Source organism: Sphingobium sp. BS19, from assembly GCF_027925545.1.
GTDB lineage: Bacteria > Pseudomonadota > Alphaproteobacteria > Sphingomonadales > Sphingomonadaceae > Sphingobium.
The window spans coordinates 170,600-227,392 of sequence record NZ_BSEF01000006.1 but is presented as its reverse complement, the minus strand read 5'-3'; the positions used below and the strand labels follow the sequence as shown (position 1 = coordinate 227,392).

The 56,793-nt window shown below is 62.2% G+C and carries 56 protein-coding genes (2 of these 56 only partly in view); 41 read left to right on the top strand and 15 right to left on the bottom strand.

Features of this window, described 5'->3' with window-relative positions; genetic code table 11:
- From QMG56_RS08820 to QMG56_RS08745, 16 genes are all read left to right on the top strand, one after another.
- Nucleotides 1-133: the end of a penicillin-binding protein 2 gene (locus tag QMG56_RS08820; RefSeq protein ID WP_281822177.1), read on the top strand. Its footprint begins 1,574 nt before the window's first position; only the last 133 of its 1,707 coding nucleotides appear in the window; its start codon lies off the left edge, out of view; the stop codon is at nt 131-133.
- Entirely contained in the window at nt 133-1,560 is a 1,428-nt protein-coding gene (locus QMG56_RS08815; protein WP_281822258.1) for a UDP-N-acetylmuramoyl-L-alanyl-D-glutamate--2,6-diaminopimelate ligase, read from the top strand. Before QMG56_RS08820 ends, QMG56_RS08815 begins: the two co-directional genes overlap by 1 nt.
- Nucleotides 1,561-1,564: 4 nt before the next feature.
- Entirely contained in the window at nt 1,565-2,944 is a 1,380-nt protein-coding gene (gene murF, locus QMG56_RS08810; protein ID WP_281822176.1) for a UDP-N-acetylmuramoyl-tripeptide--D-alanyl-D-alanine ligase, read from the top strand.
- Nucleotides 2,944-4,014 carry a phospho-N-acetylmuramoyl-pentapeptide-transferase gene (gene mraY, locus QMG56_RS08805; protein WP_281822175.1) on the top strand — a complete coding sequence of 357 codons (1,071 nt, stop codon included), beginning with the start codon at nt 2,944-2,946 and terminating at the stop codon, nt 4,012-4,014. Before murF ends, mraY begins: the two co-directional genes overlap by 1 nt.
- Entirely contained in the window at nt 4,011-5,393 is a 1,383-nt protein-coding gene (murD, locus tag QMG56_RS08800) for a UDP-N-acetylmuramoyl-L-alanine--D-glutamate ligase (RefSeq protein ID WP_281822174.1), read from the top strand. Before mraY ends, murD begins: the two co-directional genes overlap by 4 nt.
- On the top strand, nt 5,386-6,603 hold the full coding sequence (locus QMG56_RS08795; protein WP_230186837.1) for an FtsW/RodA/SpoVE family cell cycle protein: 1,218 nt from the start codon (nt 5,386-5,388) through the stop codon (nt 6,601-6,603). The genes murD and QMG56_RS08795 overlap by 8 nt, the downstream gene beginning before the upstream one ends.
- Entirely contained in the window at nt 6,600-7,769 is a 1,170-nt protein-coding gene (murG, locus tag QMG56_RS08790) for an undecaprenyldiphospho-muramoylpentapeptide beta-N-acetylglucosaminyltransferase (RefSeq protein ID WP_281822173.1), read from the top strand. The genes QMG56_RS08795 and murG overlap by 4 nt, the downstream gene beginning before the upstream one ends.
- Nucleotides 7,766-9,196, top strand: a complete 1,431-nt coding sequence (murC, locus tag QMG56_RS08785; protein WP_281822172.1) for a UDP-N-acetylmuramate--L-alanine ligase — start codon at nt 7,766-7,768, stop codon at nt 9,194-9,196. The genes murG and murC overlap by 4 nt, the downstream gene beginning before the upstream one ends.
- Nucleotides 9,193-9,390, top strand: a complete 198-nt coding sequence (locus QMG56_RS08780) for a hypothetical protein (RefSeq protein WP_281822171.1) — start codon at nt 9,193-9,195, stop codon at nt 9,388-9,390. Before murC ends, QMG56_RS08780 begins: the two co-directional genes overlap by 4 nt.
- The gene (gene murB / locus QMG56_RS08775) at nt 9,387-10,289 is read left to right on the top strand and encodes a UDP-N-acetylmuramate dehydrogenase (protein ID WP_281822170.1); all 903 of its coding nucleotides are present in this window, start codon (nt 9,387-9,389) and stop codon (nt 10,287-10,289) included. Before QMG56_RS08780 ends, murB begins: the two co-directional genes overlap by 4 nt.
- Nucleotides 10,286-10,780 carry a DUF4262 domain-containing protein gene (locus tag QMG56_RS08770; RefSeq protein ID WP_281822169.1) on the top strand — a complete coding sequence of 165 codons (495 nt, stop codon included), beginning with the start codon at nt 10,286-10,288 and terminating at the stop codon, nt 10,778-10,780. Before murB ends, QMG56_RS08770 begins: the two co-directional genes overlap by 4 nt.
- Entirely contained in the window at nt 10,780-11,730 is a 951-nt protein-coding gene (locus QMG56_RS08765) for a D-alanine--D-alanine ligase (RefSeq protein ID WP_281822168.1), read from the top strand. The genes QMG56_RS08770 and QMG56_RS08765 overlap by 1 nt, the downstream gene beginning before the upstream one ends.
- The gene (locus QMG56_RS08760; protein ID WP_281822167.1) at nt 11,720-12,667 is read left to right on the top strand and encodes a cell division protein FtsQ/DivIB; all 948 of its coding nucleotides are present in this window, start codon (nt 11,720-11,722) and stop codon (nt 12,665-12,667) included. The genes QMG56_RS08765 and QMG56_RS08760 overlap by 11 nt, the downstream gene beginning before the upstream one ends.
- Before the next feature lie 4 nt (nt 12,668-12,671).
- A complete protein-coding gene (gene ftsA / locus QMG56_RS08755) occupies nt 12,672-13,934 on the top strand; it encodes a cell division protein FtsA (protein WP_230186845.1) in 1,263 nt (420 codons plus the stop codon).
- A 122-nt stretch (nt 13,935-14,056) separates the two neighbouring features.
- On the top strand, nt 14,057-15,472 hold the full coding sequence (ftsZ, locus tag QMG56_RS08750) for a cell division protein FtsZ (RefSeq protein WP_230186846.1): 1,416 nt from the start codon (nt 14,057-14,059) through the stop codon (nt 15,470-15,472).
- A 105-nt stretch (nt 15,473-15,577) separates the two neighbouring features.
- Nucleotides 15,578-17,305, top strand: a complete 1,728-nt coding sequence (locus QMG56_RS08745) for an SPOR domain-containing protein (protein WP_309298549.1) — start codon at nt 15,578-15,580, stop codon at nt 17,303-17,305.
- A 19-nt stretch (nt 17,306-17,324) separates the two neighbouring features.
- On the opposite strand, the gene QMG56_RS08740 is transcribed toward QMG56_RS08745, so the two are convergent.
- The 3 genes from QMG56_RS08740 to QMG56_RS08730 form a co-directional block, all read right to left on the bottom strand.
- Nucleotides 17,325-18,233, bottom strand: a complete 909-nt coding sequence (locus tag QMG56_RS08740) for a DMT family transporter (RefSeq protein WP_281822165.1) — start codon at nt 18,231-18,233, stop codon at nt 17,325-17,327.
- A gap of 125 nt (nt 18,234-18,358) precedes the next feature.
- The gene (locus QMG56_RS08735; RefSeq protein WP_281822256.1) at nt 18,359-19,111 is read right to left on the bottom strand and encodes a class I SAM-dependent methyltransferase; all 753 of its coding nucleotides are present in this window, start codon (nt 19,109-19,111) and stop codon (nt 18,359-18,361) included.
- 205 nt (nt 19,112-19,316) lie between these two features.
- On the bottom strand, nt 19,317-19,694 hold the full coding sequence (locus tag QMG56_RS08730; RefSeq protein ID WP_281822163.1) for a MerC domain-containing protein: 378 nt from the start codon (nt 19,692-19,694) through the stop codon (nt 19,317-19,319).
- A gap of 122 nt (nt 19,695-19,816) precedes the next feature.
- On the opposite strand from QMG56_RS08730, the gene QMG56_RS08725 reads away from it, so the two are divergent.
- The 8 genes from QMG56_RS08725 to QMG56_RS08690 all read left to right on the top strand — a co-directional run bounded on the left by QMG56_RS08725 (nt 19,817) and on the right by QMG56_RS08690 (nt 24,584).
- On the top strand, nt 19,817-20,146 hold the full coding sequence (locus QMG56_RS08725) for a helix-turn-helix transcriptional regulator (RefSeq protein ID WP_281822161.1): 330 nt from the start codon (nt 19,817-19,819) through the stop codon (nt 20,144-20,146).
- A gap of 12 nt (nt 20,147-20,158) precedes the next feature.
- Nucleotides 20,159-20,644, top strand: coding sequence for an arsenate reductase (glutaredoxin) (gene arsC / locus QMG56_RS08720; protein ID WP_281822159.1), 486 nt, complete (start codon nt 20,159-20,161; stop codon nt 20,642-20,644).
- Complete coding sequence (gene arsB, locus QMG56_RS08715; RefSeq protein WP_281822158.1) at nt 20,641-21,669, top strand: ACR3 family arsenite efflux transporter; 1,029 nt, start codon at nt 20,641-20,643, stop codon at nt 21,667-21,669. Before arsC ends, arsB begins: the two co-directional genes overlap by 4 nt.
- A 32-nt stretch (nt 21,670-21,701) precedes the next feature.
- Nucleotides 21,702-22,754, top strand: a complete 1,053-nt coding sequence (locus tag QMG56_RS08710; protein WP_281822157.1) for a COX15/CtaA family protein — start codon at nt 21,702-21,704, stop codon at nt 22,752-22,754.
- 133 nt (nt 22,755-22,887) lie between these two features.
- On the top strand, nt 22,888-23,367 hold the full coding sequence (gene rplM, locus QMG56_RS08705) for a 50S ribosomal protein L13 (protein WP_230186853.1): 480 nt from the start codon (nt 22,888-22,890) through the stop codon (nt 23,365-23,367).
- Nucleotides 23,367-23,915, top strand: a complete 549-nt coding sequence (rpsI, locus tag QMG56_RS08700) for a 30S ribosomal protein S9 (RefSeq protein ID WP_281822156.1) — start codon at nt 23,367-23,369, stop codon at nt 23,913-23,915. Before rplM ends, rpsI begins: the two co-directional genes overlap by 1 nt.
- Nucleotides 23,916-23,985: 70 nt before the next feature.
- Nucleotides 23,986-24,165, top strand: coding sequence for a hypothetical protein (locus QMG56_RS08695; protein ID WP_230186855.1), 180 nt, complete (start codon nt 23,986-23,988; stop codon nt 24,163-24,165).
- The gene (locus QMG56_RS08690) at nt 24,162-24,584 is read left to right on the top strand and encodes a hypothetical protein (RefSeq protein ID WP_281822155.1); all 423 of its coding nucleotides are present in this window, start codon (nt 24,162-24,164) and stop codon (nt 24,582-24,584) included. Before QMG56_RS08695 ends, QMG56_RS08690 begins: the two co-directional genes overlap by 4 nt.
- 5 nt (nt 24,585-24,589) lie before the next feature.
- On the opposite strand, the gene QMG56_RS08685 is transcribed toward QMG56_RS08690, so the two are convergent.
- The 5 genes from QMG56_RS08685 to QMG56_RS08665 form a co-directional block, all read right to left on the bottom strand.
- Nucleotides 24,590-25,456, bottom strand: coding sequence for a hypothetical protein (locus tag QMG56_RS08685; RefSeq protein ID WP_281822154.1), 867 nt, complete (start codon nt 25,454-25,456; stop codon nt 24,590-24,592).
- Between the two features lie 194 nt (nt 25,457-25,650).
- Nucleotides 25,651-25,995 carry a DUF6481 family protein gene (locus QMG56_RS08680; protein WP_230186858.1) on the bottom strand — a complete coding sequence of 115 codons (345 nt, stop codon included), beginning with the start codon at nt 25,993-25,995 and terminating at the stop codon, nt 25,651-25,653.
- 79 nt (nt 25,996-26,074) lie between these two features.
- A complete protein-coding gene (locus QMG56_RS08675) occupies nt 26,075-27,346 on the bottom strand; it encodes a dipeptidase (RefSeq protein WP_281822153.1) in 1,272 nt (423 codons plus the stop codon).
- Nucleotides 27,347-27,382: 36 nt separating this feature from the next.
- Nucleotides 27,383-28,114, bottom strand: coding sequence for a metallophosphoesterase (locus QMG56_RS08670; RefSeq protein WP_281822152.1), 732 nt, complete (start codon nt 28,112-28,114; stop codon nt 27,383-27,385).
- Between the two features lies 1 nt (nt 28,115).
- Nucleotides 28,116-28,952, bottom strand: a complete 837-nt coding sequence (locus QMG56_RS08665; RefSeq protein ID WP_281822151.1) for a diacylglycerol kinase family protein — start codon at nt 28,950-28,952, stop codon at nt 28,116-28,118.
- Nucleotides 28,953-29,033: 81 nt separating this feature from the next.
- Between QMG56_RS08665 and QMG56_RS08660 the strand changes: the two genes are divergently transcribed.
- The gene (locus QMG56_RS08660; protein WP_281822150.1) at nt 29,034-29,831 is read left to right on the top strand and encodes a nucleotidyltransferase family protein; all 798 of its coding nucleotides are present in this window, start codon (nt 29,034-29,036) and stop codon (nt 29,829-29,831) included.
- Here QMG56_RS08660 and QMG56_RS08655 read toward each other — a convergent pair.
- On the bottom strand, nt 29,828-31,165 hold the full coding sequence (locus tag QMG56_RS08655) for a lipopolysaccharide biosynthesis protein (RefSeq protein ID WP_281822149.1): 1,338 nt from the start codon (nt 31,163-31,165) through the stop codon (nt 29,828-29,830). The genes QMG56_RS08660 and QMG56_RS08655 overlap by 4 nt on opposite strands.
- A gap of 91 nt (nt 31,166-31,256) precedes the next feature.
- Here QMG56_RS08655 and QMG56_RS08650 point away from each other — a divergent pair, with 91 nt between their 5' ends.
- Nucleotides 31,257-31,973: an NTP transferase domain-containing protein gene (locus QMG56_RS08650; RefSeq protein ID WP_281822148.1), complete on the top strand. Its 717-nt coding sequence runs from the start codon at nt 31,257-31,259 to the stop codon at nt 31,971-31,973.
- 4 nt (nt 31,974-31,977) lie between these two features.
- On the top strand, nt 31,978-33,099 hold the full coding sequence (locus tag QMG56_RS08645; protein ID WP_281822147.1) for a hypothetical protein: 1,122 nt from the start codon (nt 31,978-31,980) through the stop codon (nt 33,097-33,099).
- Here the strand turns inward: QMG56_RS08645 and QMG56_RS08640 are convergent.
- Complete coding sequence (locus QMG56_RS08640) at nt 33,096-34,184, bottom strand: CDP-alcohol phosphatidyltransferase family protein (protein ID WP_281822254.1); 1,089 nt, start codon at nt 34,182-34,184, stop codon at nt 33,096-33,098. The genes QMG56_RS08645 and QMG56_RS08640 overlap by 4 nt on opposite strands.
- A 71-nt stretch (nt 34,185-34,255) precedes the next feature.
- The gene (locus tag QMG56_RS08635) at nt 34,256-34,915 is read right to left on the bottom strand and encodes an HAD family phosphatase (protein ID WP_281822146.1); all 660 of its coding nucleotides are present in this window, start codon (nt 34,913-34,915) and stop codon (nt 34,256-34,258) included.
- 129 nt (nt 34,916-35,044) lie between these two features.
- Between QMG56_RS08635 and QMG56_RS08630 the strand changes: the two genes are divergently transcribed.
- The 10 genes from QMG56_RS08630 (at nt 35,045) to QMG56_RS08585 (ending at nt 46,349) form a co-directional block, all read left to right on the top strand.
- On the top strand, nt 35,045-35,830 hold the full coding sequence (locus tag QMG56_RS08630) for a succinate dehydrogenase iron-sulfur subunit (protein ID WP_230186867.1): 786 nt from the start codon (nt 35,045-35,047) through the stop codon (nt 35,828-35,830).
- A 4-nt stretch (nt 35,831-35,834) separates the two neighbouring features.
- The gene (locus QMG56_RS08625; protein ID WP_281822145.1) at nt 35,835-36,269 is read left to right on the top strand and encodes a PaaI family thioesterase; all 435 of its coding nucleotides are present in this window, start codon (nt 35,835-35,837) and stop codon (nt 36,267-36,269) included.
- Nucleotides 36,266-37,378 (top strand): cell division protein ZapE, encoded by a 1,113-nt coding sequence (gene zapE / locus QMG56_RS08620; protein ID WP_281822144.1) that lies wholly within the window; start codon nt 36,266-36,268, stop codon nt 37,376-37,378. Before QMG56_RS08625 ends, zapE begins: the two co-directional genes overlap by 4 nt.
- Nucleotides 37,379-37,601: 223 nt before the next feature.
- Nucleotides 37,602-38,564 (top strand): malate dehydrogenase, encoded by a 963-nt coding sequence (gene mdh, locus QMG56_RS08615; RefSeq protein WP_230186870.1) that lies wholly within the window; start codon nt 37,602-37,604, stop codon nt 38,562-38,564.
- A gap of 92 nt (nt 38,565-38,656) precedes the next feature.
- A complete protein-coding gene (gene sucD, locus QMG56_RS08610; RefSeq protein WP_230186871.1) occupies nt 38,657-39,541 on the top strand; it encodes a succinate--CoA ligase subunit alpha in 885 nt (294 codons plus the stop codon).
- A gap of 88 nt (nt 39,542-39,629) precedes the next feature.
- The gene (locus QMG56_RS08605) at nt 39,630-42,431 is read left to right on the top strand and encodes a 2-oxoglutarate dehydrogenase E1 component (protein ID WP_281822142.1); all 2,802 of its coding nucleotides are present in this window, start codon (nt 39,630-39,632) and stop codon (nt 42,429-42,431) included.
- A gap of 9 nt (nt 42,432-42,440) precedes the next feature.
- Nucleotides 42,441-43,700: a 2-oxoglutarate dehydrogenase complex dihydrolipoyllysine-residue succinyltransferase gene (gene odhB, locus QMG56_RS08600; protein ID WP_281822141.1), complete on the top strand. Its 1,260-nt coding sequence runs from the start codon at nt 42,441-42,443 to the stop codon at nt 43,698-43,700.
- Nucleotides 43,701-43,843: 143 nt separating this feature from the next.
- Nucleotides 43,844-44,113, top strand: a complete 270-nt coding sequence (locus QMG56_RS08595; RefSeq protein WP_281822253.1) for a GIY-YIG nuclease family protein — start codon at nt 43,844-43,846, stop codon at nt 44,111-44,113.
- A 99-nt stretch (nt 44,114-44,212) separates the two neighbouring features.
- Nucleotides 44,213-45,613 (top strand): dihydrolipoyl dehydrogenase, encoded by a 1,401-nt coding sequence (gene lpdA / locus QMG56_RS08590; RefSeq protein WP_281822140.1) that lies wholly within the window; start codon nt 44,213-44,215, stop codon nt 45,611-45,613.
- 19 nt (nt 45,614-45,632) lie between these two features.
- Nucleotides 45,633-46,349 (top strand): GNAT family N-acetyltransferase, encoded by a 717-nt coding sequence (locus QMG56_RS08585; protein WP_281822139.1) that lies wholly within the window; start codon nt 45,633-45,635, stop codon nt 46,347-46,349.
- Here the strand turns inward: QMG56_RS08585 and QMG56_RS08580 are convergent.
- Nucleotides 46,346-47,314: a dipeptide epimerase gene (locus QMG56_RS08580; protein ID WP_281822138.1), complete on the bottom strand. Its 969-nt coding sequence runs from the start codon at nt 47,312-47,314 to the stop codon at nt 46,346-46,348. The two genes, QMG56_RS08585 and QMG56_RS08580, sit on opposite strands and share 4 nt — an antisense overlap.
- A 111-nt stretch (nt 47,315-47,425) precedes the next feature.
- On the opposite strand from QMG56_RS08580, the gene QMG56_RS08575 reads away from it, so the two are divergent.
- Nucleotides 47,426-48,730: a class I SAM-dependent methyltransferase gene (locus QMG56_RS08575; RefSeq protein ID WP_281822136.1), complete on the top strand. Its 1,305-nt coding sequence runs from the start codon at nt 47,426-47,428 to the stop codon at nt 48,728-48,730.
- Nucleotides 48,731-48,799: 69 nt separating this feature from the next.
- On the opposite strand, the gene QMG56_RS08570 is transcribed toward QMG56_RS08575, so the two are convergent.
- Complete coding sequence (locus QMG56_RS08570; protein ID WP_281822134.1) at nt 48,800-50,023, bottom strand: polyhydroxyalkanoate depolymerase; 1,224 nt, start codon at nt 50,021-50,023, stop codon at nt 48,800-48,802.
- A gap of 202 nt (nt 50,024-50,225) precedes the next feature.
- On the opposite strand from QMG56_RS08570, the gene QMG56_RS08565 reads away from it, so the two are divergent.
- Entirely contained in the window at nt 50,226-52,052 is a 1,827-nt protein-coding gene (locus QMG56_RS08565) for an ABC transporter transmembrane domain-containing protein (RefSeq protein ID WP_281822133.1), read from the top strand.
- A gap of 3 nt (nt 52,053-52,055) precedes the next feature.
- Here the strand turns inward: QMG56_RS08565 and QMG56_RS08560 are convergent, their stop codons facing one another.
- Nucleotides 52,056-53,621: a S10 family peptidase gene (locus tag QMG56_RS08560; protein ID WP_281822132.1), complete on the bottom strand. Its 1,566-nt coding sequence runs from the start codon at nt 53,619-53,621 to the stop codon at nt 52,056-52,058.
- Nucleotides 53,622-53,790: 169 nt separating this feature from the next.
- On the opposite strand from QMG56_RS08560, the gene QMG56_RS08555 reads away from it, so the two are divergent.
- The gene (locus tag QMG56_RS08555; RefSeq protein WP_281822130.1) at nt 53,791-54,222 is read left to right on the top strand and encodes an OsmC family protein; all 432 of its coding nucleotides are present in this window, start codon (nt 53,791-53,793) and stop codon (nt 54,220-54,222) included.
- 50 nt (nt 54,223-54,272) lie between these two features.
- Nucleotides 54,273-55,277, top strand: a complete 1,005-nt coding sequence (locus QMG56_RS08550; protein ID WP_281822129.1) for an LLM class flavin-dependent oxidoreductase — start codon at nt 54,273-54,275, stop codon at nt 55,275-55,277.
- Between the two features lie 5 nt (nt 55,278-55,282).
- Here the strand turns inward: QMG56_RS08550 and QMG56_RS08545 are convergent, their stop codons facing one another.
- Nucleotides 55,283-56,793 carry the 3' portion of a M13 family metallopeptidase gene (locus QMG56_RS08545; protein ID WP_375713668.1) on the bottom strand. The gene runs 505 nt beyond the window's last position, so the window shows 1,511 of its 2,016 coding nt (coding positions 506-2,016); its start codon lies beyond the right edge, outside the window; the stop codon is at nt 55,283-55,285.

Sequence of the window (56,793 nt, the reverse complement as noted above, 5' to 3'; positions counted from 1 at the left end):
GACGGCATCGCCTGTGGTAAAGCGCGTGGTGGAACGGGTCGGCCCTATGCTAGGCATCATTCCCGATGAGCGGCGCGACGTGGATATTTCCGAACTGATGCCGCTGCTATGGAACCCGAAGGGTGAGGAATGATGCGGCTGGACGCACTGATTGAAGGACTGAATCCGACCGAAGGTGACGTTGCGGTCATCGGCTTTGCAATCGATCATCGCAAGGTTGCGCCCGGCACCGTCTTTGGCGCATTTCCCGGTGCGCGCTTCAATGGTGAGGATTTCATCGCCGACGCGATAGCCGCTGGCGCCGTCGCCATCGTAGCGCGCCCCGAAGCGGTCGTGAATGGCGCGGTGCATCTGTCCGATGCCGAACCGCGTCGGCTTTTCGCGTCCTTAGCCGCCAAATTTTTCGCGCCCTTCCCGGCAACGACCGTCGCTGTGACCGGCACTAACGGCAAGACCTCGACAGTCGAACTGACGCGCCAGATCTGGCGGCTGATGGGTGAGAAGTCGGCTTCCATCGGTACGTTGGGCGTGACGACGGCAGTCGATCAGGTGTCGACCGGCCTCACCACGCCGGACATCGTGACCTTCCTGTCGAACATGTCGGGTCTTCGCCGCGAAGGCATCACCCATGCTGCGTTCGAAGCGTCCAGCCACGGCCTCGACCAGTTCCGCACCGAAGGTTTGCCGGTGCTGGCGGGCGCGTTCACCAACCTCAGCCGCGATCATCTCGATTATCATGGCGACATGGACAGCTATTTCCATGCCAAGATGCGCCTGTTCGACGAAGTGGTCGCACCCGGCGGCGCGGCGGTCATCTGGGCCGACGATCCCAAGTCCGCTGATGTCATCGCCCGCGCCCAAGCACGCGGCCTGCGCATCCTCTCCGTTGGCGTTCAGGGTGAAGCCCTCAAACTCGTTGAGCGCACCCCGACGCATCTCGGCCAGACCCTGCTGGTCGAGGCCGATGGGAAAACCCACAAAATCAACCTGCCGCTGATCGGGGCTTATCAGGCTGCTAACGCTCTGGTGTCCGCCGGACTGGTGATTGCCACCGGCGGCGACACGACCAAAGTTCTGGAATTTCTCGCCCGCGTTCAGCCCGTGCGCGGTCGTCTGGAACGTGCCGTCATCACCCACACCGGGGCGCCGGTCTATGTCGATTACGCCCACACGCCCGACGGTCTGCGCGCCGCCATCGAAGCGCTCCGCCCGCACACGCGCGGCAAGCTCATAACCCTGTTCGGCGCAGGCGGTGACCGTGATGCAGGCAAGCGTCCACAAATGGGCAAGGTCGCCACCGACCTGTCGGACGTAGTCATAGTCACGGACGACAATCCCCGCTCCGAAGAGCCTTCGTCCATCCGCGCAGCCATCATGGCGGGCGCACCCGGCGCAACCGAAATCGGCGGGCGCCGCGCTGCCATCGCCGCCGCCATCGCTTTGGCGGGCCCCGACGATATCGTCCTGCTCGCGGGCAAGGGCCATGAACAGGGCCAGATCATCGGCGACCGCGTCTTGCCCTTCGACGATGTGACTGTCGCACGGGAGTGCGCGGAGTAATGCAATGAGTGCGCTCTGGACCTCAGATGAAATCGCAGCGGCGGTGGGCGGAACGGCGTCCGCCGCTTTTGCCGTTTCGGGCGTTGCTTTCGATAGCCGCGAAGTCGGACCGGGCGATCTGTTCGTCGCGCTCAAAGGCGAAGCGACCGACGGACATAACTATGTCGATACCGCCATCGCGTCCGGCGCGTCGGGCGTTCTCGTCAGTACCCCCGTTGCCGTGCCGCATGTGCTGGTCCATGACAGCTTTGCCGCATTGCAGGCGATGGGCCGCGCCGCTCGCGCTCGCACGTCGGCGGGAATCATCGGTGTTACCGGATCGGTCGGCAAGACAGGAACGAAGGAAGCGCTCTTCCAGGCGCTCGACCGCGCCAATCCCGGCAAGGTGCATCGTTCGGTCAAAAGCTATAACAACCATGTCGGCGTCCCGCTCAGCCTGTCGCGCATGCCGACCGACAGCGCCTATGGCGTGTTCGAAATGGGCATGAATCATGCGGGCGAGCTGTCCGCGCTCACGCGGCTGGTGCGGCCCAACGTTGCTATCGTCACTGCCATCGCCCCCGCCCACATCGAATTTTTCGCCTCGGAAGCCGCCATCGCCGATGCAAAGGCGGAGATATTCGAAGGTCTCGAACCCGGCGGCACTGCTATTATCCCCTTCGACAGCCCGCATATCGACGGGCTGCGCGCGCACGCCGAACGCTTCGCGGCTCACATACTGACCTTCGGCATCGGCAAAGGCGCGGATATTCGGGCCGTTGAGGCCGTACCAGCCGAACAGGGCGGCACGCTCGTCACGGCAAAATTCCCCAAGGCGGAGTTGTGCTTCACCATCGGCGCACCCGGCGATCATTGGGTGACCAATGCGCTGGCCGTCCTCGGCGCAGTCGAAGCGCTGGGGGGTGACATCGCCGCCGCCGGTCTCGCGCTTGCGGAGTTGCCAGGCCTTGCCGGTCGCGGCGCACGCACCACACTGCATGTCGATGGCCGGGAGGCGCTGCTGATCGACGAAAGCTACAACGCCAATCCGCTTTCCATGGCCGCGACCCTGCGCCAGCTCGGACGCGAAAAGGCGGCGCGCCGGGTCGTAGTTCTTGGCGCGATGAAGGAACTGGGCGACCGCAGCGCGGAACTCCACGCCGGTCTCGCCGATCCCATTACGACCAGCCGTGTCGATTATGCGATCCTTGTCGGCGAAGACATGGCCCCGCTCGCGCAGCGGCTTGAAGGACAGGTCGCTTTCGCGCATGTGCCCGACGCCAATGCTGCCAAAAGCCTCATCCTGTCACGGGTGCAGGCTGGCGACGCGATATTGGTCAAAGGATCGAACAGTGTCGGCTTATCGCGCGTGGTCGCGGCGTTGGCCGATGGGGATAAAGCATAATGTTGTACTGGCTGGCGCAGACGCTGGACTTTCAAGGGGTTTTCAACCTCGTCCGTTATTTGAGCTTCAGGACCGGCGCGGCGATTGCGAGCGCTTTGGTCATCGGCTTAATCATCGGCCCGCGCTTCATCGGCTGGCTGCGCGTGCGTCAGGGCAAGGGGCAGCCGATCCGCGAAGACGGCCCCCAAAGCCACCTCGCCAAGCGCGGAACGCCCACAATGGGCGGCCTGATGATCCTCACCGCAATGATCATTTCGGTCCTGCTGTGGATGAACCTTTCGTCGGTGTACGTCTGGGCCTGCATCTTCGTGACGCTGGGCTTTGGAGCCATCGGCTTCATGGACGACTACGACAAGGTGACGAAGGCCAGCCATAAGGGGCTGTCCGGCAAGTTCCGTCTCCTGTGCGAATTCGCGATAGCCGGTTTCGCCGCGTGGCTGGTCGTCGGCCATAACGGCACCGCGCTCTACGTCCCGTTCTGGAATGGCCCCGCGCTCAACCTTGGGCCGTTCTACTATGTGTTCGCGGCCTTCGTTATCGTGGCATTCGGCAATGCCGTGAACCTGACGGACGGACTAGACGGCCTCGCCACCATGCCGGTCATCATCGCCAGCCTCGCCTTCATGCTGATCGTCTATCTGGTCGGCCGCGCCGATTTTGCCGAATATCTTGGCATTCCGCATGTGCCGGGCGCAGGCGATCTCACGATCCTGTGCGGCGCGATAGTCGGGGCAGGGCTGGCCTTCCTCTGGTTCAATGCGCCGCCCGCCGCTGTGTTCATGGGCGACACCGGCAGCCTCGCCTTGGGCGGCACCATCGGCGTGATCGCCGTCAGCGCGCATCATGAAATCGTGCTCGGCATCATCGGCGGTCTGTTCGTCGTCGAAGCCATGTCGGTGATCATTCAGGTGTTCTTCTACAAACGCACCGGTCGACGCGTGTTCAAAATGGCGCCGATCCACCATCATTTCGAACAGCTCGGCTGGGCCGAAGCCACTGTCGTCATCCGCTTCTGGATCATCGCTTTCGTTCTCGCCCTCGCTGGCCTTGCGACGTTGAAGCTGCGGTGATCGTCAGCAGCGCCTTTGCGGGGAAGACCTACGCCGTACTCGGATTGGCGCGCAGCGGCCTAGCGACCGTCGCAACGCTGGTGGCGAGCGGCGCGCGCGTCGTGGCATGGGACACACGCGAAGAAGCGCAGGCGCTCGTCGCGGACAAGGCAGAGATCGCCGATCCCCTGACCATCGACCTTGCCGGTTTCGACGGCATCGTCGTATCGCCCGGCGTCCCGCTCAACCGCCATCCTATTGCGGAAAAGGCACGGGAGGCAGGCGTCCCGGTCATCGGCGATATCGAACTGTTCGCGCTCGCTCGGCCGACATTGCCCCCACATCGCGTGGTCGCCATCACCGGCACCAACGGCAAGTCGACTACAACCGCGCTCATCCACCACATCATCCAGAGCGCAGGGATCCCCACGTCGATGGGGGGCAATATCGGCCTGCCGGTCCTTGGCGAAGAACCCCTGTCCGAAGGCGGCATCTACGTCCTCGAACTATCGAGCTATCAGATCGATCTGACCTACAGCCTTGATTGCGACGTAGCGGTGTTGCTCAACATCACCCCGGACCATCTGGATCGCTATGACGGATTCGAAGGCTATGTCGCCTCCAAAGAGCGTCTGTTCGCGATGCAGACAGTCGGCCATCCTGCAGTAATAGCAGTCGATGATGATACGACACGCCGCATCGCCGATAACTTGTGCTCCTGCGAAAGCAGGAGCCTAGGGAAGCTCGGTGCCACGCAGCCTGGACTCCTGCCTTCGCAGGAGAACGGCGTACAGCGGGTAAGCGCCAACGACGTGGACACCGCTGCGCAATCCATGTGGCCCTCCTTGCAAGGCCCACACAATGCGCAAAACGCGGTGGTTGCTATCGCCGTAGCGCGCGCCCTTGGCATAGATGAGACCGTCATCCAGTCGTCGCTGAAAACCTTCTCCAGCTTGCCCCACCGGATGCAACGGGTCGCCGAAGTCAACGGCGTCCTCTACGTCAACGACAGCAAGGCCACCAACGCGGCCTCCACCGCCCCGGCGCTCGCGGCCTATCCCCCCATAACCGGCAAACCCCGCATCCACTGGATATTGGGTGGCATCGCCAAGACCGACAATCTCGACGAGTGCGTCCCCTTTTATGGCAACGTCGCCCACGCCTACACCATTGGCGAATCCGGCCACATGTTTGCCGATATCCTCCGCCCTCATATGGACGTCGACGACAGCGAAATGCTGCTGACCGCCGTGCGCCGCACCGCACGCGTCGCGCAACCCGGTGACGTAGTGCTGTTGTCCCCCGCCTGCGCCTCGTTCGATCAGTTCCGCGATTTTGAAGCGCGGGGCGATGCCTTTGTGGCAGCGGTGCACGCGATAGGAGCCTGCACCGATGGCTAGCGGCAGCTTCAAACCCGGTCGTCTTGTCAAAGGCTTCCGCGGCAAGACGGTTCCGCGTGAGCGCACTGCACTGGCCATCTGGTTCTGGGAAATCGACAGGGTACTGTTGTCGCTGATTGCGGTATTGATCGCTATCGGCCTTGTCGCCGTGGCGGCGGCGTCGCCCGTCGCAGCCATCGATCGTTCGACCAGTGAGATCGCCGTCAATCCACTGATCTATTTCTATCGTCAGCTCATGTGGGTGGGCATCGGCTTACCGGTCATGCTGGTGATATCGATGCTCCCGCGAACGCAGGCGCGGCGGCTTGCGCTGGGCATGACGGCCTTCTTCCTGCTCATGCTGTTGCTCGTTCCCATCCTGGGCAATACGATCAACGGCGCCAAGCGCTGGATCGACTTACCCGGCATGCGTTTTCAGCCATCGGAATTTCTGAAACCTGCGTTCGTCGTCACGCTGGCGTGGTTGCTGTCCCTGCGTGGCAAGGACGCCAATCTGCCGGTCATCCCGTTGAGCGGATTGCTGACGGCCATCGTCGCGTTGCTCCTGATGCGTCAGCCGGATCTTGGGCAAACGGTTATCTTCTGCGCCGTCTGGGGTGCGCTTCTGTTGCTGTCGGGCGTATCGATGCGCGCTATTGGTGGGCTGGTGGCCGGGGCCATGGGCCTCTTCGTTCTCACCTATATTTTCTACGAAAACGGTCGCAATCGCATCAACGACTTTCTGGGCTTCAACGTCGCGACCGACACCGGCCCGGATCAGGTCGATCTTGCGCATAAGACGATCACCAATGGCGGCTTTACCGGCGTGGGTCCGGGCGGCGGGCAGGCGAAGTTCAACCTGCCTGAAGCGCACACCGATTACATCTTCTCCGTCATTGGCGAAGAATTCGGCCTGCTCGCGTGCATCGGCATCGCCATCGTCTATCTGGCCATCGTCGTGCGCGTTCTCCTGCGTCTGCTGGACGAGGAGGACAGCTTCATCATTCTGGCCGCCGCTGGCCTCACGACTGAGTTCGGGTTGCAGGCGATTATCAACATGGGCGTGAACGCGCATATATTTCCGTCGAAGGGGATGACGCTGCCCTTTATCAGCTACGGCGGCTCCTCTATGATCGCACTTTGCATCGGGGTCGGCCTGTTGCTGGCGTTCACGCGCCGCAATCCCTTCATGGACCGCAGCCCCTATGTCGTGAAATGGAGCGGTCGATGAGCATTTCCCGTCACTTCGTCCTCGCAGCCGGCGGGACCGGGGGGCATATGATCCCCGCTTATGCGGTGGCGAAGGAACTGACCGCGCGTGGCCACCATGTCGCGCTGGTCACTGACGAACGCGGCGCGAAGATCCCCGGCATATTCGAGGATATGCAGGTCCATGTCCTGCCCGCAGGCCGGATGCAGGGTGGGCCAATCGGCTGGCTGCGCGGCGGCAAGGCAATCCTCGCGGGCCGCGCAATGGCGATGCGCCTCTACGAGACCTTTCAACCTACGGCGGTTGTCGGTTTTGGCGGCTATCCCGCGCTACCCGCCGTACTCGCCGCGCAGAAAATGGGCATTGCGACGGCGCTGCACGAACAGAACGCCGTGCTGGGCCGCGTCAACCGCCTGATGGCGCGCAAGGTAGATGCCATCGCCACCGCTTATCCCATTGTCGAACGGCTGGCCGACAAACATGCAAACAAGGTCCATCTGATCGGCAACCCCGTTCGCGCCGAAGTCATGGCGTTGCGCGACGAGGAATTTCCCGCTTTGACGGACGAAAGCGTGTTCCGCTTGCTCGTCACCGGCGGCAGCCAGGGCGCGACAGTGCTGTCCAGCGTAGTGCCCAATGGCCTCGCTTTGCTCCCGGTCGGCCTGCGCCGTCGTCTGCAAGTCACGCAGCAATGCCGCGCCGAAGATATCGAGAAGGTCCGCCAGACTTATGCCGACATGGAAATCCCGGCCGACCTGTCGACGTATATCGAGGATATGGCCGAAAAGTTGAGCTGGGCGCATCTGGTCATTGCGCGCGCCGGTGCCTCGACCATTGCCGAACTCACCACCGCCGGTCGCCCCGCGATCCTGATCCCACTGCCCACGGCGATGGACGATCATCAGACCGCCAACGTCCGTGAGATGGTCGACGCGGGCGGCGCGCGGTCCATTCCACAATCGCAATTCACCCCCGTCGAACTCGCCAAGCAGATGCAGAAGATGGCGATGGAACCTGGCGCGCTCGCCAATGCGGCCAAGCGCGCCCGTGCCTGCGGGCGTCCCTATGCGGCGCGCGACATGGCCGATTTACTGGAAAGCATTGGAAAAGCCCCGATCATGAACGACCCCCTGCGGACCACACCCCCCGCACCCTCCAGCCTCACTTTGCAGGGTATCCCGGCATGAAGGGTGTCGCCACGGATATCGGCACGATCCATTTCATCGGCATCGGCGGCATCGGCATGTCGGGCATCGCCGAAGTCATGCACAATCTGGGTTACAAGGTGCAGGGCAGCGACGTTGCCGAAGGCTATGTGATCGAAGGATTGCGCAAGAAGGGCATTGCCGTCGCCATCGGGCATAAGGCGGAAAATCTGGGCGACGCTGCCGTGGTGGTGACGTCCACAGCGATCAAGCGGGGCAATCCTGAAGTCGAACTGGCGCTCGAAAACCGCATTCCCGTGGTGCGCCGCGCGGAAATGCTCGCCGAATTGATGCGGCTCAAATCCACCGTCGCTGTGGCCGGAACCCACGGCAAGACCACGACCACCTCGATGGTCGCCGCGCTCCTCGACGCAGGCGGCGTCGATCCGACCGTCATCAATGGCGGCATTATCAACAGCTACGGCTCCAACGCGCGTTTGGGTGCGTCCGACTGGATGGTGGTCGAAGCCGATGAGAGCGATGGCAGTTTCCTCCGCCTCGACGGCACCATCGCGGTCGTAACGAACATCGATCCCGAGCATCTCGACCATTATGGCAGCTTCGACGCGGTAAAGGACGCTTTCGTCGATTTTATCGAGAACGTCCCTTTCTACGGCGCGGCCATCGTCTGCCTCGACCATCCCGAAGTGCAGGCGATCCTGCCGCGCGTGCAAGACCGCCGCGTGGTGACCTACGGCTTCAGTGCGCAGGCCGATATTCGCGGCGATAACGTCGTCTCCTTCCCCGGCGGCAACCGCTTCGACGTGCAGGTGCGCGAGCGGGACGGCACCACGCGCAAGATCGAAGGCATCGAAATGCCGATGCCCGGTCGCCACAATGTCCTCAACGCTATGGCGGCCATCGGCGTCGCCCTGCAAATGGGCATCGACGACGCGACCATCCAAACCGGCTTTGCCAAGTTCGGTGGCGTCAAACGTCGGTTTACCAAGGTCGGCGAAGTCGCGCTCCCCGGCGGCAGCGCAACGATCATCGACGATTACGGCCATCACCCGGTCGAAATCCGCGCAGTTCTCGCTGCAGCGCGCGAAGGCGCGAGGGGTCGGGTTATTGCCGTGGTTCAGCCGCACCGCTTCACGCGCTTGCGCGATCTGATGGATGACTTTCAGCAGGCATTCAACGATGCCGATGTCGTCTACGCCGCGCCTGTCTATCCTGCTGGCGAACAACCCATAGAAGGCACTGACAGCGCCGCACTTGTCGCGGGTCTCAAGCGGCGCGGCCATCGCGCCGCCAGCGTGATCGACGGCCCCGAAGCGCTGACCGCTGCCCTCGCTGCCGATCTTCAGCCCGACGACATGGTCATCTGCCTCGGTGCGGGTGACATCACTAAATGGGCGGCCGGTCTTGCGACGGGCATCGCCGCCAGCCTGCCGGAGACGGCGGGATGATCGAGTTTGTCGACCTGTGCATCGACATGCAAAAGCGCGTCATTGAAGCGCATGAAAAGAGCCTGGAAGCTGCCCGTAACACGTTGAGGGGAGCGGATGCGCCGATTGCCATGCAGCAGGCATTGAACGACACCGGCAAAGCGAACATCGCCGCGTGGGAACGCTGGATCGCGTTGTGGACAGGGCGGAAATGACGACAACGCTCGCTCCGCTTCCCCCTCTCGATGGCACGATAGAACCGGGCGGCAGCCTTGCCGATTTCATCTGGTTCCGCACCGGTGGTCCGGCAGAATATCTGGTGCGCCCGCGCGATGTGGCGGACTTGTCGCGCTTCCTTGCTGCGCTCGATCCCGCGATGCCGGTGCTTCCGGTGGGTGTTGGCTCCAACCTGATCGTCCGCGACGGCGGCGTTCCGGGTGTAGTGGTGCGCCTGCCCAAATCCATGCAGAAAGTCGTTGTCGAACCCGGCGATCGCGTGCGTGCCGGTGGCGCAGCCATGGGCATCTCCGTGGCAAGCGCCGCGCGTGATGCGGGCATTGCTGGCCTCGAATTTCTGCGCGGCATCCCCGGCACGGTGGGCGGCGCCGTCCGCATGAACGCGGGCGCCTATGGGCGCGACACCAGCGACATTCTGATCGAAGTCACGCTCGTCCTGCGCGACGGCAGCGTCGAGACATGGCCCGCTGCAAAGCTGGGCTACACCTATCGGCATAGCGACCTCCCCGTCGGCGCGGTCGTCATCGAAGCCTTGTTCGAAGGCACGCCCGGCGATCCCGCCGTCATCGGCGCAGAGATGGATCGCATCGCCGCCGAACGCGAAGCCAGCCAGCCGTTGCGCAGCCGCACCGGCGGTTCGACCTTCAAGAACCCCGACGGTCACAAGGCCTGGGCGCTGATCGACAAGGCAGGCTGTCGCGGCCTGCGCCGGGGTGATGCGCAAGTGTCGGAAAAACATTGCAACTTCCTGCTCAACCTCGGCGGAGCAACCAGCGCGGATATTGAGGCATTGGGCGAAGACGTGCGGGACAAGGTGAAAGCAGACAGCGGCGTGGAGCTTGAGTGGGAAATTCAGCGGGTGGGGTTGGCGAAGTGACAAACATTGTGCCCCGCGATGATTTCGAGCGCGGCATCATCGAGAATATGCGCGAGCATGGTTGTCAGGTAAACGCGGTATTCGATCCAGACGGCGAACAGCCGAACTTTGCCTACTCTATTGGCTTTAAAGAGACGGTGGATCAGCCAGAAGTGATCACATTCGGCTTACCTATCGAAATGATGAAATTTATGGTCAATCAGACACTTCGTGAATGTAGGGAAGGTCTCGTTCTAACCGATGGTGCCGTCATCGAAGGCCTACTGGAAGGTCACAAGTGCATCGCTCGGATCGTTCATCCCAGCCAGATAGCTGAAGAGTTTGTAAATTCCGCGCTGTGGTACCACAAGGTGAGAACCGGCCAGCGCTTGACTGATGTTGTCCAGATAGTGTGGCCAGGGGCCGTCGATGGCCTGTTCCCTTGGGATGACGGCTGCGATGCCGGCGTAATAGCTTTGCAGCCCGCCTTATATGAAGAGCGACTTAGTTGATGACCCGTGGCCCCTGGCATGTAGCAGTCCTGATGGGCGGCTGGTCCGCCGAGCGTTCCGTCTCGCTCTCCTCCGGTGAGGGGATCGCAAAGGCGCTTGAGTCTCGCGGTCATCGGGTTACCCGGATCGACATGGACCGCGACGTCGCCGTGCGCCTGCATGAAGCAAAGCCCGATGTGGTGTTCAACGCGCTGCATGGCGTACCAGGTGAAGACGGCACAGTGCAGGGCATGATGGACCTGATGGGCCTCACCTACACCCATTCCGGCCTCGCCACGTCGGTGATCGCCATCGACAAGCAACTGACCAAGCAGGCGCTGGTCCCTCACGGCATCCCCATGCCCGGCGGGCAGGTCGTCGAAAGCGCGACCCTGTTCGAACGTGACCCGATCCCGCGGCCCTATGTCGTAAAGCCCGTTAACGAAGGCTCCTCTGTGGGCGTCGCCATCGTCACTGACGAAAGCAATTTCGGCAATCCCATCGGTCGTGATGTCGAAGGACCGTGGCAGCATTTCACCGAATTGCTTGCGGAGCCTTATATTCGGGGGCGCGAACTCACGACCGCCGTGCTGGGCGATGAAGCGCTGCTGGTCACCGAACTGCGACCCCAGAGCGGCTTTTACGATTTCGACGCCAAATATACCGATGGCATGACCGACCATATCTGCCCCGCTGACATCCCCGACGATGTCGCTGAGCAGTGCAAGGCAATTGCCCTGCGCGCGCATCGGCTTTTAGGGTGTCGCGGTGCTTCGCGCTCCGATTTCCGTTGGGACGATACGCAGGGCATCGACGGCCTCTTCCTCCTCGAAGTGAATACGCAGCCGGGCATGACGCCACTCAGCCTCGTGCCGGAACAGGCTGCGAAGCTGGGCATCGCATATGCCGAGCTGGTCGAACGAATCGTCGAGGATGCTTTGATGGCCGGGGGGCAAAGACATGAGCAGTGATGCACGCATCAGGCGCGGCGGAACCAGCCGCCCCCCACCACGCAACGCCACCCGTGGCCGCCGCGCCCTCAAGAAACAGTCGCGCATGGATCGACTTATTGCCGCATTGCCCATCAGCGATGCCACGGTACAGCGGCTTGCGACCTTTGCGATCGTGGGCTTAGTGGGCGGGGCGGCTGTCGGAACGGCTATCTTCCTGGGTCTGCCAGCCATGGCAAAGATGGAATTTGCCAGTGCCACCGCCAAAGCAGGCTTCGAAGTCGCCAAGGTCGAAGTGCATGGCGTCGAGCGGATGGACGAACTTGCGGTCTATAACATCGCTTTGGGGCAGGTGGACCGCTCGATGGTCAATGTCGATCTACCCAAGCTGCGCAGCGACCTGATGACATTGGGCTGGGTGAAGGACGCGCGCGTATCCCGTCGCCTACCCGATACGCTGGTGGTCGATATCGTCGAGCGTCAGCCGGTGGCTGTATGGCAGAATGCAGGTCAGTTGCGCCTGATCGACGTGTCGGGTGCCGTGCTGCAAACGGTCTCGCTGTCCAACATGCCCGATCTGCCGCTGGTCGTCGGACCCAACGCCAATCGTCAAACCGCGCGGCTGAACCAGTTGCTCGATGCCGCCCCCGCGCTCAAGCCGATGCTGGCTGGCGCGACATGGATCGGCGATCGTCGCTGGGATCTGCGGTTTCAATCGGGCGAGACGCTTTCTCTCCCCGAAGGCGAGCCTCAGGCGGCATCGGCGCTTGTGAATTTCGCGCGGATGGATGGGGTAAACCGCCTGCTGGGCCGTGGTATCATCCGCTTCGACATGCGCGATCCCGATAAGTTCGTGCTGCGTATGCCCAAGGATCGCGCCGCAAAGGGCGATGACGCTAAAGGCGAAACGCCGAAAGACGTGAAGGTCGCCGCAACCAGCGGTGAGGGGGAAGTCTGAGATCATGGCACCGCCGAAAGTCGAAAAGCTCATAACCGCCGTCGATATCGGGTCGTGGAAAGTCTCCGCGCTGATCGCGGGCAGAACCGATACGGGCGAACTGGCGATCTTGGGTACGGGCCAACGCGAAAGCCGCGGCGTGCGTCGCGGCTACATCGCCGACATGGAACGCACCGAAATGGCGGTCCGCGAAACGGTCGAACAGGCCGAGCGTGTCGCAGGCCTCAATATCGAAGACGTGTGGGTTTCTTTCTCGGGCGGCAGTCTGGTCAGCGATGTGGTTACGGTCGAGCGCGGCCTTGGCGGCTATCGCGTCGAGCAGTCCGACATCGACGACCTCCTGACCACCGGCCGCCAAAGCATCGACCCCGACGGCCGCATCGTGCTGCACGCGCAGCCGACCTGCTTCACGCTGAACGGCACCGAAGGCGTCAAGCGCCCGCTCGGGATGCACGCCGACAAACTCGGCGTCGACATCCATGTCGTGCTGGCCGATGGCGCGCCGCTGGCCAATATGGAAATGTGCGTGCGGGGCGCGTATCTGGATGTGAACGCGATCGTCGCGTCGCCCATCGCCACTGGGCTTGCCTGCCTGTCGGAAGAAGAGCGTGACTTGGGCGTGGCGCTGGTGGAGTTGGGTGCAGGCGTCACCAACGTCTCGCTCTATGTCGGCGGGATGCTCGTCGGCTTGCACTCCATTCCCATTGGTGCCGCAGACATCACCGACGATATCGCGTCGGCTTTCGGTATCCGCCGCAGTCAGGCGGAGCGGATGAAATGCTTCTACGGCTCAGCCATGCAGTCGCGCCGCGACTTCCGTGAAATGATCGAGATCGCACCGATTTCCGGTGACGTTGCGGCGGGAGACGGCGGCAAGATCACACGCGCCGCGCTGGTCGGTGTCATCTGCGAACGCCTCAATCAGTTGATGGCAGAGGTAAATGCCTCTCTCAAAGGCATGGGTTTCAATTCTCCGGTCGGGCGTCAGGTCGTGCTGACCGGCGGCGGCGCAGAGATGAAGGGTATTGCCGACTATGCGCAAAGCGCCTTGGGCCGTGCGGTGCGTATCGGTCGCCCGCGCGGTCTCGCTGCACTTCCCGAAGCGCACAGCGGTCCCGCTTTTGCCACGCTTGCCGGATTGGCGCTTTACGGCGCGTCCAATCCGGTCGACTTGCGGAGCATGACGGCTGCGCCCCAAACCGTGCATCGCATGGGTGCAACGGGGTGGTGGCAACGCATGATGGGTGCACTGAAAGCCAATTACTAAAGATGAATAATCGCTTGTGACTCACCAATAGTAAAAAAGGTGATGAATTGCCTTTTCAACTGGTGCATGAAGAAAATATTGCGTTTTGCTTTGTCGGGCGAGACTGAGGGAGCCTTAAGAATATGAGCATTGAAATCGGCCCGCCGCAGGTGGATGAGCTGAAGCCACGCATCGCCGTCATTGGCGTGGGCGGGGCAGGCGGCAATGCCATTGCGAACATGATCGCTGCGTCGGTCGAAGGCGTGGATTTCATCGTCGCCAATACCGATGCGCAAGCACTCAATGCTTCGCCAGCCGAGCGCCGCATTCAGCTTGGTCCCCGGATCACCGAAGGTCTCGGTGCAGGATCGCGCCCTGAAATCGGTCGCGCGGCTGCCGAAGAAACCATCGCTGCGGTCGAAGAAGCGCTGAACGGCGCGCATATGTGCTTCATCGCGGCAGGCATGGGCGGCGGCACCGGCACCGGCGCAGCACCCGTGATTGCGAAGGCTGCGCGGGATCGCGGTATCCTGACCGTCGGTGTCGTGACGAAGCCCTTCACTTTCGAAGGCGCGCGCCGTGCACGCTCTGCCGAAGCAGGCATCGAAGAGCTGCAGAAGCATGTCGACACGCTGATCGTCATTCCCAATCAGAACCTCTTCCTCGTCGCCAATCCGAACACGACCTTCAAGGAAGCGTTCCAGATGGCCGACGAAGTGCTGCAACAGGGTGTGCGTGGCATTACCGATCTGATGGTCATGCCTGGCCTCATCAACCTCGACTTTGCTGACGTTCGCTCCGTCATGGGCGAAATGGGCAAGGCGATGATGGGCACCGGCGAAGCCGAAGGCGATGGCCGCGCGCTGCAGGCCGCTGAAAAGGCAATTGCCAACCCGCTGCTCGATGGCGTCAGCATGAAGGGCGCAAAAGGCGTCATCGTGTCGATCGTCGGTGGCGAAGACATGCGCCTGATGGAAGTCGACGAAGCTGCCAACCACATTCGCGAACTGGTCGATCCCGATGCGAACATCATCTGGGGCTCTGCGTTCAACGACAGCTTGAATGGCCGTATCCGCGTTTCCGTCGTGGCGACCGGTATAGATCATGAAGCATCGAACGCCGCTGCGCCCGCGTCGCAGCCTTTCAGCTTTGCCAATCGCCCTGCGGTATCGACCCCGGCTGCCGCCGCTCCGCTAGCGCCCCCCGCGCCGGTAGAAGTTACGGCTGTCGAGGAACCGCAGGAAGAACCGCTCGAGCTTTCAAACGTCGAAGTGCCTGTCGAACCCGCTCCGCTTGCCGCGCCTTTCGCGGCGCCTAAGGCGCCGGTGGTTATTTCCGATTTGACCGAGGAGGAAGAACTGATCCTCAGCGCCGAAACGGCAGCACCGGAACCTGAGCCGGTTCGTGCGGCTCCCCGGGTAGCCACCGGTGGCGGTACGTTGTTTGAGCGTATGTCGGGTCTTTCGCGCGGTACGGACAAGGCTGCCGATGCCGATGGGGAAGGCAAACCGGGAGGCATCGACATCCCCCGTTTCCTCAACCGTCAGAACAACCAGTAAGCCGATAGCCTGCCCGCACGGATGATCCGTGCAGGCAGGCGTTCCGTCGCAAAGCCTGGTGCAATACATTTCCTGTTCACTGACCATCAGGCTAGGACCAGTGTCGTGACCCTGCGTTCTTCCCTTCGCTTGTTGCTTGGTTCAACGGTAGCCCTGTCGGCTATGGTGGCCTCGCCCTTGCTCGCCCAAAGCAGCCCCGGCTTTTCGCAACTCGATGTTCGTCCACCCGATGCCGCTGCCAATCTGAACAGCCATTTGGCACGTTTGGGTGAGAACCCGCGCGATGTCAGCGCTCTGATCGGGGCGGGAGAGGCTGCGCTCGATCTGGACGATCCGCGCGCGGCAACTGGATTTTTCGCCCGTGCCGATGAGATTTCGAGCGGCAATGGTCGCGTAAAGGCCGGTCTCGGCCGTGCCATGCTCCAATTACAGAATCCGACCGAAGCCCTGCGGCTATTCGATCAGGCCGAGCGGCTAAGATATCCGAACAACAGCTTTCTCTCAGACCGCGGTCTTGCAAAGGATCTGAGCGGCGATCAGGCAGGCGCACAGCGCGACTATCAGGCAGCATTGCAAGTCAAGCCCAACGACCCGGAATTGATCCGCCGCTATGCAGTGTCGCTGGGCATCTCCGGTCAGGTCGATGCGTCGGAGAAGATGATCGAGCCGCTCCTGTATAAGAATGACCGTGCGGCATGGCGTAATCGGGCCTTTGTCCTGGCGATGAACGGGCGTGAGCAGCAGGCGCGCGATATCACGCAAAAGGTCATGCCCAAGCCGCTGGCCGACGCGATCCAGCCCTATATGGAGCGCATGGCCGCACTGACCCCCGCACAACGCGCAGCCGCAGTGCATTTTGGTAGTTTCCCGACCAATAGCGGTGTGCGGATGGCGGCCAATACGGCTGCGGCTCCCCGCATCGTCACGCCCTCGCCTGCGCCGACCATGCCCTCCACTGCAGCGACATCGTCCGCTTCGCGGGCTAGGCAGAGGGTAGTGGTAAACGCCCCGGCAAAGTCCAATACCGAGCCGCAGATCCGCCAACCCGTTAAGACCTCGGCCTTGCCGTCGCCGACTCCGGCCGCGCCTGCAGATGCGCCCGCGCCGAAACCGAGCACAGTGCAGCCCACACCAACCCCTATGCCAACACCCACGCCGACCCCGGCGCGACCTATGGTCCAGGGACCTGTGGACCCGGCTCCTGTGGACCCGGCACCCGTCCGGCAACCTGCGTTTGGCTCGTCGTCTGTCCCTGCAACACAAACGTCGGCCAATGCGCCTGTTCAGCCGTCAGTTAACGCCGCCACCGCACCGTCCCCTAGCCCCGTAGCCACGCGCACGTTGGCGGACATTATGCGCGAACTTGATGTTCCGGAGAGCGAAAGCAAGAGTCAGGTCGCTGCTGTCGACCTTGCGGAAATAGCTGCGATGCAGGCGCGCAAGCGTGAAGCCGCGCGGGCTGCGGTGGACAAAGTGAAGCGAGATGCCGCTGCCAAGGCGAAGGCGGAAGCCGACGCGAAGGCTAAGGTGCTGGCGGCAGAAAAAGCCAAACTTGCAAAGAACCCCTCGCGCAACTGGGTTCAGATCGGCACAGGACAGAGCGTGTCCGCACTGGGCTTTACGCTGAAGGGCTTGCGCAAAAAGCATGGTAGCCTGTCCAGCAAGGATGCTTTCACGGCAAGCTGGGGCCGCACCAATCGGCTGGTGGTCGGCCCGTTCCCATCCTTTGAAAAGGCCAAGGATTTCGAAGCCAGTTTGAAAAAAGGCGGCGCGGATGCATTCGCCTGGAAAAGCGATGCGGGCGAAGAATTGAACCGCGTCTCGGGCAAATAAGTCGACACGTAAAAACGCTTTACTGGATGACGACTTCCCGATTTGTCCTCAACCGGACATGTTCGCGCCAGGCGATATAAAGGCCGCTGGAGACGATCAGCGCAGCGCCTATCCAGGTGCTGACAACCGGCCAGTCGTTCCAGACCAGCCAACCGAACACCGTCGCCCACAAGATCGAACTGTAGTCCATTGGCAGCACGACCGACACAGGCGCCCAGCGTAACGCGCCCGTCATGAACAATTGCGCGATGCCGCCGGTTATGCCCATCAGCGCGAGCAGCCCCCAGGTCAGCGGATCGTGCGATTGTCCAACAAACAGCATCGTGATGCCCAGCGGCGGCATGGACAGCACGGTGAACCAGAAAACGGTGACCGCCGCGCCTTCGGTGCGTCCCAAAGTGCGTAAAAGAAGGCTGATGCTGGCCGTCAGGATCGCGGCGACAAGCGCCACTGCCACGCCCAGCAGGGGAAAATGACTGGCGTCGGGACGCACCATCACCAACACGCCCAGAAAGCCGATGAGCACTGCAGCCCAACGGTGAATGCCCGTGGCCTCTTTCAGCAATATAGCGGAGAGGATCGTTGCGAAAATCGGCATGGAAAAGCCGATGGTCGTCGCTTCCGTTAGTGGCAGAAGGATGAACGACCCAAAATTGAATATCATGCCCAGCAAGCCGAGTGCCGTGCGGCTGAGATGCAGACCGATCCGGCCGGTCCGCACCGACTTTGCGCCTTGGGTCATGCAGATCCACGCAAATACGATCGGAAGCGCGAAAGCCTGACGATAGAAGAGCGCTTCCCCCAAATGCACGCCGCGCGCGTTGACCAATTTTACCAGAGCGAACATCATAGCCAGGGTGAGCATGGCCGCCAGCCTGAGCCCAATAGCGAAAAACACCCGTTCCTCGCGAATCGTGGGCGTCGCCACTGTGGGTGGTGTACGCGTGGTAGGGGCAGGGGTCGGCACGAAACCGCTTTAGCGGCTTTGCTGCACCGCGCAATCAGATGTGTCGGCGGCCATCCCGCACTTGGGGGGATGGCCGCCGAGGTGTCTTACTTGGCAGGTTTTACGAATTTCAGAGTCATCCGGTCGCTTTCGCCGATGGCCACATATTTGGCCTTGTCGGTATCGCCGTTGGCCAGCACCGGAGGAAGGGTCCACACGCCCTTGGCCCAATCGGTGCTATCCTTGGGGTTTGCGTTCACTTCCGACGATCCGACATATTTGAAACCGGCTGCTTCGGCGAGGCGGCGTACGGTCGAGACCTTCAGATATCCCGATGACTTCTCCATTGCCGTGTCGCGTGCTTCGGGAAGTCGGTGATCGACGATGCCGAGCGTGCCGCCCGGTTTGAGCATGGCGTAGAACGCCTTGAACGTGGCAGCCTCAGTGCCGCCCATCACCATATTGTGCACATTGCGGAAGGTGAGGAGCGTATCGACGGTTCCGGCGGGAATGCCGGTTTCGGGCCAGGGAACGAGCTTCGCTTTGCCATAGACACCGGTCGCTGCGCTCATTTTCGCTTTCAGACCGTCGAAGCCTTTGCCCGGTGACTGCACGGCGTAGAATGTGCCCTTGTCCTTCAGCAGTGGTGCCAGGATTTCAGTGTACCAGCCACCGCCGGGGGAATATTCGACCACGGTCTGCGTGGGGGTCACGCCAAAGAAGGAGAGCGTTTCGACGGGGTGACGATATGTGTCGCGCGTCACGTTTGCCGGAGTCCGGCTGGGCGCGGCAACGGCGGCCATGATGGCCTGATGCGCGGCATGGTCCATTTTGCCGCCAGCCATCTTGTCGTCAGCCATATTGCCGTGGTCCATTTTTGAATGGTCCATCGTGTGTTGTGCCATGGCCAATGGTACGGCCAGAGCGGCTAAACCTAGAACGACTGTGCCAGTCAGTATCGGGGGGATTCGCATGGGGGGCTCCTCTTGTAAGGTCCCTGACCATGACGATGCGCGCGCCTATAGGCAAGGCATAGGAACGGCAAAGTGCTTTAAGGCGAGGTGCCTATCGCCCGGCGCGGTGATTGAGGTCGTGGCCCAGCGCCAATATCGCGACGCCGATGACCGTATACACGCTTTCCTCGAACCCATGGTCCAGCGTCATTGCGCCAGCCATGACCCCCAATCCCAGCGCGCCGATCGCGGCGGGCATCATGTAGCCGTGCTGGATCGCGCCATAGCCGAGGGCGACAGCGCCGAGCACGATAGCGATGGTAAGCCCGGTTTCGTGGAACAGCGGGTTGGACAGAAAGCCGCCAGCCGTGGCCAGCAGGCCAAGAATGACGGCCGTTGCCACGCAATGCGCCGCACACAGGCCGGACAAGGCCACCGCCATGCGGTCGAACGTGCCTTTGGCCAGTGCAGAACGGAAAGTCAGTAACATGATGCGTGTCACATAGGCGTTTCACGGAGAAGATACAACATTACATTGCGGCGCAACGCATCTTTTGCTGTCTCGTCGAAGCGACTAGTGACAGACGTCAAAATATCGAATAATCTCGATATATGGATACTGATTCTGCCTTGCTCGTTTTTGGTGCCCTGGCCCAATCCACGCGGCTCGATGTATTTCGCTTGTTGATCCGTCATGCACCCGATGGTCTGCCCGCAGGCGAGGTGGCGCGGCTATCCTCCGTGCCGCAAAATACGATGTCCACTCATCTGGCGATTCTGACACGGGCCGGACTGATAAAGGCGCAACGCGAAGGGCGATCGATCCGCTATCATGCCGATCTCGACCGGGTTCAGGCACTCGCCGTATATTTGTTGAAGGACTGTTGCGGCGGAGATGCGGCGCTGTGCGATCCCATCATTGCCGAATTATCCTGCTGCTGAAGGAGCGATCCGATGACTGAGCAAGAAGGGTCGGCTAAGCCAGTCGACGTCATTATCTATCACAACCCGGATTGTGGCACGTCGCGGAACACGCTCGCGCTGATCCGTAACGCGGGCATAGAGCCGCACATTATCGATTATCGTACCAACCCACCGTCGCGGACTATGCTTGTCAGCTTGATGAACCGCGCGCTCCTGTCGCCGCGAGAATTGTTGCGGGAAAAGGGGACGTCCTTCGCTGACCGGGGTCTTGGCGATCCCGCGTTGCCGGACGATGCGCTGATCGATGCCATGATGGCCGATCCCCTGCTGATCAATCGTCCATTGGTCGTGACACCGCTGGGCGTCCGGTTGTGCCGCCCTTCCGAAACGGTGCTGGACATATTGCCGCTGCCCCAACGGGAAGCGTTTACGAAGGAAGATGGCGAACAGGTCGTCGATGCCCATGGACAGAGGGCCAACGGACAGAAGGCCAGCGTGCAGGGGATTGCGCGATGACCCTGTTCGAACGGTATCTGACATTGTGGGTTGCGCTTTGTATCGTTGTGGGGATTGCCGCCGGTGCCGCTTTTCCGGCGCTGTTCGCTCTGATTGCCGCCGCCGAAGCGGCGCGCGTCAACTTGATCGTGGCTGCTTTGGTGTGGCTGATGATCATTCCAATGTTGCTCAAGGTCGATTTTGCCGGATTGGCGAGCATCAGACGACATTGGAAAGGCGTGGGAGTCACCCTGTTCATCAATTGGGCCGTAAAACCTTTTTCGATGGCGCTGCTGGCCAGCATATTCATCGGCTGGCTGTTTGCGCCGTTGCTTCCGGCGGGGCAGGGGCCATCCTATATTGCCGGGCTGATCCTGCTGGCGGCAGCGCCTTGCACCGCGATGGTGTTCGTCTGGTCAAATCTGTGTGATGGCGATCCCGGCTATACGCTGGGGCAGGTGGCGCTGAATGACCTTATCATGGTGGTTGCCTTCGCGCCGATCGTCGGGCTGCTGCTGGGCGTCGCGTCGATCACGGTGCCCTGGGATACATTGCTGCTTTCGGTGCTGATCTATATCGTCGTCCCGGTCGCCATGGCGCAATGGCTTCGGCGGTCGGCCCTTCGGCGCGGGACGCTGGACGGATTGCTGAAACAGCTTGGGCCTGCATCGCTGGGGGCGTTGCTGGCGACGTTGGTGCTGCTGTTCGGTTTTCAGGGACCGCAAATCATCGCGCGCCCCTTGGTCATAGCGTTGCTCGCCGTTCCGATCCTCATTCAAGTCTATTTCAACGCAGGCCTGGCCTATTGGCTCAGCCGTCGTTTCGGTGTGGCATGGTGCGTAGCGGCGCCGTCAGCGTTGATAGGGGCATCCAATTTTTTCGAATTGGCGGTCGCGACGGCGATAGCTTTGTTCGGTCTTCGCTCTGGCGCTGCATTGGCGACGGTCGTCGGTGTACTTGTCGAAGTGCCGGTAATGCTGTCCGTCGTAGCGATCGTTAAGCGGTCGCGAGGTTGGTACGAACGCGGGGCTGCATATCCCGCTTGAAACCCGCGCGGCGCAGGCGCAATAGCGCCGATATGTCCGCGTCGCATAGTCAATCGGCGTTTTCGCGCCGCTCATCGCCCCGTCCGCGCAGTATTGCCTTATGGCTGTTTTGCGTCGCCATTCTCGTGTTCGCGATGGTCGTTGTCGGCGGCATAACCCGACTGACCGAATCGGGGCTTTCGATCACCGAATGGAAGCCGATTAGCGGCGCGCTGCCGCCGCTGTCCCATGCCGACTGGATGGATGCGTTCGACAAGTACAAGCAGATCCCCGAATATCGGGAAATCAACAAGGGTATGAGCCTTTCCGATTTCCAGTTCATCTTCTTCTGGGAATGGGCGCATCGGTTGCTGGGCCGCGTAATCGGGCTGGCCTTTGCTTTGCCGCTGGCGTGGTTCGCGTGGAAGCGGGCCATCCCGGCGGGCTATGGCATCCGCCTGTTCGCGCTGCTGATGCTGGGCGGGTTACAGGGTGCGATCGGCTGGTGGATGGTGTCGTCCGGCCTGTCGGTGCGGACCGATGTGAGCCATTATCGACTGGCGGTGCACCTTATTACCGCGCTGTTCGTGCTGGCGGGGTTGGTGTGGACGGCGCTCGATCTGTTGGCGCAGGCAGCGGATACGCGGGCGCGGACGGCGCAACTGACCGGCTTCGCGATGGTCGCTGCGCTGGTGGTGTTCGTACAACTGCTGTTCGGCGCATTCGTGGCGGGCATGGATGCAGGCTATGTCGCAAACACCTGGCCGCTGATGAATGACCGTTTCTATCCGGCTGGCGTGCAATGGCTGGGATCGTTCTGGGCAACGCTCAGCGACGACCCGTTTCTGGTGCACTTCATTCACCGCTGGTGGGCATTTGTGGCGGCGGCTGTCCTGATCCTGCTGGCACGGCGCGCCAAGCGGGCCGGGTCGCGCGGCGCCTCCATCGCGCTCAATGCTTCGGTGGGGACGCAGGTGCTGCTGGGTATTGCAACGGTCATGAGCGGGATCGCCCTGCCGCTGGCCGTTCTGCATCAGGCGGTCGGCGCAATTGTGGTCGCCAGCACCGCCTGGGCAGCCCATGCGACGGGTGCCCGGCGACGCTGAAAAGGGCATGGTATTCTGATACCCGTCAGGAAACCCCCGCTTTCCCTTGACTTCTGGATGGTTGGCCGTCATTAGCGCGCATCCCCTGACGCCTGTTGCGTCGTCGGGACTTATTCAACAGGAGATTCGGCCCATGAAGGCGCTGATGAAGACGACCAAGTCGGCCAACGCCGCCACGGTCGACAAGAAGTGGGTGCTGATCGACGCGGAAGGCCTGGTTGTGGGCCGTGCGGCTTCGATTATCGCCAATATTCTGCGCGGCAAGCACAAGCCGAGCTATACCCCGCACGTCGATTGCGGCGACAATGTCATCATCATCAACGCGGGCAAAGTGCGCTTTACCGGCAAGAAGATGACCGACAAGGTCTATTACAAGCACACCGGTTACGCCGGTGGCATCAAGGAAACCACGCCTGCCAAGATCCTGGACGGTCGTTTCCCTGAGCGCGTGCTGGAAAAGGCAATCGAGCGCATGATTCCGCGCGGCCCGCTGGGTCGTCAGCAGATGCGCAACCTGCGCGTTTTCGCCGGTAGCGAACATCCGCATGAAGCGCAGAACCCCGAAGTGATCGACCTTGGGTCGCGCAACCGCAAGAACAAGGTGGGTGCATAATGTCCGATAACCGCCAGTCCCTGTCCGATCTCGCCGATCTGACCTCCGCCGCGCCTGTCGCTGCGACGGTTTCCGCCGACGCTTCCGCTCCGGTCGAAAACGCTGCGCTGGTTCAGCCCGCTGCGCCGACGATGCCGCTGCGCGAGCAGGAAATCGACGGTCTGGGTCGCGCTTATGCCACCGGTCGTCGTAAGGATGCCGTGGCCCGCGTGTGGATCAAGCCCGGTTCGGGCAAGGTCACGATCAACGGTCGCGATCAGGAAATCTATTTCGCTCGTCCGACCCTGCGTCTGGTTCTGAACCAGCCCTTCACCGTCACCGATCGCGTCGGTTCTTACGACGTTATCGCTACCGTCAAGGGTGGCGGCCTTTCCGGTCAGGCCGGTGCAGTCAAGCATGGCATCAGCCAGGCGCTGACCAAGTACGAGCCTGCCCTGCGCGGCGCGGTCAAGGCCGAAGGCTTCCTGACCCGCGATAGCCGTACGGTTGAACGTAAGAAGTACGGCAAGGCGAAAGCCCGCAAGAGCTTCCAGTTCTCGAAGCGCTGATTTCGGGAATATACCAAACTCAAGAAGGGCGGTCCTTACGGGATCGCCCTTTTTCATTTGAGGAATCGATATGGGCGAACGGTTCGAACGTCACAAGCAACCCTGGACTTCCGAAGAACTGGCCAAGCTGCGCACGCTGGCAGCGAAGGGCATGGCGATGAAAGCCATCGCCAAGGCGCTGACCCGCAGCGAGGAATCGGTGAAGGATCGCGCGAAGACAGACGGGATCAAGATCGCCAAGCTGCGGTGACGCCACCTGCGGCACTATTGCTTCAGGCGCAGGTCGCGCAGTTGTTGCGCGCATCGGCTTTTCTGGCAGGTGACCCGGCAGCGGTGCGGGGTGAGAAGCCCATGCCGCGACGGGTCATGGGCAATGGGTTGCGCGAACTCGATATCTTCCTGGTCGACATCGTCGCGCTGGCCGCGGGAGCGCGACGCACCCGGCGTGTCTATTGCGCGGCGGAAGCATGGCGGCGGGCAGCGCCAGCCATGGGACTGACGGAAGCCAGCCGGACGGCGCTTGTGCAGTTACGCGCCGCGCAGAATCGGCTGGCGTTCGAGCCTGTCCGCGCCGCTATCGGCCCGCCTTATCCCTTGGCACTGGCCTGCGCCACCTACAGCGCGTTGGCGCTGGAGGTCTTTCGCAAAGCCGACGCAGCATCCGCCTGAAAGCGTCAGGGCGTCAGCGTGCGGATCGACGTAATCTTCGTGTAGGTTACGGCGGTTTCGGCGCGCTGGCCGCGATAGATCCGGAACTGGGGGTAGTTCTGGCGGCCTCCGCCATAGCCGAACGGGCCGCGGTAATCGACGATTTGCTTGTTGCTTTGCCAGATTTTGACGTAGCCCGCCGTAGGATGCTCGTAGAAATCGACAGCGAAATTGTACCGCTGTCCTTCGGTCAGATCGCCTTGATACAGGATATAGGGTTTCTTGCCGACGACGGCAGTGCCCTTGCGGATCGGAACGTTGCGCACGATTCGGAAGACATTGCGTTTCAGACCGGACGACCATTCGAGGAAAAAGCCAAGCGGCCCGGCTTGCTCGATATCGCCGGGTAAGGTGGTCGCATGAATTTCGTGGAAATTGAGCCACTGGCCGACCTTCACGGCGCGCGCATTCTTTCCGGGGACGAAGGAGAACTGCTCATTGACGCGCTGCTTTATCGGAAACAGGTCGGTGTACCCATCCAGTCCGACACGGTTGACCGAGGTCGGATCGTTGCGGGCGCGTTCCCCGCTGCGGCATTCCAGCCTGACCCAACCCGGTTCGCCGAAATAGGGTTCGAACTGCACATTCCACCCTTTGAGCGGTAGCGGCCCGATCGAGATGAACTTCTGTAAGCCGGGCGCGGTGTAGCGCCGGTCAGGCAAGAGGCGCTTGACTGTGTCGCCTTTGTCGGACGAATCTATATCCTGCTGGTAAGTGCGCAACGCCCGGCGCCATTGGCGCGCAAAAGGCGGTGCGCCGACGCTCTGGCTTCCGCCATTTTCCGTGTGAACCGGCGCGATAATAGCTGGAGCCTGCGGCCCTGTATCGTACATGGATATTCGTCCCCCCGGACACATTATAGAGCGTAAGATGGTTAATATCGACAGCCGCCCTCTGTCACGAGCGCAGGGGGAACGGAACCTCTTTCTCGCAATTGCGAGACAGGCCGGTCGAATTGAGGGGTCGTTACATCAAAAAGCTATGGGGCAGCGTCTGGTCACAGGCGCCTGTCCCGAAAATTGGCCTTTTATTTCCGTGCCTTACGAGCGGCGTACTTTGCGTCGCGAATGGCCTTCTTCTCTTCCGGCGTAAGCTGCACCTTTTCCTTCACCTTCGGCTGAGCGGCAAGCTCGGCTTCGCGGCGGGCAGCTTTTGCAGCGGCGGCGGCTTCCTGCGCGGCTTTCTTTTCAGCCAGCTTGGCGGCGCGTTTTTCCGCTTCGGCAGCGGCTTTGGCTTCGGCGGCGGCTTTGCGCTCTGCGACCACTGCGGGATCGAGCGGCGGTTTGGCCTTCAACTTGTCGAGCGCCTTCTGCTTCGCCTGCGCGGCGAGCGCGAGGCGATCTTGAAAAGCGGGGTCTCGATACGTCGCCATGAGTCTGAAAGCCTGTCCGTTTTGAATGGGGGAGGGGAGCGCCTGCCCCCATTTCCCTTATCATGCAAGGCAAAAGAGGCTATTTTGTTCCGTCGAGGCTCGTAATTGTGCCACTGGCAGCAGGCATTTTCGCCATTGAGGCAGCAACTTTCTCTGCCGCTTCCATGACCCGCAGGATGTTGCCGCCCGCCAGTTTCGCGACGTCCGCGTCCGACCAGCCGCGCTTCATGAGTTCAGCCATCAGCTTGGGATAGGTCTCCACGCCGTCCATCCCCTGCGGCAAGGCAGGCAGCCCGTCATAGTCTCCGCCCAGACCGACATGGTCGACGCCAGCGACTTTGGCGATGTGGTCGATATGGTCCGCAACCTGTCCCATGGTGACGATGGGTTCAGGATTCGCCTTCTCCCATTCCGCCAGCGCAGCCTTCGCCTTTTCCGGGTCGCCGATATAAAGGCCGCCAAAGGGCGGCAGATTATAGCGTGCCTGCTCTGCGCCTCGCGCCGCGCCCCACACGCGACGCGCTTCAGAGACGTAGTTCGGCGCAAAGTTCACCATGACGATGCCGCCATTGGCCGCGACCTGTTTCAGCACGGCGTCGGACACGTTGCGGGGATGATTGCAAATCGCGCGGGCGCTCGAATGCGAGAAGATGATCGGGGCCTTGCTGACCCGCAGCGCGTCCAGCATCGTGTCCTCGCTCACATGGCTCAGGTCCACCAACATGCCCAGGCGGTTGAGTTCGGTCACCACCGCTTCGCCGAATTTGGTGAGGCCGCCATGCTGCGGGTCGTCCGTGGCACTGTCGGCCCACGGAATCGTGCGCGAGTGGGTGAGGGTGAGGTAGCCCGCGCCCAGCGCCTTGTACTGGCGCAGCACGGCAAAGCTGCCGTCGATCTGCCCGCCGCCTTCGACGCCTATCATCGATGCGATCTTGCCAGCCTTGAAAGCAGCGCGTGCCTGTGCAGCGGTGGTCGCCAACTGGAAGGTGTCTGGATAGCGCGCCGCGAACTGATGGACGAGGTCGATCTGTTCCAGCGTGGCCTTCACCTGTTCGAGGCCCGGAAGATTGGCGGACACATAGACCGACCAGAACTGCCCGCCGACCTTTCCCTGCCGCAGCCTTTCGATGTCGGTGTCGTAATCCTTCACCGGCAAACGATCGAGCGCAACGGCCCAGCGGTCGTCCTTTGCGTGATCGAGCAACGCTTCGGGCCAGTCGTTATGCCCGTCGATCAGCGGCGTCTGCGCCAGCACCTTAGCCACGCGCGCCGCATAGGGGTCAGCGGGCGGCGTCGCAGCGATGGCGGGGAGGGGAAGCAGGGCGAGCGCAAGGAGGAGGGTGCGGTTCATGCTGTGGCAGCGTAACGTAAGGCTTAGGCCTGTCAATCACGCCATATGAACGTGCCGAACGTCCATGCTGTGGTCCGTGGGAGAAATGTGGATGGCGTTGTAACTGGGGCGGGTATCGCGCAGCCGTTCGGACAGGGTACCCGCGCCGATCAGGCGAATGGACTGGCCATCGATCTGCTCGGTTCGGTCGAAGGGATCGTGGACATGGCCGGACAGCACGGCAGTCGCGCCTTGCGCCGACAGCGCACGCAGGGCGGCCCGTCCGCCGCGCGTCGAGGCGGTGCCGCTGGTGCCTCCTTCGATCAGCGGGTGATGGCATGCGATCAGGCGGTGATGCGTATCTGCTTCGCCCAATAACTCCAGCGTGTCGTCGAGCCGGTCGCCGGTGACGATCCCCTTCGACCAGTTGAACCGCCACTGCGCCCGCGCCGTGGTGCGCAACGGGACGATGGTGACGTGGGGCAGGGCCAGCGGACGCTCGATCAGGCGCTCCAGCGCATCGTAGCGCCGATAGGGGCGGAAGAACCGCGCAAAGACATCGAAATAGGGCAAGTCGTGGTTACCGACTTCGACCGATACGGGGGCTGGCAATGCTTCCAGCCAGCGGTGCGCGGCGGCAAATTCGGCACTGCGCGCGCGCATCGTAAGGTCGCCGGTGATGACGATGGCGTCCGGCTTTGCGTCGGTCGCTTCCGCCACGAACCAGTCGAGCGCATCCCGATCCTCTCGTCCGAAATGAAGATCGCTGGCGTGGAACAGCAGCGTCATGTCAGGATGCGGGCGCGTCGGTCAGCGTCTTGATGAAGCGTAGGCTGCTCTTTTCCAGCGTGAAGGTGCAGGGGTGGGTGCCGTCGCGCTTCTCGCCATCGATGAGTAGGCCGATGGCGCTATCGCATTCGACCGTCACCGATGTGCCGGTTTCCAGAACATCGGCCGGTCCCTTGCGGAAGTCGCCGGAGAGCCATGCGATGCCGTGCTGGACAAGTTCGGCAGGATTCTTGGCACGGATACCGATGGCTTCGAGCGTGTCGCCTTGCGGCTGGATGTAGATCGCCTGATATTCCTCAGTTTCGCCGGCCAGCCGCACCATGTCGCCATTGAACGTTTGGGCGATGGCACCGGGTACAGTCGCTGCGAGGCTCAACAGGTCGAGCGCGCGCATGTCCTCGCGCACATCGACCCATGCGGCGGTCGGTCCCGCGATGATGCCAACCAACGCCCGCTGACCGCATCCGACCACGACGGGCAGGTCGGTGTCGACCGCTTGCGGCGACAGCGCGCGGGCCACGATGGTGGGCGCGTCCACATCGCCGTGCAGTTGCTTCGATAGCAGGTTCATCGTGCCGCCGGGTAGGATCAGCACTTGCCCGCCCCAGCCTTCCAGCTTGCGGGTACTGGCGTTGATGGTGCCGTCTCCGGTGAAGATCGCGACGATCTCCACGCCAGCCGCTTCGACTTCGGCAATTGTGGGCAGATCGTCATCGGGCAAGGTGATGCAGCGGTCGAATACGCCGCCATGCGCGACTACGGTTTCGCCGATGCGGGCGCACATATCTGCATCATAGCTACCGCTGTTGCTGTTCGAAATGAGCCAGAGTTTTTTCATTACGCCCCCGAACGCGCCAGATCGCGATTCTTTCCGCGTTGCGATATGGGCGCGGTGCGATTGTTCGGCTAAAGGCGGCCCATGCTTCGTTCTTCTGGTTCATCCGGCGTGACTGCCATCGTCCTTGCGGGCAGCCGTCCCGGTCCCGATCCACTGCTGGACGGCAGCGGGGTAACGACCAAGGCGCTGCTGCCCGTCGCCAATAAGCCGATGCTTGCCCATGTGCTCGACGCGCTGGTCGGCCATCCGGCCATCGCGCGGATCGTGGTGCTGGCGCAGGATGTGGAGGGACTGATCGGCGATCCGGGTCTTGCGGCCTATCGCAACAATCCCGCCATCCGTTTTGCGCAGAGCGGCAATGGCATCAGTGCGTCGGTGATTGCCGTGCTGGACGATGTTGCGCCGCCGCCGGTGCTGTTGACGACGGCGGATAATGTGCTGCTGACCGGGGCGATGATCGATGCCTTCGTGGCGGGTGCGCAGGGCAGCGACATCGCGGTCGGGATGGTCGAGCGCGCGATATTGCTGGCGGGCTATCCCTCAAGTCGACGCACATGGCTTAAATTCCGCAGCGGCTGGTGGTCCGGCGCGAACCTGTTCTGGATCGGTAGCGACAAGGCGCGGCCCTTGCTCGACCGGTGGCAGGCGGTGGAGCAGGACCGCAAGAAGGGGATGAAGATCGTCGGCGCATTCGGGCCGCTGCTGTTGATCGGGGCACTGTTGCGGGTGCTGACGATCCATCAGGCGGTGGCGCGGCTTGGGCGGCGCTTTGGCCTGACGGCGCGCGTGGTGGTCATGCCGCAAGCGGAAGCGTGCATCGATGTCGACAAACCCGATGACCTGATACAGGCCGAGGCGATACTGAAGGCGCGCGGTTAAGCCGACACCTGCGGTTCTCGCATGGCGCGGCGGCTGGCCCATCCCATCAATAAAAAGCCGATGAGTGCCGCCGCGATGCTGGAGTAAGCCGCGCCGATGGTGCCATAGCGCGGGAGCAATATCGTGAGCATTCCCAGCAGCACCAGCGTATTGATGAAGACGATGCGCAACGACAGCCCGGCGCGGCCCGTTGCCATCAACAGCGGGCTGAAACTGACGCCGACAAGATCGATCGATGCGGCGATGCCGAGCAGCAGCAGGAGGGGATAGGCGCCTGCGAAAGCTTCCCCCGCAACGAGGACCAGCAGCGGTTTTCCCGCGACGAGGATCAGGATAATGATCGCGGCGCCGGTGATGAGCGCGAGGCGGTTCATACGGCGGAAGAGCGCGCGGACCTGCTCCGCGCCTTCGCTGGCGCTGGCGCGCGCGAGTTCCGCGAAGATGGTGCGGGAGAGCATACCGGACACCTTGGTCAGCGCCTGACTAAGCTGATTGGCGAGGCGGTAGAAGCCTGCGCCGGTGGGGCCGACGAACACGCCGATGATGAGCACGGCGACCTGCTTGCCGACCGAGGACAGCGTCGTAGAGAGGTTGGTGGCGGTGAGGAAGCCGATGAGTCCGGGGTTCTCTGCGCGGGCGGCAAGGGGGTTGCCGGAGCGCCACGAGCCTATCCGCCCCCGCGCGGCGCGGAGGGCGAGCGTCCAATAAGTCGATGCGCAAACCAGTTCTGCGCAGGCCCAGACGATGAGGAATGCGGTGATCGACGAGGTAAACGCCATGACCACCAGCGCACCGACCATCCGACCGATGGGGATCATGGTTTCGGCAACCGTTCCGGTATCGAAACGATCGAACAGGCGCAGCAGGCCGGTGGGGGTCGATCGGATGCCGAGCAGCATCGCGGCGCAGAAGATCAGCGCCTGCATTGCCAACTCTCGCGACCAGCCGAAATAGGGGCCGAGCAACAATGCGACTGCCGCGGCCAGCAGGCACCCCGCCAATGCCGATGCGATGTCGATCAACATGCAGAACCGCACCAGCCGGTTGAGCGCATGGGGATCGCCGCCATGCAGATGTTTCTGCCCGAACCGGACGACGATCTGCCAGGATTCGAACGTCACCATGACGCTGATCGCTTGCGCGGTGCTGAGGATCAGGGCGAAGCGCCCGAAATCGGCCACGCCCAGCGTGCGGGTGACGATGGCGAGATAGAACAGGCTGAGGATCGCGCCGACGCCTTTGCCGCCCAGCAACCATGCCGTATTGGCGATCACCCGCGAAAAGGCGGCGTCGTTTGCCTGCGCTGGCTTGGCGGCCCTGTCCTTCTTGTGCACGATGTCGAGCGGTCCCTGTTAGCAGCGCGCCGAATATCTAGGCGTCGGCGCAGCGATTGTCGATGGTGCGGGAATTGGCTAAGCGCGGGGCATGACGATCGACAAAGCCATCATCCTGAGTGCAGGGCAGGGGTCACGCCTGCTGCCGCTGACGGCGAACATGCCCAAATGCCTCATCAAGATCGACGGCAAGGCGATCCTCGATCATCAACTCGATGCGCTGAAAGCGGCGGGCGTCGATCATAATGTCGTCGTGGGCGGCTATCGGTTCGAAAAGCTGGCGGCGCATGTCGAAGCACGGAACGACGGAACGAGTGTCCGGCTGAATCCCTTCTGGCTCGCGGCCAGCAGCATCAGCAGCGTGTGGGCCGCGCGGGATCTGCTCGACGGAGATTTCGCCTTGCTCAATGGCGATACGGTATATGCCACCGACTTGCTGGCAAAGGGTTTCGCCGCGTGCAAGCCGGGGCTCAATCTGTTCGTTCAGCCCATTGCGGAAGCGGAACTGGACGACATGCTCGTCGAGGTTGAGGATGGCATGGTGCGCGATGTGGGCAAGACGCTTTCGCCTGCGCAGGCGCGCTATCGCTCGCTGGGCATCATCGTCGGGCGGGAGGACAAGGGGCTGTATCGGGCGGCACTCGACACCGTCATTTCGCGCGAAGGCGGCATATTGAATTTCCATCACGCCATCGTGGCGGAGATCGCGCGGCAGGATGGCGTGCACGCCATCGTCGTGGATCGCGACGACTGGATAGAGATCGACCGGCCCGAAGACATCGCCGCATGGCACGACAGGCGCGCATGAAACAATGAGTCAATCGGATCGGGCGGATGTTGCGTTTCTCTTTCTGGGCGAGATGCTGCTGGTGCCGCATCTGTGGCCCATTGTGGAGGCATTGGCGCAGGCGCGGCCCGATCTGACGATCGATGTGTGGATCAGTACATCGGCGCATGAGGAATTGCTGGGCGAATGGATGGCGCCGCTGGCCGCTGCGCGTGTCCGTCTGCGCCGCGCGCCCGGTTTTTTGCAACACGCGACTTTGGGCAAAGGCCAGAATCCGCCGTTGCCTGCGAAGCTGCCGATGCTGATGCGGCTCGCGCCTGCGCTCTGGAATGTGCCGGTAACGGTCTGTGCCGAACAGACGAGCCTGTGGTTGCCGCGTGTCCTGCCGATGCGGTCGCGCTTTGTCTTTACCGTGCATGGGGCGGGACCGCTCAACTATAATCGCGACGGACGTTTGCGCCATGCCAGTCGGCTGTTTGTGCCGAGCGATTATCTGACGGAAGACCATGTCGCGCATGGCATAGCGCGAGACGCCATTGCGGTGACGGGTTATGTGAAATCCGCCTTTCGGCCTTCGGTCACCGCCGTCGATATTTTCCCCGATGCGCGGTCTGTGCTGCTCTACGCGCCGCATTGGCAACGGTACCGGTCGTCCTGGTGGGAATGGGGCCACGCCATAGTGGAAATGCTGGCGGCGCAGGATCGCTACAATGTCGTCCTCGCGCCGCATCAGCGATTGTTCGAGCGGGACGAAGAGGCGCTGGCCTATCTGAATCGCTTTGCCGATTTGCCGAATGTCCATGTCGACAGCGGCAGCTTTGCAATGGTGGATGGCAGTTATACGCAGATGGCGAACCTGTATCTGGGCGACAGTTCCAGCCAGATCATCGAATATCTCGCACGTCCCCGGCCTTGCGTAACGCTCGATACGCCGGAAATGGCATGGCAGCCGGACGATTACCGGCGCTGCGGGGCCGTGGTTCGGTCTTTGGGCGACCTCTGGCCCGCAATCATGGCTGCGGAAGAACAACATCCTCTGTATCGCGATGTGCAATCGGCTTTTGCCATCGAAGCGTTGGGCGATGCTGGCAATGGCGCGCCACGTCGCAGCGCGCAGGCGATTATTGACCTGCTGTCGACGTCTTAAGCGGGCTGTTCCAGCCAGCTCGTGATCGGGCCGCCGCGTTTGCGCACGGCATAGGCCTGCATGAGCCGCACCGCATGGACGACTAGGGAAATCACTGTCCACCATGCCAGCGCGATCAGACCGAGATCGGGGCGCCCCACAACGACCGAAGCGACCAGAATCGCCATGTTCGGATTGCGGCGGGCAGTGACCAGGCGGAACTGCGAATCGAAGGGGCGCCAGACATGGATGTCCATGCCGAAATCCTTGATAAACGCGCCTTCGATCAGCCGTTGCAGGACATAGCCGACAACCACCGCGACCATGATCAGCATGAAGCTGCGCGGTTCCAGCGCCATGCCATGTGCGGCAAGACCGACGCCCCACGCATACCACCAGAAAGGCGGATGGATCAGGTCCACGCCATGATCGAAGATATTGCCCCATTTCGAGGCGGTGATGGTGCAGCGCGCCAGCTTTCCGTCCACGGTATCGAGGACCATGAACAAAAAGCCGATGGCCAGCCCGCTCCAGTAATGGCCCGCCGCGAACAGGAAGGTGGCGATGACACAGCCGGTCGCGCCGATGGCCGTGACCATATTCGGCGTCATCTTCAACTGTGCGGCGATTCGGGTGAGGAACAGCGCAAATTCCGGCCAGAGATATTTGGTCAGCGCATCGGTGACGCCTTTGTAGGCGCCGAAATAGCTTTGCCGTTCGATGGCCTTGCGCGACGACGGATCGAGCTTGCGGACAAACGGCACTTCCAGCTTGCGGAGCTGGCGATTGTAGAATTTCTCGCCCAGTGAAAGGTCGATAATGTGCAGGCCGGACGCGCTGGCGGCATCGAGCGGATCGACGCCTTCGGGTGCATGGGCGAGGATCAGGTCGTTGCCGTAGCGAAACACCGTGCCGGGTTTTTCGAGAGCAAGGCGCAGCAGCAGCGGATCGAACACATAGGCCAGATTGGCGGTGACGACATGCCCTTCGGCGGCCTGCTGCCCGGTCTTTGCGGCGCTGGCGATCATCCGGCGCAGCCTCTCGGCGTTGGACATCCCCCAGATTGGCGTGTCGTTGGAGCCAATGGTGCGAAGCGTCTGCGTCATCATGGGTCGGCTAATAGTGAAGCGACACGGGCGTGTCGCGGACTTTTTGTTACGGGTCAGGCGTGCGCTGTTCAGCGCAAATCGACCGTCGTCCATCCGCGCGCCTGCGCAATCTGTGCCATTTTCGCGTCCGCGTTCACGACATAGGCTTCGTCGGCCCAGTCCAGCGTCGGCGCGTCCGAAAAATCGTCGGTGTAGAAGCGCGTGCTGTGGGGGGCGAGGGCATTGTCGGCCAGCCATGCGCGGATCATCGCCAGCTTGTGCTGTCCGTAGCAGTTCTCGCCAATGATGCGGTGCGATATGCCGCCCTCTGTGCGATCATGGCGGGTGGCGACGACCGCATCGAAGCCGAGCGCTGCGCCGATGGTGCAGGCATAGAAATCGGGTGCGGCGGTGGCCATCACGAGCGTCCGCCCTTCCGCGCGATCCGCTGCGATCCGGGGGAGGGCGCCGGGCAGGATGTTCTGCGCGAGAGTATGGGTAGCATAGGCATCGGCCAGCTCTTGCGCGGTGGCGGCGGAAATCGTGCGGCCCAGAAACAGGCGAAAGCCGAATTGCTTGAGCGGCTTGCGCGCGACCATCCCGGCCTTGTGCGATGCCATCGCCAGCACCCACAACGGCAACGCAACAAGCCGCCACGGTGCGCGTCGGCGGGCGGCGAAAATCAGGAAAGGCGTGAAGGTGCCCCTGCGCGTGATCGTGCGGTCCATGTCGTAAATGGCGATGTGCATGGCGTTTCCTAATCGCTAAATGCCGCACTGCAACAGTTTCGATTACTGTCATCGCCTGTGGTACCTTGACTAAGCCGTCCCCATATTGTTGAGGGGTCCGCATCGGGACTCATACGGGACACGACGATCATGGCCGAATTCAGACTGCCTGCGAACAGCCGCATCAACGGCAAGGGCGCAACGACATACAAGGCTGAAGGCGCCTCCAACGTCAAAAAGTTCAAGGTCTATCGCTACGATCCCGATAGCGGTGAGAACCCCCGTTACGACACGTTCGAAATCGATCTGGATAGCTGCGGCCCGATGGTGCTGGACGCGCTGATCAAGATGAAGAGCGAGCAGGACCCGACGCTGACCTTCCGCCGCTCGTGCCGCGAAGGCATTTGCGGGTCGTGCTCGATGAACATCAACGGCAAGAACGGCCTCGCCTGCACCACCGCGATCGAGGATTGCGCGGGCGAAGTGAAGATCACGCCGCTGCCGCATATGGACGTGATCAAGGATTTGGTGCCTGACTTCACGCATTTCTACGCGCAGTACAGCTCGATCAAGCCATGGCTGCAAACCGTGACGCCGCCGCCATCGGGCAAGGAACGCCTGCAGTCCCCTGAAGATCGCGAAAAGCTGGACGGTCTGTACGAGTGCATCCTGTGCGCCTGCTGCTCGACATCCTGCCCATCCTACTGGTGGAACAGCGACAAGTTCCTCGGCCCCGCGATCTTGTTGCAGGCCTATCGCTGGCTGGCCGACAGCCGCGACGAATATACTGGCGAGCGGCTCGACGAGCTGGAAGATCCCTTCCGCCTGTATCGTTGCCACACCATCATGAACTGCGCCAATGTCTGCCCCAAGGGTCTCAGCCCGGCGAAGGCGATTGCCGAGACCAAGAAGATGATGGTCGAACGCGCGCTTTGATTGTGTGACCGAGGCTCCCGATAGCAAGGCAGACGAGTCCGTCTGGCGGTCGTTCGATTTTACGGGGACGGGAACATGGCCAGAGCTGTGGCCCGCCGTCCTTTTTCGCACCGAGCGGCCGGACTTTGCGCATTTTCGCGTCGATCCGCCCGCGATGGCAGGCAATAAGCTGGGTGGCCTGCATGGCGCATTTCTGGCCGGCCTTGCCGAAAATTGTCTGGGCATCCTGTTCTACGCCGCGACGGGGCGGCCCGATTGCGTGACCGTTTCCATGGCGATAGATTATCCCGATAGCGGCCATGTTGGCGCGCCCATCGACGGTGAAGTCGAATTGATGCGCGAAACGGGCCGGATGCAGTTTCTGCGTATCGTCCTGCGGCAAGGCGATGCCGTTCTGGTGCACGGAACGGGCGTGCTGCGGAAGGTAACGGCCCGATGACCGGCGTTCTGGCTCGCTATCATGCGCTGATCGCAGCAGGCGAATTGCGGGCCGATCCCGATCAGGAAGCCGCGGCGCACCGGCTGGATGCGCTGCAGCAGGAGCTGGAGGCTGTGCCGCCGCGCGGATCGACGCTGTGGCGAATGCTGCGCAAGCTGCCGGAGCCGCCACGCGGCGTTTATATGTGGGGCGGCGTCGGGCGCGGGAAGTCCATGCTGATGGACCTGTTCCATGATTGTGTGCAGGTGCGGCGCAAGCGGCGGGTGCATTTCCACGAATTCATGATCGACGTCCATGCGCGGCTGGCCGAAGCGCGCAAAAGCGAGACAGGCGATCCCATTCCTCCAGTTGTCGAAGCGCTGAAGGATGAGGCGCAGTTGCTGTGCTTCGACGAAATGGTGGTCAACAATATGGCCGATGCGGCGATCATGTCGCGGCTGTTCGCGGGGCTGATCGCGGCGCGCGTGACCATCGTCACCACGTCCAACCGCCCGCCCGACGATCTCTACAAGGATGGGCTGAATCGTCAGTTGTTCCTGCCGTTCATCGACCTCATCAAGGATCGCCTGGATGTGCTGGGTCTCAACGGGCCGACCGATTATCGCCGCGACCGGCTGGGCGATGCGACCTTGTGGCATGTGCCGAATGGACCGGAAGCGACTGCGGCGCTGAGCGCGGCATTCTTTCGCCTGACCGACTATCCGCCAAGCGACCGGGCGCATGTCCCGACCGAAGAACTGCCGGTGGGCGGCGGGCGGACACTGCATGTGCCCAAGAGCCTGAAAGGCTTGGCGGCCTTTTCGTTCAAGCGGCTCTGTGCCGAAGCGCGCGGGGCGAGCGATTATCTGGCGATCGCGCGGCGTTATCATGCTGTTATCATCGTCGGGATTCCGGTGCTCGGCCCGGAAAACCGCAATGAGGCGGCACGGTTCGTCACGCTGATCGATGCGCTGTACGAATATAAGGTGAAGTTGCTGGCGTCCGCCGATGCTGTGCCGATTGCCCTCTATCCCACGGGCGATGGCGCCTTCGAGTTCGAGCGCACCGTGTCCCGCCTGATGGAGATGCAGTCGGACGAATATCTCGCTTTGGGCCATGGTGAAAAATAGGCGAGGCGCTCCGCAGGGGGAGCACCTCGCCAGTTGAGCGCTGTCTCAGGGAGATTCGCCTTGGGGTGGAGGCGAGGGGGGAAACAGCTGTACGCCGCACTAATGCAATTGCGAATGAATTGCAAAGATAATTGCAACCTGATCACTTTGCGCAGTTGAAACCTTAACTTATTCGGCTTAAGCGGTCCTCCAATTCCAAGTTCGTAACCTTTGGAGGATGACAATGGCCCGTAAGAAGATCGCGCTGATCGGCGCTGGCAATATCGGCGGTACGCTCGCGCATCTCGCGGCATTGAAGGGCCTGGGCGACATCGTCCTCTTCGATGTGGTTGAGGGCGTTCCCCAGGGCAAGGCGCTCGACCTGTCGCAGTGCGGCCCGGTCGAAGGATTCGACTCGCAGATTACCGGCAGCAACGATTATGCCGATATCGCGGGCGCGGACGTCATCATCGTCACCGCCGGTGTTGCTCGCAAGCCCGGCATGAGCCGCGACGACTTGCTCGGCATCAACCTCAAGGTCATGAAGGCCGTGGGCGAAGGCATCAAGGCCAACGCACCTGACGCATTCGTCATCTGCATCACCAACCCGCTCGACGCGATGGTGTGGGCGCTGCGCGAATTTTCCGGCCTGCCGCATAACAAGGTTGTCGGCATGGCAGGCGTCCTCGACAGCTCGCGTTTCAGCCACTTCCTGGCTGACGAGTTCAAGGTGTCGATCAAGGACGTGACCAGCTTCGTGCTGGGCGGTCATGGCGATACCATGGTGCCGGTCATCGAATATTCGACCGTTTCAGGCATCCCCATTCCCGACCTCATCAAGATGGGCCGTTCCACGCAGGAGCGCATCGACGCCATCGTCGCACGCACCCGTTCGGGCGGCGGCGAGATCGTTGCGCTGCTCAAGACCGGCTCGGCGTTCTACGCGCCCGCCACCAGCGGCATCGCGATGGCGCAAGCCTATCTGGGCGACGAAAAGCGCGTCCTGCCCTGCGCCGCTTATGTCGAAGGCAAGTACGGCGTTGACGGCCTGTATGTCGGCGTGCCTGTCGTGATCGGCGCGGGCGGTGTCGAGGAAGTCATCGAAATCGCGCTGACCGACGAAGCCAAGGCCAACCTTACCGTGTCGGTGGACGCGGTGAAGGAACTGCTGGTTGCGTGCAAGGGTATCGATCCCTCGCTGAACTAATCCGAGCTGCACCGACCTCCCCAGGAAAAGTGTGCAGCCCGGGGCCGGTCGATTAGGATGAAAATGCCACTCACCTCCACGAAGGGGCAAGCATGTCTATCCTCGTCAACAAGAATACGAAGGTCATCACGCAAGGGATGACCGGGGCGACCGGCACGTTCCATACCGAACAGGCGCTGGCATACGGTACGCAGATGGTTGCGGGTGTGACCCCCGGCAAGGGCGGTCAGACTCACATCGGCCTGCCGATGTACGACACCGTGCTGGAGGCCAAGACGGCAACCGGCGCAGATGCTTCGGTCGTGTATGTTCCGCCGCCATTCGCTGCGGACTCGATCCTCGAAGCCATCGACGCGGAAATCCCGCTGATCGTGTGCATCACGGAAGGCATTCCCGTGCTCGACATGGTGCGCGTGAAGCGTGCGCTGTCGGGTAGCAAGTCACGCCTGATCGGCCCGAACTGCCCCGGCGTGCTGACGCCCGGTGAATGCAAGATCGGCATCATGCCCGGCTCCATCTTCAAAAAGGGCAGCGTCGGCGTTGTCTCGCGCTCCGGTACGCTCACCTATGAAGCGGTGTTCCAGACGTCGAACGCGGGCCTTGGCCAGACGACGGCTGTCGGCATCGGCGGCGATCCGGTGAACGGCACCAACTTCATCGACGTGCTGGAACTGTTCCTGGCCGACGACGCCACCGAATCGATCATCATGATCGGTGAAATCGGCGGCGATGCGGAAGAGCAGGCGGCACAGTTCCTGATCGACGAAGCCAAGCGCGGCCGCAAAAAGCCGATGGCTGGCTTCATCGCGGGTCGCACGGCGCCTCCGGGCCGTCGCATGGGCCATGCCGGTGCGATCGTATCGGGTGGCAAGGGTGACGCGGAAAGCAAGATCGCAGCGATGGAGGCAGCGGGCATCCGTGTTTCGCCCAGTCCGTCCGAACTCGGCACAACTTTGCTACAAGTACTGAAGGGCTAATCTGGCCCGAACGCGAACCGGGGCTGCACCCCCGGTTTGCGCTGGCGTTCCGCGACTGCACGCGGGGATGCGCAAGATTGGACGGAATATGGGTTACGAAGGTCAGGAATTTGAAGTCGAGCAGGGTCCAAGCTGGGCCAAGCCCAACTGGCCCCCACAGGATACCGACGCACTGACGGCTGCCCTCGACCCCACGCAGATGGCGGTCGAGATCAAGGCGAAGGCCGCTGCGTCCGGCAAGGCAGTGTCCGACAAGGACGTGGCCGAAGCTGCGGGCGATTCGATCCGCGCCATGATGCTGATCCGCACCTATCGCGTGCGCGGGCATCTGGCCGCGAATCTCGATCCGCTGGGCCTGTCGCAGCGTGAGCTGCCGGCCGATCTGACGCCGGAATATCACGGCTTCTCCGGCGCGGCGCTCGACAAGAAGGTCTATCTGGGCGGTGCGCTCGGCCTGGAATATGCGACTGTGCGTGAAATGGTCGACATCCTGCGCGCGAACTACTGCGGCAATGTCGGCCTTGAGTATATGCACATTGCCGACGTCGAAGAGCGTCGCTTCCTGCAGGAACGCATGGAAGGCAAGGACAAGGAAATCGAATTCACGCCCGAAGGCAAGAAGGCGATCCTGACCAAGGTCATCCACGGCGAGCAGTACGAAAAATTCCTGGGCCGCAAATATGTCGGCACCAAGCGTTTCGGTCTGGATGGCGGCGAATCCATGATCCCGGCGCTCGAAGCCGTCATCAAATATGGCGGCGCGCAGGGCGTGAAGGAAATCGTGTACGGCATGGCCCACCGCGGTCGCCTGAACGTGCTGGCCAATGTGATGGCCAAGGGTTTCCGCGTGATCTTCCACGAATTCTCGGGCGGCACTGCCAATCCCGAAGATGTCGGCGGATCGGGCGATGTGAAATACCATCTTGGCACCTCCACCGACCGCGAATTCGGCGGGACGAAGGTCCACATGAGCCTGGTTCCCAACCCCTCGCATCTGGAAACCGTCGATCCGGTGGTGCTGGGCAAGGTCCGCGCGCAGCAGGTGTTCCGCGACGATCTGGCCGAACATGCGCAGGTGCTGCCGGTGCTCATCCACGGTGACGCAGCCTTTGCGGGGCAGGGGATCGTCTGGGAATGCCTCGGCTTCTCCGGCATTCGCGGGTACAATACCGGCGGCTGCATCCACTTCGTCATCAACAATCAGGTGGGCTTCACCACCAGCCCGCAATTCGCGCGCTCCTCGCCTTATCCCAGCGACGTGGCGAAGGGGATCATGGCGCCGATCCTGCACGTCAACGGCGACGATCCCGAAGCGGTGACCTTCGCGTGCAAGCTGGCGATCGAATATCGCCAGACCTTCCACCGCGACATCGTGATCGACATGTGGTGCTATCGCCGCTTCGGCCATAACGAAGGCGACGAGCCCAGTTTCACGCAGCCGCTGATGTACGCAAAGATCCGCCAGCATCCGCCGGTCAGTGACGTGTACGCCGAACGGCTGAAGGCGCAGGGCGTGATCGACGATACGTTCATCGCCGCGACCACCAAGGAATTTGTCGACCATCTGGAAGGCGAATTCGAAGCGGCCAAGAGCTACAAGGCCAACAAGGCGGACTGGTTTGCCGGACGCTGGTCCGGTCTGTCGCAGCCTGCGGACATCGAGACCGACCGCAAGAGCATCGATTCGGCGATTGCGTCCAAGCTGTTCGACAGCCTGGGCCGGACGCTGACCACCGTTCCGGCAACGCACAACATCCACAAGACGCTGCGCCGTATCCTCGACGCCAAGGCGGAGATGTTCAAAACCGGCGCGAACTTCGACTGGGCGACTGGTGAGGCATTGGCCTTCGGTTCGCTGTTGTCGGAAGGCTATGGCGTGCGCCTGTCAGGTCAGGATTCGGGTCGCGGGACGTTCAGTCAGCGGCATTCGGTCTGGGTCGATCAGGACACCGAAGCGAAATATATTCCGCTGTCGACCGTGCCGCATGGCCATTTCGAAGTGCTGGATTCGCCGCTGTCCGAATATGGTGTGCTCGGTTTCGAATATGGCTATGCGCTGGCCGATCCGAAGTGCCTCGTGCTGTGGGAGGCGCAGTTCGGCGACTTTTCGAACGGCGCGCAGATCATCATCGATCAGTATATCGCGTCGTCCGAATCCAAATGGCTGCGCGCCAACGGCCTCGTGATGCTGTTGCCGCATGGCTATGAAGGGCAGGGGCCGGAACATAGCTCGGCGCGTCTGGAACGCTATCTGCAGCTTTGCGCAGAGGGCAATATTCAGGTCGCCAACTGCACGACGCCTGCGAACTACTTCCACATCCTGCGTCGCCAGATGCTGCGGTCCTTCCGTAAGCCGCTGATCATCATGACGCCCAAGTCGCTGCTGCGGCACAAGCTGGCGGTGAGCAAGGCGGAGGATTTCCAGGGCGAAACGCACTTCATGCGCTTGCTGTCGGATACCAATCCGGCATCCGACAAAGACACCAAGCGTCTTGTCCTGTGCAGCGGCAAGGTTGCTTATGACCTGATCGAAGCGCGCGACGCCGCTGGCGACAAGAACACGCAGATCGTCCGCGTGGAGCAACTCTACCCGTTCCCGACCGAAGCACTCGCCATTCGCATCAAGCGGATGACGAACCTTGAAGAAGTCGTCTGGTGTCAGGAAGAGCCGCGCAACAATGGCGGCTGGTTCTTTGTCGAGCCGTTCATCGAGCAGAGCCTGCACGACGCAGGCAAGGCACCGATGCGTGCGCGCTATGCGGGCCGCAAGGCATCGGCATCGCCCGCCACCGGCCTCGCCAAACGTCACATCGCCGAACAGGGCGCGCTGGTAGCCGATGCACTCGGCCACAGTGTGCGCGAAGAAATCCGTCGCCAGAAGAAGGGCTAAATCAGCATCATGGCAACCGAAGTCAAAGTCCCCACGCTGGGCGAATCCGTTACCGAAGCAACCGTTGGTGCGTGGCTGAAAAAGCCGGGCGATACGGTGGCGCTCGATGAACCCATTTGCAGCCTTGAAACCGACAAGGTCGCTGTCGACGTGCCGTCGCCGGTCGCGGGTGTGCTGGGCCAGCAACTCGTCAAGGAAGGCGATACCGTCAATGTCGGCGCGGTGATCGCGGTCATCGAAGCGGGTGGCGCTGCCGCCGCGCCTGCACCGGCTGCCACCGCTGCACCGGCCCCCGCCCCCAAGGCCGAAGCCGCCGCACCCGCGCCTGCCGCATCGGCTCCTGCGGAGGACGACGACAGCGAAGGCGGCAATCTGACGCTGTCGCCCGCCGTGCGCCGCATGGTGCTGGAACATGGCCTCGACCCGAGCAAGATCAAGGGCACCGGCAAGGACGGTCGTCTGACCAAGGACGACGTCGCCGCCGCCGTTGCTGACGGCACAGCGAAAGCCGCTGTCGCTTCCGCCGCCAGCGCAGTGCCTGCTGCTGCCGCTGCGCCGTCCGCGCCCGGTCGCGGCGAAGAGCGTGTGCGCATGACGCGCCTGCGCCAGACCGTCGCCAAGCGTTTGAAGACCGCGCAGGAAACCGCTGCGCTGCTCACCACCTTCAACGACGTGGACATGACCGCCGTCATCGAAGCGCGCGCGAAGTACAAGGATCTGTTCGAAAAGAAGCATGGCGTACGCCTCGGCTTCATGGGCTTCTTCACCAAGGCGGTGACGATGGCCCTGCGCGACATTCCCGGCGTCAATGCGCAGATCGACGGCGATGAAATCGTCTACCACGATTATGCCGACATCTCGGTCGCGGTCAGCGCGCCCAACGGTCTGGTCGTGCCGGTCATCCGCAACGCCGAAAGCATGAGCGTCGCGGAAGTCGAAAAGACCATCGGCGACTTCGGCAAGAAGGCCAAGGACGGCACGATGACGATGGAAGACATGAAGGGCGGCACCTTCACGATCTCCAACGGCGGCGTGTTCGGATCGCTGATGTCCACGCCGATCATCAACACCCCGCAAAGCGCCGTGCTGGGCCTGCACCGCATCGAGGACCGCGCCGTCGTCCGCGACGGTCAGATCGTAATCCGCCCGATGATGTACATGGCATTGAGCTACGACCACCGCCTGATCGACGGTCGCGAAGCCGTGACGTTCCTCGTCGCGGTGAAGAACGCGATCGAAGATCCGACGCGTTTGCTGATCGATTTGTGAGCCACCCATAACAACCGTGTTCCTGCGCAGGCAGGAACCCAGTAAATAGCACCGCCTGAGTGCTTCATCCGATTACTGGGATCTGCACTGCTCTGGAACACGTTTGATAATGGAGACAGTCTACGAAGCGCGGTTTCGTCTACCTGATGGCCAGCAATAAGAATGGCACGCTGTATCTGGGCGTGACCAGCGATTTGGTCCAGCGGGCATGGCAGCATCGCAACGGTCTGGGCGATGGGTTCAGCAAACAATATCGCTGCTACCGACTGGTTTGGTTTGAATGTCATGATGATTTGCAGGAAGCCAGACAACGCGAATTGCAAATGAAGAAATGGAAGCGCGAATGGAAAATCAATCTGATCGAGGACGCAAATCCTGATTGGCGCGATCTGTTCGATGAAATAGCAAGTTAGGTGCTCTTGCGCAGGCGGGAGCGGGAAATGTCCAGGCGCGCAAGCGTTGCACCATTACTGGGTTCCTGCCTTCGCAGGAACACATAAGCGAGGTGAAGAATGGCCGAATTTGATTATGATGTGCTGGTGATCGGCGCGGGGCCGGGTGGTTATGTGGCGGCGATCCGTGCGGCACAGCTTGGTCTGAAGACGGCCTGTGCCGAGTCGGGTTCGACGCTGGGCGGCACGTGCCTAAACGTTGGCTGCATCCCGTCCAAGGCGCTGCTCAACGCTTCGCATCATTTTGACGCGGCCGCCTCGGGCGCGTTGCTCAAGCATGGTATCAAGATCGGCAACGTCGAATTGGATCTGCCCGCGATGCTGGCCGACAAGGATGATGCGGTAAAGAGCCTGACGGGCGGTATCGAATTTCTGTTCAAGAAGAACAAGGTCGACTGGATCAAGGGGCTGGCCACGTTCAAGGACGCACATAGCGTAGACGTCGCGGGCAAGACCGTGACGGCGAAGAACATCGTCATCGCAACGGGTTCCTCGGTCACGCCCTTGCCGGGTGTCGAAGTCGACAATGCCAAGGGCATCGTCGTCGATTCGACCGGCGCGCTGGCGCTGCCGAAGGTGCCTGAGCATATGGTCGTCATCGGCGGCGGCGTGATCGGGCTGGAGCTTGGCTCGGTCTGGCGCCGTCTGGGTGCGAAGGTCACGGTTGTCGAATATCTCGACCAGATCCTGCCCGGCATGGACGGCGACGTGCGCAAGGAAGCGGCCAAGATCTTCAAGAAGCAAGGCTTCGACATCAAGACCGGTACCAAGGTGACCGGCGTGTCGGTGAAGGGCAAGAAAGCCACCGTGTCGGTCGAACCGGCGGCAGGCGGCGACGCGACGGCTATCGAAGCGGACGTGGTGCTGGTCGCCATTGGTCGCAAGCCCAATACCGACGGGCTGGGTCTCGACACAATCGGGCTGGAGCTCAACAAGCGCGGCCAGATCGAAACCGACCATGAGTTCGGCACCAAGGTTGCAGGTGTTTGGGCTATCGGCGACGTGATCCCCGGCCCGATGCTCGCGCATAAGGCGGAGGACGAAGGCGTTGCAGTGGCGGAAAACATCGCAGGGCTGACGGGCATCGTGAACCATGATGTCATTCCCTCGGTCGTCTACACCCATCCCGAAATCGCGGGCGTCGGCCTGACCGAAGAAGCCGCGAAGGAACGCGGCGCGGTCAAGGTCGGCAAGTTCCCGATGATGGCGAACAGCCGCGCCAAGGCGATCCGCGACACCGAAGGCTTCGTGAAGGTCATTGCCGACGCGGACACCGACAAGGTGCTGGGCGTCTGGATCATCGCTTCGCCCGCCGGCGACATGATCGCGCAAGCGGCGCAGGCCATGGAATTCGGCGCATCGTCTGAAGACATCGCCTACACCTGCCACGCGCACCCCACCCACGCCGAAGCGTTCAAGGAAGCGTCGATGGCCGTGCAGGGCAAACCCATCCACATGTAATTCCCGGCGGAGGCTGCAGATGGCGGATGCGGGATTGACGGACCCGGACCGAGTGCTGGATCGCCCGGTCTGGTCTGCACTGACCGGGCGCCAATCGGCACTCGCTATCGGCGGAGCTAAGGCGCTACGCTTTGCGCGGGAATATGGCCCGTTCGCGGCATCGGCGGATCGAAGCGACGTAGCGGCCCTTGCGGGCCTGATCGGGAACGATGCTGTCTCGGCTGAGGGGCATGGCGATATCTGGCTGGTTGAAAAGGACGCCGTTACACCGCCGCCCGGTCTTGTAGTGGTCCGCAGCGCCTTGTGCGTCCAAATGGTCGCGACATCGGTCACGCCCCCAACCGGGAGTTTCGATGTTCAGGATCTGGACGATGCCGACGCAGCGGACATGCTGGCATTGGCGACGTTCACCGCACCCGGACCTTTTGCCGAAAAGACGCATCGGCTAGGCGGCTTCGTCGGCATTCGCGAAAATGGACGGCTGCTCGCCATGGCCGGGGAGCGGATGAAGCCCGGCCCCTTTACTGAAATCAGCGGCGTGTGCACGCAGCCGGACTGTCGTGGCCGGGGCTATGCCGGTTTTCTGATGCGCGTCGTGGCATCGCGCATATTGGCGCGCAACGAAAAGCCGTTTCTTCACAGCTACGCGACGAATGCGGCTGCCATCGCCTTGTACCAGTCGCTCGGTTTTGCGGTGCATCAGTCGATTACGGCAACGGTGCTCAGACGGGTTTAACCCCACAAATTCCCCGGCAACAGCATGCCGTCGCGCATTGCCAGCGCGCCGTCCCGGTCCTTGGCGAGCAATAGCGCACCGTCCAGATCGACCCAATCCGCGCCCTGTGCCGCAAGGAATGCGGGCGCAATGCCCAGCGATGTGCCGAGCATGCAGCCCAGCATGATGCGCAGCCCGCGCGCGCGCGCCGCTGCGGTCAGGGCCAGCGCTTCGGTCAGGCCACCGGCCTTGTCGAGCTTGACGTTCACTGCCGAAAAGCCACTAAGCTTGTTCAGATCGTCGCGCGTATGCACGCTTTCGTCCGCGCAGAACGGCACTGGCGATTGCACCCCCCTCAGCATCTCCTCATGCCCGTGCGGGATGGGTTGCTCGATCAGCTCAACGCCCAGCGCGGCCAGCGCGGCTGCTTCCGCCGCCACATCCATCTCGGCCCAGCTTTCGTTGGCGTCGACGATCAGGCGGACATGGGGTGCGCCCCGGCGCACCGCCGCAATCCGGTCACGGTCGCCTTCTCCGGTCAGCTTGCATTTCAGCAGGGCAAAGCCGCGCGTGGCGGCGGTCTGTGCATCCTTTTCCATCTGTGCGGGATCGTTCAGGCTGATCGTGAAGGCGGTCGGCACCGCGACCGGAGCATGCAATCCTGCACGCTGCCAGACGGGGACGCCCGTGCGTTTCGCTTCATAATCCCACAGGGCGCAGTCGAGCGCGTTGCGCGCCGCACCGCTGTCCATGCCCCGGTTGACGCTGTCCCGGTCCATCGGTCCGCGATACGCAGTGATGGCGACTGCGCAATCCTCCGCCGTTTCGCCTTCATAATATATGGCGGTGCCTTCGCCGCGCCCGACATGGGTGCCGTCACCGACGGTGCAGACGATGACATCGACATGCGTCTTCGCGCCGCGACTGATGATGAAGGCGCCATCGACCGGCCAGCGTTCGACTGTTGCTGAAACTATTTCGACCATCGGATTGCTTTAGGCGGCTTGGCGAGCAGCGCAAACCCCATGCGGGCTTTCCCGCGCGTCGGTTGCGCGGTACAGAGACGAGCGAGCCCCCGAACCCAGGATAAACAAACCGTGACATCACGAGAGCTTACCGGCTTGCTGCCCCTTGCTCAGGGCGATTCTGCGCAGCCTTTTTTGCGCAAGGCAAATGACTGGATATGGCGGCTCAGCTTCGGAGCGATCGGCTGGCCGTGGCTGCTGAGGAGCCTGCATGGCGGCAGCAAGGCAGATAAGCGGGCATTAATGAACGCGCTGGGCCTTGCACCCGATTCGCTGCCCCATCTGGGAAGCTGGAAAGCCGATACGGGATTCCTGCGCCATATCGTGATGAACATCGCGCGGTTGCGCCCGGCGGTAACAGTGGAACTGGGGGCTGGCGCATCGACTCTGGTCGCGGCCAAGGCGATGGCGCTGCATGGCGGGGGGACGCTGATCAGTTTCGATCAGCATGCCGGTTTCGTCGAAGGGACGCGCAACTGGCTGAAGGACAATGGCTTGTCGGTCGATATTCGTCACGCCCCGCTGGAGGCCGAAGTCGATGGCTGGCCGGGGCGCTGGTACAGCGTGGATCGCCTGCCCGAGCGGATCGACCTCATCATCATCGACGGACCGCCCTGGAGCATTCATCCGCTCGTACGCGGTGCGGCGGACAGCCTGTTCCGGCGGCTGGCACCCGGCGGCGTGATCCTGCTGGACGATGCCGCGCGTCCCGGCGAGCGGCTGGTGGCGCGGCGCTGGCGCAAGCGGTGGCCGGATATCGATTTTTCCCTATTGCATGACGGGACGAAGGGAACGCTGGTCGGCGTGAAGCGCGCCGTGGGCGTGCCGCCTGCACCCGCCAATGACCGGGGCACACCGACGCGCCATGCGGTGCGCGCGGCGGGTATCGCTGCGCTGATTGCGACTGGCTGGATCGGACATGCCGTGCTCGGCGAGTTTCCTCAACCCGCGCGCGCAGCGGACACACGTTTCATCGATGAAGCCGCTGCATCGCACCGCACGGGCCTGTTGCGGCAGGCGATGGTGTCGCAAGTGGAAAGCACGCATCTGGACAGCGGCGAGATCGCTCGCTCGACTGGCCTGCGCCTGCCGATCCTGCCCGCCGGATGGAAAGTGCGCGATGTGCAGCTTTACCCGACCGAGGGCACGTCCGCCGTGGCCCTGTCGCTGACGACGCCCCAGGGCGAGTCGGTTACGCTGCTGACCGGTCGGGCGGAAACCCCTGCCGAGGGAAAGCCGCTGGTCACCAAGCGCGAGAATGAGAACATTGCCTATTGGGAAGAAGGCGATCAGGCGCTGGCGCTGACCGGGACGATATCGCCCAGCCGTGCGCTGGAGCTGGCCGCGTTGCTGGCACGAAAGCCGCAGGAGAGCTGATCGCAATTCCGGGCGGCGAACGCGCGTTCAGCCGCCCGGAATGATGTTTCTGTCTTAGCCGTCTTGGACTTAGCCGTTGTGCGTGGCGATCCACTCTTCGACGACGGGGGCGATCTTCGTCCGCCACTTGCTGCCGTTGAAAATGCCATAGTGGCCGACGCTTTCGGCCATATAATATTTCTTGTGACTATCGGGCAGGTTGGTGGCGATGGTCAGCGCCGCCTTGGTCTGACCCAGGCCCGAAATATCGTCGCGCTCTCCTTCGATCGCCAGAATGCCTATATCCTTGAGCGCAGCGGGATCGACCAGTCGACCCCGATGCATCAATTCGCCCTTGGGCAGGCTGTGCTTCTGGAACACTTCGCTGACGGTCTGGAGGTAGAATTCCGCCGTCATGTCGCAGACGGAGCGATATTCCTCATAGAATTTCTTGGTGGCGTCGGCGCTGTCATCGTCACCATCGACCAGATGCTTGAACATCTCCCAGTGGCTGACGAGGTGATCGCCCAGATTCATCGTCATGAACCCGGCAAGCTGCATGAAGCCGGGATAGACGCGGCGACCGTTGCCGGGATAGTTGAAGGGCACCGTCGCCACGACATTCTGTTCGAACCAGCCGATGGGCCGTTCGGTGGCCAGCGTATTGACCGCCGTAGGCGCTGCACGCGTGTCGATCGGTCCGCCCATCATTGTCAGCGTCCGTGGGCGGGCAGGGTGCTTGTCCGCCGCCATCAGGCATGCGGCAGCATAGCTCGGCACAGACGGCTGACAGACCGCCAGCATATGCGCGCCCGGGCCGATATGCTCCAGCCAGCCGACCAGATAATCGACATAGTCGTCCAGATCGAACGTACCCTCGGACATCGGCACGTTGCGCGCGTCGCGCCAGTCGGTGATCCACACGTCATGACCGGGCAGCATCCGCTCGACCGTGCCGCGCAGCAGCGTGGCAAAATGGCCGGACATCGGTGCCACGATCAGCAATTTGGGATCGCCGGCCTTCACGCCGTCACGAGTGAAATGGCGCAGTTGACCGAAAGGCTTGCGCGCCTCGATGACTTCGGCGATCGCAACGGTCTTGCCACTGATTTCGGTGGTGGGCAGGCCGAACGCAGGCTTGCCGCGCGGTGCAGAGGCGTGCGCAAACACATCGAGCGCAGAGGCCAGCATCGGCCCGCCGCCAAAATAGGAAAAGGGATTGGCCGGATTGTTCAGCAATTCCGCACCGGCATTGGCAAACGCGCTTGCCCCGGCGAGGAGGTTGCGCTGAAACTCATAGGCGCTGTAAAGCATGATAAACCTGCATTCCTTCTAGGATCGCTCCAGGAGCGATCTGACATCAAAGCCTGTTTCGTATCGCACTGCAACGTAAATAAATCGATTGCGTTGCATGCATGTGCCGATATGCGCCAACACCGAAACGAATATCTCGGTCACCGTCCTTCACCAGCAATAGCGATTGAGGGGGCCTGCGTGGGCTGCTAGGTCACTTTCCATGAGCAGGGACAACAGCGGGGCAACGACCCCCGACACGCAAAACGACATCGTGGACAAGGCGGAGGCGCCACGCGGCAAAAAGCTCGCCAGCCTCGGCATGTTGTGGCTTTTCGCCCGGAATTATCCGGGCCGCATCGCCAGCGCACTGACGGCGCTGCTGTTTGCATCGGCCGCTACGCTGGCGATTCCCAGCGGGTTCAAACTGGTCATCGATCGCGGCTTTTCCGGCGGTGGGTCGGGCGGCGATATCGGCCGCTGGTTCCAGTATCTGCTGCTGATTGTCATATCGCTGGGTATCGCCACGGCTTGCCGCTATTATTTCGTCTCCTGGCTTGGTGAGCGCGTGGTTTCGGACATCCGAGCCGCGGTGCAGCGCAACCTGTTGCGGATGGCCCCGCGTTTCTTCGAGGAAAATCGGCCGTCCGAAATCGCCTCGCGCATGACATCGGACACTGCCGTGATCGAACAGGTTGTGGGCACGACGGTTTCTGTCGCTTTGCGCAATGCCGTCACGGGCGTTCTGGGCATCGGCTATATGATCGCGCTGGCGCCCAAGCTGGCGGGTATGATGTTGCTGGGCATACCGCTCGTCATTCTGCCCATCGTCTTCATGGGCCGCAAAGTGCGCGTTCTGTCGCGGAGCAGTCAGGATCGCCTCGCCGACGTCGGCAGCATGACGTCCGAAGTGCTCGGCGCGATGCGGATCGTGCAGTCCTTCGGGCAGGAAGAACGCGAGGCGGCGCGGTTCAAGGGCGCAGTCGAATATGGATTCGAAACTGCGCGCCGCCGTATCCGCCTGCGCGCGATCATGACCGGCGTTGTGATCTGCCTGATCTTCGGCGCGGTCACGATGATCATGTGGCAGGGCGCCATCGACGTGGCGAGCGGCAAGCTGTCGGGCGGTGCCATTGCCGCGTTCGTGCTGACTAGTGGACTCGTGGCGGGTGCATTCGGATCGCTGACCGAGACATGGGGCGACCTGTTGCGCGGTGCGGGTGCGGCTGAGCGACTGAACGAGTTGATGACTGCAGTGCCGGACATCGCGCCGCCTGCCCAGCCCGTCGCTGTTCCGCGGATCGAACGGGCAAAGCTGGCGTTCGATCATGTGACATTCCTCTATCCGACCCGACCCGATGCCAAGGCGCTGGACGACTTCACGCTGACCGTCGAACCGGGCGAAACAGTGGCAGTCGTCGGTCCGTCGGGGGCCGGCAAATCGACGCTGATCCAGTTGGCGCAGCGCTTCTACGATCCGCAGGGTGGCACGATCCGCCTGAACGACGTCGATCTGCGCGATGCCGATCCGTCGGACATCCGCGCGATGATGGCGCTGGTGCCGCAGGAAAGCGTGATCTTCGCCGCATCCGCGCGCGACAATCTGCGCTACGGCAATTGGGACGCGCCTGACGACCGGCTGTGGGAAGCGGCACGCGCCGCCCATGCCGAGGATTTCCTGCGCGCTCTGCCGCAGGGGCTGGACAGCTTCATGGGCGAAGCAGGCACGCGCCTGTCGGGTGGCCAGCGGCAACGCATGGCGATTGCCCGCGCGCTGCTGCGCGATGCGCCGATCCTGTTGCTCGACGAAGCGACGTCAGCGCTGGATGCGCAGTCCGAACGGCTGGTGCAGGACGCGCTCGACACGCTGATGCGCGGGCGCACCACCATCGTCATCGCCCATCGCCTTGCCACCATCCGCGCCGCTGACCGCATCGTGGTGATGGATCAGGGTCGGATCGTCGAACAGGGCAGCCACGCTACACTCAACGCGCAGGGCGGCCTGTATGCGAAGCTCGCGCGGCTACAGTTTCACGACGAGGCTGCGTAACGCCTATCGCGCGCCTTCCGCGTAATAACGCTCCATATCGAGCCGCATCTGGTGGAGCGATTGCGGGTTCAGATAGATCATGTGGCCCGATTCATAATATTTGAACTGCAGATTCTTCTGCAGCGAAGGCTCCAGCATCATGTGCTTCAGGCTCTGCTCCGTCGCGAAGAACGGCGTCGCCATGTCGTAGTATCCGTTGAGCGCAATGACGCGCAGGTGCGGGTTGGTGCGCATCACGGCGGACAGATCGGTCGTGGAATCGACGACATTTTGCGTCGAACCGTCGGGTGCCTTGTGCGACAGCTCCCACTTCCAGTCCGCGCCGTCGCGCGCGCTCAGGCGATAGGTGAGGTCGGTGTCATAGCCCATGTCGCTCAGCCGTTCGAGGAAGCTGCCGACGTACAGGCCGGTGATGCCCGTGCTCGATGCGTCATATTCGGGGCGGTCCCCCGCCGCATCGTCATCCATGCCGGTATAGCGCGAATCGAGCCGCCCGATGGTCGTGCGATTGTCGCGCAGCAGTTCCTTGCGGAAACGGCTGAGGCTGATGCGCAGATTGGCGCGCTTGATGAAGTCGGGCGACAGGCCGGTCAGGCGGCTCATCTGCTGCGCCACGCTGTCCATTTCGGCAGGCGTGATGTCCGATCCCTTGGCAAGTGCCGCGCTGTAGGGGCCGTTTGCGAACTGGCGCGCCTGCTCGACGATGGTGGCGACATCGGCGGGGCGGTCGGCGATACGGTTGTGATACCATGCCGTCGCGGCGTAGCTGGGGAATAGGCCGATGAAATCGACGTCCAGCCCCGATTGCCGTACGCCGTAATTCATGATCGACGACAGCAGGATGACGCCGTTCAGCGCCATGCCCTGATCCTCCAACTTGTACGCCAGCGCCGCAGATCGTGGCGTGCCGTAGCTTTCGCCGAAGATATATTTGGGATCACCCCACCGCTTGTTGATGGTGACATAGCGGGTGATCGCCTTGGCAAAGGCGTCCACATCCTTGTCAAAACCATAGAAGTCCGACGCGGGCGTGTCGCCCAATGGGCGTGAATAGCCTGCACCCATCGCATCCAGGAACACCATGTCGGTGCTCCCGATCAGCGTATCTTCATTGGCGGTGACGGGGAAGGGAGCGGGGGCCACGGCCTGCGGCTCATTGGTCTGGACGCGCATCGGCGCGAACGATCCCATGCGCAGCCAAAGCGTCGAGGAACCGGGACCGCCATTGTAGAGGAACGTCACCGGGCGGCGCTTTCCGTTTGTGGAGGGCGCGGTGTAGGCGGTGTAGAATATGCTGCCGGTCGGCTTGCCGTTCATGTCGCGTAGCGTCAGCGTGCCTGCGGTTTCGGTATAGCCGATGGTGCGTCCGCCGACCGTCACCTTGCCGGTGCGGGATTTCTTCGCTTCGATAACGGGCGCCGTCGTCCAGTTCGCGGCTACATCCTCGGCGGTCTTCGCTGCCTTTGCTTCGGTCGCGCTTTTCGCGTTGCTTTCTTTCTGTGCGAAAGCGGGTGTCGATGCTGCGAGCAAGGCAAGCGAAAGGGTGAAGGCGGAGTGAATGACGGTCATGCAAAGCCCTGAAATAAAGTGATAATCCGATGGCATATTCTTACGCAGTCTACGCGTATGTGCAATGCTGTTTCCGTCGGAGCCTTCCGCACTGCCGCTCGTTCAACCGTCGTTGGCCTGTCATGAAGCAGGCATAGTCTATCGATCGTTCATCCAAGGAGACAGTCTCATGAAAATCAATCGTAGCGGGTCAGCTGTATGGAGCGGTGGCCTCAAGGACGGCAAAGGCGCGATTTCGACGCAGAGCGGCGCGCTCGACGCGCATCCTTATGGTTTTGCCGCGCGGTTCGAGGGCGTTGCCGGGACTAATCCCGAAGAACTGATCGGCGCGGCCCATGCCGGGTGTTTCACTATGGCGCTGTCGATGATCCTGGGCGAAGCCGGGCTGACCGCCGACAAGATGGAAACCAAAGCGGTCGTGACGCTGGAACAGGTCGATGGCGGTTTCAGCATCACTGCAATCGCGCTCACGTTAAAGGCCACTATCCCCGGCACCGACGACGCGACCTTCCAGGAACTGGCCGCAAAGGCCAAGGCGAATTGCCCGGTGTCGAAGCTGTTCAAGGCGGAAATCACGCTCGACGCGACGCTTGAAGGATAGTTTCTAAATAAAGTAGTGAAATGCAACGGATCATGCCCTATATTCAGGGCATGACCATTTTATCCATTCTCGATCTCGTTCCCGTTACGCAGGGGAGCGATGTGTCCACCGCACTGACCAGTGCCGCCGATTATGCCCGCACCGCAGAGGCTTTGGGCTATCAACGGTACTGGACCGCGGAGCATCACGGCATGGCCGGGATCGCATCGGCGGCGACATCCGTGGTGCTGGCGCATATCGGCGCGGCGACATCGACGATCCGGATAGGCGCAGGCGGCATAATGCTGCCCAACCATGCACCGCTTGCGATTGCCGAGCAGTTCGGCACGCTGGAGGCGCTGTATCCGGGCCGTGTCGATCTGGGTCTGGGCCGTGCGCCGGGATCGGACCAGCGCGTTGCGCAGGCGATGCGGCGTACACTGGCAGGCGGCGCGGATCAGTTTCCCCGCGATATCATGGAATTGCAGGCCTATTTCGCAGGCGACGACCGTCTCGGCTTTACCGCCACGCCCGGTGCAGGCGCTAACATTCCGCTGTGGATTTTGGGATCGAGCCTTTATGGTGCGCAACTGGCCGCTGCGCTTGGCTTGCCTTACGCCTTCGCCTCGCATTTCGCGCCCGATGCGCTGGATGATGCTCTCGCCATTTATCGCCGCGATTTCCGCGCTTCGGCGCAGCTCGATCGCCCCTATGCCATGGCCGGTTTCAACATCTTCGCGGCTGACACGCGCGAGGAAGGGGCATTTCTGGCAACCTCGATGATGCAGAGCTTCGTCGCGCTGCGCACGGGCACCCCCGGCAAGATGCCGCCGCCGATTGCAGGTTATCGCGAAAACCTCCCCCCGCAGGCGCAGGGGATGTTGAACAACGTCCTGTCCTGCTCCGCCATTGGCGACCGCGACGATGTCGCGCGCGACCTTGCTGCCTTCGTCAAGCGTACCGGCGTCGACGAAGTGATGGTCAGTGGCGCAATGTTCGATCCCGCCGCCCGCCAGCGCTCCATCGCGATTGCGATGGAGGCCGCGGAACGGATCGGCGCTCTGGAAGCGGCGTAAGCGCCTTACCAGATCTTCACGCGGTCCTCAGGCTTCAGCACCAGCTTGCCATCGGCGGCGGGCTTGAACGCATCGTACCACGCATCGAAATTGCGCACGATGTCGGTGCGATAGCGTGATGGCGAGTGCGGGTCGATGACCAGCAACTGACGCAGCCGCGCCTCGCGATCATTACGCCGCCACACCTGCGCCCAGCCCAGGAAAAAGCGCTGATCGCCGGTCGTGCCGTCAATCACCGGCGCAGGCTTACCACCCAGTGACGCATGATAAGCGTCCAGCGCGACGGCCAGACCGCCCAGATCGCCGATATTCTCGCCCAGCGTCAGCGCGCCTTTCACATGCTCGCCCGGAAACGGCTCATAGGCGTCATATTGCGTGATCAGCTTGCCGGTCAGCGCCTTGAAATTGGCGACATCCTGATCGGTCCACCACTGCACCAGCTTGCCGGTTTCGTCATATTTCGATCCCTGATCGTCGAAATGATGGCTCAGTTCATGGCCGATCACGGCACCGATGCCGCCATAGTTGACCGCCGGATCGGCATTGGGATCGAAGAAGGGCGGCTGCAGGATGGCAGCGGGGAAGACGATCTCCACCATGCCGAAATTGGCATAGGCGTTGATTTCCATCGGCGTCATGCCCCATTCCCAGCGGTAGATGGGCTTGCCCAGCTTGCCTACGCTATAGGCAAAGTCGAATTGCTTGGCGCGCAGCGCATTGCCGAACAGGTCGTCAGCCTTGATCTCCAGCCCGGCATAATCGCGCCACTGGTCGGGATAGCCGATCTTGGGCGTGAAGGCCGCGAGCTTCTTGTGCGCGCGCGCCTTGGCCTCCGCACTCATCCAGGACAAGCCGTCGATGCGGCGACCCCATGCGAGCAGCACATTCTTCACAAGCGCGTCGGCGGCGGCCTTCGTTTCCGGCGGGAAATATTTGGCGACGTAGACCTTGCCGACTTCCTCGCCCAGATTGGCTTTCATGAAGTTGATGCCCCGCTTCCAGCGGTCCTCGCGCTGCGGCGTGCCGGACAGGGTGGTGCCATAGAACGCGAAATTCTGTGCGCCGATCGCGTCGGGCAGAACGTCGGCATAGGCTTCGAGGCTGCGGATCAGCAGCGCGTCTTTCAGAACGTCGATAGGCGCCTTGGCCAGAATCGCGGCGGTGCCGGTAAAGGCGGTGGGCTGAGCAATCAGCAGGTCGGTCGAAGCAATGCCATTGGCTTTGAGGAACGCTGCAAAGTCGAAACCCGGTGCGGCCTTGGCAAGCTCCGTCAGCGTCATCTTGTTGTAAGTCTTGTCCGCGTCGCGGCTGTCGACGCGCGTCCAGTGCACTTTGGCGATGTCAGTTTCGAGCGCCATCAGCGCCGTGGCGCGCGCAGCGGCATTGTTCTCGCCCGCCAGTTCCAGCATCTTGGTAAGATGCGCGACATAGGCGGCGCGATCCGCCTTCATCTTCTCGCTATCGGTCAGATAATAATCGCGGTCGGGCATGCCGAGGCCGGACTGGGTCATCTGCG

Excerpts from the sequence above, each read along its gene's own strand:
- QMG56_RS08565 (WP_281822133.1), top strand. The coding sequence starts at position 50,226 with ATGAGCAGGGACAACAGCGGGGCAACGACCCCCGACACGCAAAACGAC.
- QMG56_RS08630 (WP_230186867.1), top strand. The coding sequence starts at position 35,045 with ATGGCCGAATTCAGACTGCCTGCGAACAGCCGCATCAACGGCAAGGGC.
- QMG56_RS08765 (WP_281822168.1), top strand. The coding sequence starts at position 10,780 with ATGACCCGTGGCCCCTGGCATGTAGCAGTCCTGATGGGCGGCTGGTCC.
- QMG56_RS08735 (WP_281822256.1), bottom strand. The coding sequence starts at position 19,111 with ATGGCTGACGACAAGATGGCTGGCGGCAAAATGGACCATGCCGCGCAT.
- sucD (WP_230186871.1), top strand. The coding sequence starts at position 38,657 with ATGTCTATCCTCGTCAACAAGAATACGAAGGTCATCACGCAAGGGATG.
- QMG56_RS08645 (WP_281822147.1), top strand. The coding sequence starts at position 31,978 with ATGAGTCAATCGGATCGGGCGGATGTTGCGTTTCTCTTTCTGGGCGAG.
- QMG56_RS08550 (WP_281822129.1), top strand. The coding sequence starts at position 54,273 with ATGACCATTTTATCCATTCTCGATCTCGTTCCCGTTACGCAGGGGAGC.
- murB (WP_281822170.1), top strand. The coding sequence starts at position 9,387 with ATGACGACAACGCTCGCTCCGCTTCCCCCTCTCGATGGCACGATAGAA.
- rplM (WP_230186853.1), top strand. The coding sequence starts at position 22,888 with ATGAAGGCGCTGATGAAGACGACCAAGTCGGCCAACGCCGCCACGGTC.
- zapE (WP_281822144.1), top strand. The coding sequence starts at position 36,266 with ATGACCGGCGTTCTGGCTCGCTATCATGCGCTGATCGCAGCAGGCGAA.
- QMG56_RS08710 (WP_281822157.1), top strand. The coding sequence starts at position 21,702 with ATGTCCGCGTCGCATAGTCAATCGGCGTTTTCGCGCCGCTCATCGCCC.
- QMG56_RS08635 (WP_281822146.1), bottom strand. The coding sequence starts at position 34,915 with ATGCACATCGCCATTTACGACATGGACCGCACGATCACGCGCAGGGGC.
- QMG56_RS08665 (WP_281822151.1), bottom strand. The coding sequence starts at position 28,952 with ATGAAAAAACTCTGGCTCATTTCGAACAGCAACAGCGGTAGCTATGAT.
- murG (WP_281822173.1), top strand. The coding sequence starts at position 6,600 with ATGAGCATTTCCCGTCACTTCGTCCTCGCAGCCGGCGGGACCGGGGGG.
- ftsA (WP_230186845.1), top strand. The coding sequence starts at position 12,672 with ATGGCACCGCCGAAAGTCGAAAAGCTCATAACCGCCGTCGATATCGGG.
- QMG56_RS08685 (WP_281822154.1), bottom strand. The coding sequence starts at position 25,456 with ATGTACGATACAGGGCCGCAGGCTCCAGCTATTATCGCGCCGGTTCAC.
- QMG56_RS08650 (WP_281822148.1), top strand. The coding sequence starts at position 31,257 with ATGACGATCGACAAAGCCATCATCCTGAGTGCAGGGCAGGGGTCACGC.
- lpdA (WP_281822140.1), top strand. The coding sequence starts at position 44,213 with ATGGCCGAATTTGATTATGATGTGCTGGTGATCGGCGCGGGGCCGGGT.
- QMG56_RS08605 (WP_281822142.1), top strand. The coding sequence starts at position 39,630 with ATGGGTTACGAAGGTCAGGAATTTGAAGTCGAGCAGGGTCCAAGCTGG.
- QMG56_RS08585 (WP_281822139.1), top strand. The coding sequence starts at position 45,633 with ATGGCGGATGCGGGATTGACGGACCCGGACCGAGTGCTGGATCGCCCG.
- QMG56_RS08725 (WP_281822161.1), top strand. The coding sequence starts at position 19,817 with ATGGATACTGATTCTGCCTTGCTCGTTTTTGGTGCCCTGGCCCAATCC.
- QMG56_RS08815 (WP_281822258.1), top strand. The coding sequence starts at position 133 with ATGCGGCTGGACGCACTGATTGAAGGACTGAATCCGACCGAAGGTGAC.
- QMG56_RS08640 (WP_281822254.1), bottom strand. The coding sequence starts at position 34,184 with ATGACGCAGACGCTTCGCACCATTGGCTCCAACGACACGCCAATCTGG.
- odhB (WP_281822141.1), top strand. The coding sequence starts at position 42,441 with ATGGCAACCGAAGTCAAAGTCCCCACGCTGGGCGAATCCGTTACCGAA.
- murF (WP_281822176.1), top strand. The coding sequence starts at position 1,565 with ATGAGTGCGCTCTGGACCTCAGATGAAATCGCAGCGGCGGTGGGCGGA.
- mdh (WP_230186870.1), top strand. The coding sequence starts at position 37,602 with ATGGCCCGTAAGAAGATCGCGCTGATCGGCGCTGGCAATATCGGCGGT.
- QMG56_RS08675 (WP_281822153.1), bottom strand. The coding sequence starts at position 27,346 with ATGAACCGCACCCTCCTCCTTGCGCTCGCCCTGCTTCCCCTCCCCGCC.
- mraY (WP_281822175.1), top strand. The coding sequence starts at position 2,944 with ATGTTGTACTGGCTGGCGCAGACGCTGGACTTTCAAGGGGTTTTCAAC.
- rpsI (WP_281822156.1), top strand. The coding sequence starts at position 23,367 with ATGTCCGATAACCGCCAGTCCCTGTCCGATCTCGCCGATCTGACCTCC.
- QMG56_RS08670 (WP_281822152.1), bottom strand. The coding sequence starts at position 28,114 with ATGACGCTGCTGTTCCACGCCAGCGATCTTCATTTCGGACGAGAGGAT.
- QMG56_RS08680 (WP_230186858.1), bottom strand. The coding sequence starts at position 25,995 with ATGGCGACGTATCGAGACCCCGCTTTTCAAGATCGCCTCGCGCTCGCC.
- QMG56_RS08570 (WP_281822134.1), bottom strand. The coding sequence starts at position 50,023 with ATGCTTTACAGCGCCTATGAGTTTCAGCGCAACCTCCTCGCCGGGGCA.
- QMG56_RS08580 (WP_281822138.1), bottom strand. The coding sequence starts at position 47,314 with ATGGTCGAAATAGTTTCAGCAACAGTCGAACGCTGGCCGGTCGATGGC.
- QMG56_RS08560 (WP_281822132.1), bottom strand. The coding sequence starts at position 53,621 with ATGACCGTCATTCACTCCGCCTTCACCCTTTCGCTTGCCTTGCTCGCA.
- arsC (WP_281822159.1), top strand. The coding sequence starts at position 20,159 with ATGACTGAGCAAGAAGGGTCGGCTAAGCCAGTCGACGTCATTATCTAT.
- QMG56_RS08760 (WP_281822167.1), top strand. The coding sequence starts at position 11,720 with ATGAGCAGTGATGCACGCATCAGGCGCGGCGGAACCAGCCGCCCCCCA.
- QMG56_RS08660 (WP_281822150.1), top strand. The coding sequence starts at position 29,034 with ATGCTTCGTTCTTCTGGTTCATCCGGCGTGACTGCCATCGTCCTTGCG.
- QMG56_RS08695 (WP_230186855.1), top strand. The coding sequence starts at position 23,986 with ATGGGCGAACGGTTCGAACGTCACAAGCAACCCTGGACTTCCGAAGAA.
- QMG56_RS08780 (WP_281822171.1), top strand. The coding sequence starts at position 9,193 with ATGATCGAGTTTGTCGACCTGTGCATCGACATGCAAAAGCGCGTCATT.
- QMG56_RS08795 (WP_230186837.1), top strand. The coding sequence starts at position 5,386 with ATGGCTAGCGGCAGCTTCAAACCCGGTCGTCTTGTCAAAGGCTTCCGC.
- arsB (WP_281822158.1), top strand. The coding sequence starts at position 20,641 with ATGACCCTGTTCGAACGGTATCTGACATTGTGGGTTGCGCTTTGTATC.
- QMG56_RS08730 (WP_281822163.1), bottom strand. The coding sequence starts at position 19,694 with ATGTTACTGACTTTCCGTTCTGCACTGGCCAAAGGCACGTTCGACCGC.
- QMG56_RS08555 (WP_281822130.1), top strand. The coding sequence starts at position 53,791 with ATGAAAATCAATCGTAGCGGGTCAGCTGTATGGAGCGGTGGCCTCAAG.
- ftsZ (WP_230186846.1), top strand. The coding sequence starts at position 14,057 with ATGAGCATTGAAATCGGCCCGCCGCAGGTGGATGAGCTGAAGCCACGC.
- murC (WP_281822172.1), top strand. The coding sequence starts at position 7,766 with ATGAAGGGTGTCGCCACGGATATCGGCACGATCCATTTCATCGGCATC.